This window comes from Pseudomonas sp. F-14 TE3482 (assembly GCF_053629455.1).
On record NZ_JBRJII010000001.1, the window covers coordinates 5,578,043 to 5,635,713 of the forward strand.

The following is a 57,671-nucleotide window of genomic DNA, read 5'->3' on the forward strand; positions in this document are numbered from 1 at the left end:
GATTTTCAGAAAAAAGCTGTCTTAGAAGTATCCCCGCGACAACTTGGGTCTATTGCAGACGCGAGCGCCGGGTCGAAGAACCGAGGACTTATCATGATCCGTAAAATCCCCACAGTAGCCTTGCTGATCGGTGCTCTCGCTATCGCAGGGCAGGCAGAAGCAGGTGGTCGTGGTCATGGCGGCTGGGAAGGTCCGGCTGTGTTTGGTGCGATCGTCGGCTCGGCAATCATTGGCTCAGCAATAATCAGCCGCGACCGTCCAGTGTATGTGGAGCAACCGGTCTACGTTCAGCCACAACCGGTGTACGTGCAGCCACCGCCTGTCTATTACCAACCGGCGCCCGTCTATGTTCAACAACCGATCTACTACCGCCCGGCACCGATCTATTACGGTCCGCCACGCGGGTATGGTCCACCACGCGGCTATTACGGCCCTCCCCATGGTTATTATCGTGGCGACCGCTGGTGATACGCTCATCAGGCCCCGCTTTAAAAGCGGGGCCTTTTTTGTGACCACTGGCTGGACGAAGTCTGAATAAATCTCGCCAAGGTCGCTGTCGGGACAGTACCGACAGGTAAAGTTGGTCATATTTATGTCATGTCCGATCCGCAAGCTTGGATCTGTCCGTAAACAACAGGTTGATAAAAACAAGGACGACCTTCATGCCCACACAAAACCCGCATCGCATTGTCGGCTTGTGCACTTCCGACAAGGTGTACAACGCACTGACCGAACTCAAACACCTGGAAGGCCATCGCAGCGCAAAATTTCTTTCGCTGCTGGCAGAAAACCTGGTGCGCAAAGGCCTGCTCAATGAGCAGGAGGTGGTGCATATGCTCGATCAAGTAGTGGATTGAACGCGGGACTCATTGGCGTCAATGACGACTATCGAAAGCGTTGATTGTCCGTTCAAGCGTCCGATCCGTAAGGTAGCTCCATAGATTAATGGAGGTACTTATGACTCAGGTTCAGATCATGTCTGTTATCGGCAGCGCCGTACCCGCATCGCTCAGAGCGCGGGGGTTACTCGCTTGCTGGTATCTGATGCAGGACGGCGAGCCTATCAGCGGCCCGCTCACCTCGCTTCCCGCCGCCCAAGCCTTGTCGCGACGTATCGGCTCGGGCCAGCTCAGCGCTTAAGGCAGCTGAATCTTTGGCTTGGAATCGATGAAGATCGCCCAGCTCGACACGAACAATGCGGCGATCAACGGTCCGATGACAAAACCGTTCAGGCCAAAAAGCGCGAGGCCGCCCAGAGTCGAGATAAGGATCAGGTAGTCCGGCATTTTGGTGTCCTTGCCCACAAGGATCGGTCGCAGGACGTTGTCCACCAGGCCGATCACGAACACGCCGAACAACGTCAGCACCGTGGCCTGCCACATCGCGCCACTGAACAGGAAATACGCTGCCACCGGTATCCAGACGATCCCCGCGCCCACCGCTGGCAACAGCGACAGAAACGCCATCAACACCGCCCAGAGCAGCACGCTCGGGATGTCCAGAAACCAGAAAATAAAACCACCCAATGCCCCTTGCGTGATCGCCACCACCACGTTGCCCTTCACCGTGGCTCGCACCACACGATTGAACTTGAGTTGCAAACGGCGCTTCTGGGTATCTTCCAGCGGTATCGCCGCGCGTACTTTGCGCGCCAGTTCGGACCCGTCCCGCAGGAAGAAAAACAGCAGATAGAGCATGACAAAAAAACCCACCACGAATTCGAACGTGCCCTGCCCAAAACTGAACGCCTTGGTCGCGACAAACTGGCTGCCTTGCATCGTGCTCCTGATGATTTTTTCCCGTAGCCCGCTCAACTCGCCCATGCCGAAACGATCGAGCAAGTACTGAAAATAGGGCGGCAGGCTTTGTTTGAACTGCGACACATAGCCGGCAATGTCCAGTTCGCCGCTTTCGATTCTGTTGTAGAGCGCCGCGCCTTCTTGAACCAGCAAGGTACTGATGGTGATCACCGGCAAGATCGCGATCAGTACACAGAGAATCAAGGTGCACAGGGCCGTGAGATTGTGGGGCAAGCCAAACTTGCGTTGCAGTTGGTGCTGCAACGGCGCAAACAGAATACCGAGGATGACCGCCCAGAACACCGCACCGTAAAACGGCAGCAGAATCCAGATGAAGGCGATGCTCACCAGCGTCAGCAAGACCATCAGCGAGGTGTTTTGCAGCTTCGTTTCGTTCATGTCCGATCCATGTCAGTGCGCAGGGGCGCCGTTTGCGCGTCTTGATGTTTAGTCCGCCACGGCTCGCGCGAGTGCCATCCGTTTTTCATCAAGCATAGATCCAGATCAATAAACCCCGCGGGCAAGCCATTTACCCTTGTCCGCTTTTGCGATCGACACTGCCATGACGCTCACGCCCCCGGAACTGCTCGCCCCTGCCGGCACCCTGAAAAACATGCGTTATGCCTTCGCCTATGGCGCCGACGCGGTGTACGCCGGCCAGCCGCGCTACAGCCTGCGGGTGCGTAACAACGAATTCGACCATGCCAACCTCGCGCTCGGCATTACCGAAGCCCAGGCTCAGGGCAAACGTTTCTATGTGGTGGTGAACATCGCCCCGCATAACGCCAAGCTCAAAACGTTCTTGAAAGACCTGGAACCGGTGATCGCCATGGCCCCGGACGCGCTGATCATGTCCGACCCGGGCCTGATCATGCTGGTGCGCCGGCACTTCCCGCAGATGCCGATCCACTTGTCAGTGCAGGCCAACACGGTGAACTGGGCCAGCGTCGAGTTCTGGCAGCAACAGGGCTTGAGCCGGATCATCCTGTCCCGCGAACTGTCGCTGGAAGAAATCGCCGAAATCCGCCAGCACGTCCCGGCGATGGAGCTGGAAGTGTTCGTCCACGGCGCGTTGTGCATGGCCTATTCCGGGCGCTGTCTGTTGTCGGGCTATATGAACAAGCGCGACGCCAATCAGGGCAGTTGCACCAACGCCTGTCGCTGGAAATACTCGGCGACACCGGCCAGCGAAAATCAGCTCGGCGAAATCGTTCAGCAGTTCCGTCCCGAACCGACCCTGGGCATCGGCGCGCCGACCGATCAAGTGTTCCTGCTGCAAGAAGCCAATCACCCTGACGACCTGATGCCGGCATTCGAGGATGAACACGGCACCTACATCATGAACGCCAAGGACCTGCGCGCCGTGCAGCATGTCGAGCGCCTGACGCAGATGGGCGTGCATTCATTGAAGATCGAAGGCCGGACCAAATCGCACTTCTATTGCGCGCGCACCACCCAGGTGTATCGCCGCGCAATCGATGATGCGGTGGCTGGCCGAGCGTTTGATCGCAGCTTGATGACCGACCTGGAGTCCTTGGCCCAACGTGGTTATACCGAAGGTTTTCTGCGTCGACATGTGCATGACGAATACCAGAATTACCAGAACGGCAGCTCGGTTTCAGAGCGTCAGCAGTTCGTGGGCGAGCTGACTGGCGAACGCCGGGATCGGCTGGCCGAGGTGCGGGTTAAGAATCGCTTTGGCCTGGGCGATCACATGGAACTGATGACGCCCAAGGGTAATTTCCACTTCGACTTGCATCAGTTGCAGAACGTCAAAGGCGAAGCGGTTGAAGTGGCGCCGGGGGATGGGCACACGGTGTATTTGCCGATACCGGACGCGGTGGATCTGCGCTTTGGGTTGTTGATGCGCGATGTCAGCATGAGCTAGAAAACCTGAGCGAGTAACCTGTGGCGAGGGAGCTTGCTCCCGCTTGAGTGCGTAGCACTCACAAAAATCAGTGATTGTTATCAGATTTTTGGGGCCGCTACGCAGCCCAACGCGAGCAAGCTCGCTCGCCACAAAGGTTGGCATGACAGAAAGTCGCGCTTAAGTGAACAGCATTGCCCTGTAGGAGCGAGGCTTGCCCGCGAAAGCGATGTAATGACTTACGAATACCGCAACGCCGTCGCCGGCTCGACTTTCGCCGCCCGCCACGCCGGATACACCGTCGCCAAAAAGCTCATGATGAAACCGGCGGAACAGATCAACAACACATCCGCACCCTGCAGTTCCGATGGCAAGTTACTGACAAAGTACACATCGGAACTGAAGATATGTTGCCCGCTGACCCGCTCCATCCAGCCCACCAGTTCACTGACGTTCAGCGCTGCGATCACGCCCAGTACGCCGCCAATCAAGGTGCCGACAACCCCGATCACCGTGCCCTGCACCATGAAGATCGCCATGATCTGCCGAGGTGTCGCGCCGATGGTGCGCAGGATCGCGATGTCCGCGCCCTTATCGTTCACCACCATGATCAGGGTCGCAATGATGTTGAACGCCGCCACCGCGACGATCATCAGCAACAGCAGGCCGATCATGGTTTTTTCCATCTTCATCGCGCTGAACAGACTGCCCTGGGTGTGGGTCCAGTCGTCAGCCTTGTAGGCAGCGCCCAGGCCTGTCGCGATGTCGCTCGACACTTGTGGCGCGGCGTACAGATCCTTCACCGCCAGGCGCACGCTCTGCACTTGATTGGGCTGCCAATGTTGCATCTGCGCGGCATCGGCGAGGTGAATCAGCGCCATGGAGCCGTCCAGCTCGGCGCCAACCTTGAACACGCCCACCACGTTCAGCCGCTGCATGCGCGGAGTGATGCCGCCCGGTGCGGTGCTGATTTCCGGCACGATCAGGGTGATATTGTCGCCGACGTTCAAGCGAAAGCGCCGCGCAGTGATCTCACCGATCACCACGCCAAACTCGCCGGGCTTCAAGGCGTCCAGACGCCCCTGAACAATGTGCTTGGCAACGATCGAGACCTTGCCTTCCAGCGCCGGGTCGACACCGCTGACCTGGATCGGCTGCATCGTGCCCTTATAGGACAGCATGCCTTCCATCTCGGTGAACGGCACCGCCGCCGTTACTTCAGGATTCTTCATCGCCGCGGCGGCCACCGGCTGCCAATCGTCGATAGGGTTCACACCGACGATGGTCGCGTGGGGCACCATGCCGAGGATGCGCGAGCTCATTTCGCGCTGGAAGCCGTTCATTACCGACAACACCACGATCATCGCCAGCACGCCCAAGGCGAGGCCGATCATCGAGGTCATCGAGATGAAGGAAACAAAGCGATTGCGGCGCTTGGCGCGGGTATAGCGCGCGCCGATAAAGATCGATAACGGTCTGAACATTCGCTGGGCACCGTATAAAAATAAAAGACCCGACGTACTGTTCAGTACGTCGGGTTTCGGTCAATCAGATGGGTGTCAGGTAACCTTCCTGCAAATGCAGGACACGATCCATCTGGCGGGCCAGGTTCATGTCGTGGGTCACCACCAGGAACGCGGTGCGCATCGAAGTGCTGAGTTCCAGCATCAAATCCTGAATGCCCTGGGCGGTGTGGGAGTCGAGGTTGCCGGTCGGCTCGTCGAGCATCACCAGGCCTGGCTTGTTCACCAGGGCACGGGCAATGGCCACACGCTGGCGTTCGCCACCGGACAATTCCGCCGGTTTGTGCTCCAGACGATGGCCCAGCCCTACCCGCTCCAGCAACGCCGTCGCACGCTGACGCGCTTCCGGGATCGCAGTTTTACCGATCAGCAGCGGCATGCAGACGTTTTCCAGCGCGGTGAACTCAGGCAGCAAGTGGTGGAACTGGTAAACGAAACCCAGCGACCGATTGCGCAGCAGGCCACGGGCCTTTTCATTCAGTGCCGAGAGCTCTTCACCGGCCAGCCAGACGCTGCCCTTGGTCGGCGTATCGAGGCCGCCCAGCAGGTTGAGCAAGGTACTTTTGCCCGAACCCGAGGTACCGACGATCGCCACGCGCTCACCAGGGTGCAGCTCCAGTTGCAGACCCGCCAGAACCTCTACCGATTCCGGGCCTTCCACGTAGGATTTGCCCAGGTTGCGGCAGCTCAAGATTGCTTTATCACTCATGCCCGACTCACTCATAACGTAGCGCCTCCGCAGGCTGGGTGCGCGCGGCACGCCAGGCTGGATACAGGGTGGCGAGGAAACTCAGAACCAACGCGGCGGCGCAGACCATCAACACGTCCTGGCCCTGCACTTGCGACGGCAGGTAATCGATGAAGTACACGTCGGCGTTCAGGAATTTGTGGCCGATCAACCCTTCAAGGGCCGAAATCGCAGCGCTGACGTTCAGCGCGGCGAAGATCCCGACCACCGCACCGATCAACGTACCGACCACACCAATGACCGTGCCCTGGACCATGAAAATCGCCATGATCTGCCCCGGCGTGGAACCGAGGGTGCGCAGGATCGCGATGTCGCCCTTCTTGTCGTTCACCACCATTACCAGCGTGGAGATGATGTTGAACGCCGCCACGGCGACGATCAGCAGCAACAGCAGGCCGATCATGGCTTTTTCCATGCGGATCGCTTGATACAGATTGCCGTGGGTGCGGGTCCAGTCTCGGGCGTAATACTGGTCTTCGCCGAGTTGCTGAGCGATGGTCCACGCCACGCGTGGTGCCTGGAACAGATCGTCGAACTTCAAGCGCAAGCCCTGGACCTGATCCGGCTTCCAGCGGTGCAGCTTCGCCAGATCCTGCAGGTTGGTGATGCCCAGATAGCCGTCGATCTCACCGGCGCCGACATGAAAGATGCCGACCACGGTAAAGCGTTTCATGCGCGGGAACATCCCGGCCGGGGTCACGGTGACTTCCGGCGCGACAAACGTCAGTTTGTCGCCGACCGCCACGCCGAGCTTGGCCGCGGCCTTGTCGCCGATGACGATGCCGAAACTGCCCGGCGCCAGGTCATCGAGTTTGCCCTGCTGCATGAAGTTATCAATGATCGACACCTGCCGTTCCTGCACCGGGTCGATGGCATTGAGCAGCACCTTGGAGACTTTGCCGTTGTTGGTCAGCAGGCCCTGCATCTGAACGAAGGGCGCCACCGCCGCCACCTGGGGGTTCTGCTTGACCTTGGCGGCCAGGCTTTGCCAGTCGCTGATCGGCTCACCGGACTCGATGGTCGCATGGGGCACCATGCCCAGCACGCGGGTGCGCATCTCATGATCGAAGCCGTTCATGACCGACAGCACGACGATCATCACGACCACGCCAAGGGCGAGTCCGATCATTGAGGTCAGGGAAATGAACGACACAAAATGATTGCGACGCTTTGCACGGGTATAACGCGTGCCAATAAATACGAAGAGAGGTCTGAACATGTCGGGGCTTGTTCGGAGGGAAAAGGAACGTCCTTGTGGCGGGGGTCGATAACCAGCTTTACACTCAGACCACCGCCGCTACCATGGGTTCGCCATGTCGACATTAGATGAAGAAGATCGCCGCGAATACTACCGTATCGAGGACACGATCGCACTGGAAATTCGGCCCCTGTCTGCTCCCGAAGCCGCAGGCCAGGAAGTGTTGCAGGATGCTTCCCCACTATTCAACCTGCTCAGCGAACTGCACCTGAGCGAATTCGAGTCGCAACACCTGTTGCGACAGATCAGCGAACGCGACCGGACCATCGCCGCGTTCCTGAAATCCCAGAACAAACGCATCGATCTGCTGAGCCAGGTGGTCGCCCTGACTGTGCTCGGACAGATCGGCGAACCGCAGCCGGTCATCCTCTCCGAAGGAGGTATCGACTTTCAGCATCCGACGCCCATCGCCACTGGCGCGCACCTGTCGGTCAAGCTGGTACTCATGCCGCAAGCCCTTGGCCTGCTGCTGCGTGCCCGCGTCACCCATTGCGACCGCAAGGGCGAAGGCTACGATGTCGGCACCGAGTTCGAATACCTGTCCGATGCCCAGCGTCAATTGCTGGCCCGTTACATCTTGCAGCGACAGGCACAAGAACGACGCCTGGCCCGCGAACAAAACGAATCAGGCATTTAATTTAAGGAAGAACCGTGACTCTCATCTACGGCCATCGCGGCGCCAAGGGCGAAGCACCGGAAAACACCCTGACCAGCTTTCAGGAATGCCTCAAGCACGGCGTACGCCGTTGCGAACTGGACTTGCACCTGTCCAAGGATGGCGAGTTGATGGTGATCCACGACCCGACCCTCAAGCGCACCACCGAGCGTCGCGGCAAAGTAGTCGAACATACCGCCGCGGAGCTGGTGACCTACGACGCGCGCAAGGGCGGCCCGGGCTGGATCAAACCCTGCCCGATTCCAACGCTGGAAGAATTGTTCGAGAAATGTGATTTCGAGCACTGGCAACTGGAAGTCAAAAGCGCTTCACGCACCCGCGCCGCGACCACCGTGCTGGCGATTCGTGAAATGGCGCAGCGCTTCGGTATGCGGGACAAGATCACGATTACGTCAAGCTCACGTGAAGTGTTGAAAGCCGCGCTGGACCTGGTGCCGGACGTGTCTCGCGGTTTGGTGGCCGAGTACGCCTGGCTCGACCCGTTGAAGGTCGCGCAAAACTATGGCTGTGAGATTCTGGCGCTGAACTGGACCCTGTGTACGCCAGAGCGCCTGCAGAAGGCGCAGCGTCAAGGGCTGCATGTGTCGGTGTGGACAGTCAACGAGCCCGCGCTGATGCGCAGACTCGCCGACTTCGGCGTTGACAGCCTGATTACAGACTTTCCCGGTTTGGCCACTGCCACGCTCGAGAATTGCTGAAATCGGTCTCCCCGGCCGGCTCAGGCCACCGGCCGGAGCCGCTCAAAAAAGCCGGTTGAGGCCATCGTACGCCGCTACCCGATAGGCTTCAGCCATGGTCGGGTAGTTGAACGTCGTGTTGACGAAGTACTTCAGGGTGTTCTGTTCGCCCGGCTGGCTCATGATCGCCTGACCGATGTGCACGATCTCCGACGCCTGATAACCGAAGCAGTGAACGCCCAGCACTTCCAGGGTATCGCGGTGGAACAGGATCTTCAGCATGCCTTGCGGTTCGCCGGCAATCTGCGCACGCGCCATGCCCTTGAAGAACGCCTTGCCCACTTCGTACGGCACCTTGGCCTGAGTCAGCTCCTGCTCGTTCTTGCCGATCGAGCTGATCTCCGGAATGGTGTAGATGCCGGTTGGCACATCGTTGACGAAGCGCCAGCTGCCATTGTCGACAATACTGCCAGCGGCCGAACGGCCCTGGTCGTGCGCAGCACTGGCCAGGCTCGGCCAACCGATCACGTCACCGGCGCCATAAATATTCGGCACGCAGGTGCGGTAGTTTTCGTCGACTTCGATCTGGCCACGGCTGTTGACCTTCACGCCGATATTTTCCAGACCCAGCTGATCGGTGTTGCCGGTACGACCGTTGCACCAGAGCAAGGCATCGGCCTTGATCTTCTTGCCGGACTTCAGGTGCAGGATCACGCCGTTGTCCACGCCTTCGACGCGGTCGTAATCTTCGTTGTGGCGAACCGTGATGTTGTTGTTGCTGAAGTGGTAACTCAACGCCTGGGAAATTTCCGAGTCGAGGAAGCTCAGCAACTGACCGCGGTTGTCCACCAGCTCAACCAGCACACCCAGACCACTGAAGATCGAGGCGTATTCGCAACCGATCACACCAGCGCCGTAAACGATGAGTTTGCGCGGGGTGTGGCCGAGGCTGAGGATAGTGTCGCTATCGTAGATACGCGGGTGATGGAAATCGATGTCCGCCGGGCGATAAGGGCGCGAACCGGTGGCGATGATGATGTGCTTGGCCACCAGTTTTTCAACCACGCCGTTGGCGCAGACCACTTCGATGGTTTGCTCGTCAGCGAAGCTGCCAGTACCGAAGAACACGTCGACACGGTTACGGGCGTAGTAACCGGTGCGCGAGGCGACTTGTTTGGAGATGACTTTTTCGGCGCTTTTCAAAACGTCCGGGAACGAGAACCAGCGCGGCTCACCAATGGCCCGGAACATCGGGTTGGTGTTGAACTGCATGATCTGCCGGACCGAGTGACGCAAGGCCTTGGACGGGATGGTGCCCAGGTGGGTGCAGTTGCCGCCGACCTGGCGACGACTATCAACCATCGCCACCTTGCGCCCTGCTTTGGCGGCATTCATTGCCGCGCCTTCTCCGGCCGGGCCGGAACCCAACACCACCACGTCGTAGTTGTAGACAGCCATGCATACTCCTCAGAACAGGCCGCGGCGCCCTCGGCACCTGCGGCTAAATCACGCCGATCTGCGGCGTGAAGGAACAATTTGGGGCCAGTGCAGAACCCGGACACAGTCTATAGAAGCGTCAACGCCGGGCACATTAACCCTTGGTCGCGTCGTAGGCTAGTTTTGCCTGCACTACAACGCCATCAAAAACGCTTTTGATGCCGTAATCACTTGGTTTTCTCACCCACCAGGCGCTCAAAAGCCTGATTGGTGCGTGTGACGAAACCTGTATCGGCACGAATCACAAAGAATGCACCAATGTCATGGGTTTCGGCATAGTCCCAACCCCGTTCAGGACCGAGAATCAGCAACAGCGTCGATAGGCCATCGGCCATTAACGCTGAAGGATGAATGACTGTGACTGACGCCAGGGTGTGTAGGACCGGAGCTCCGGTGCGGGCATCGAAGGTGTGGGAATAGCGCTGGCCACCCTGCTCGAAATAATTACGGTAGTCACCAGAGGTGGACACGCCATAGCCATCGATGGCGATGACTTTTTGCGCGACTTGCTGATCGTCTCGGGGTTCTTCCAGGGCGATGCGCCAAGGCGAGCCATCGAGTTTTTTGCCGGCGGCCTTGAGTTCGCCAGTGACTTCAGTCAGGTAACTGTGGATACCCATTGCTTCGAGTTTCGCGGCAATCGTATCGACCGCGTAACCGGCCGCGATGCTGTTGAAGTCGAGCTCGATTGCCACGTCCTTGCACAACTGATCACCGTCGATGTGCAAATGGTTGTGGCCGACGCGTTGCTGCACCTCGGCGAGCGCCTCGGCACTCGGCACTTTTTCCTCTCGCGCTTGCGGCCCGAACCCCCAGAGGTTGAGCAGCGGCTCCACCGTCAGGTCGAAGGAGCCATCGCTTTGCGAAGATAGTCGCTCGCCGACGCGGACCAGTTCGAGGATTGGCGCGGGCATTGTCTGACAGCGGTTAGCGGGCAAATTATTGAAGCGTTCAATGTCGGAGTCGCTGCGATAGGTCGACATTTGCTGATCGATTTCAGCGAGGATTTTTTCAACCTGGATGCGGACTTCCGCCGGAGCGGGAAGATGGGCACGGCGCACGTACTTGATCGAATAGCTGCTGCCCATGGTCGGGCCGCCGAAACTCTCCATCGAATCGCTATTGCCGCAGCCGGTTAAGGCGCCTATCAGGACAACAACACTGCACCATCGCCATTTCAACAAACCCTGCCCCTCCTTGAAACCATGCCAAGACCGGCCATTATGCACCCCTCGCTCCTGCGCGATCCCCACAAACAAAAACGCCCCAACCAAAGTCGGGGCGTTTTCATGTGCGGCTAAGGCTTAGCGCGGGAATGCTGGCGGGTTTACACCGGCCATGTCTTCCATCACGCGAACGACCTGGCAGCTGTAACCGAACTCGTTGTCGTACCAGACGTACAGAACAACGCGGTTATCCTGAACGATGGTCGCTTCAGCGTCCACAACGCCTGCGTGGCGCGAGCCAACGAAGTCGGTGGAAACCACTTCCTGCGAATTGACGTAGTCGATTTGCTTGTGCAGATCGGAGTGCAGCGCCATGTAGCGCAGGTACTCGTTCATCTCTTCACGGGTGGCGGCTTTCTCAAGGTTCAGGTTGAGAATGGCCATCGACACGTTCGGCGTCGGAACACGGATCGCGTTACCGGTCAGCTTGCCGGCCAGCTCAGGCAGCGCCTTGGCAGCAGCGGTGGCAGCACCAGTCTCGGTGATGACCATGTTCAGCGCGGCGCTACGGCCACGGCGATCACCCTTGTGGAAGTTGTCGATCAGGTTCTGGTCGTTGGTGTACGAGTGAACGGTTTCGACGTGACCGTTGATGATGCCGAACTTGTCATTCACAGCTTTCAGCACCGGCACGATGGCGTTGGTGGTGCAGGAAGCGGCGGACACGATCTTGTCGTCAGCGGTGATTTCACCGTGGTTGATGCCGTGAACGATGTTCTTCAGCTTGCCTTTGCCAGGCGCGGTCAGAACAACGCGGTCGATACCTGGGCAGGACAGGTGCTGGCCCAGGCCGTCGGCGTCACGCCATACACCGGTGTTATCCACCAGCAGCGCGTTTTTGATGCCGTACTGGGTGTAGTCCACTTCAGTCGGGTTCTTCGCGTAGATAACCTGGATCAGGTTGCCGTTGGCGGTGATGGTGTTATTGGCTTCATCAATGGTGATGGTGCCATTGAACGAACCGTGCACCGAGTCCCGACGCAGCAGGCTGGCACGCTTGACCAGATCGTTCTCGGCGCCCTTGCGGACAACGATGGCGCGCAGACGCAGGCCGTCGCCACCACCGGTTTTCTCGATCAGGATGCGCGCCAGCAGACGGCCGATACGACCGAAGCCGTACAGGACAACGTCGGTACCGGTACGGCCGGAACCATTCTGCTTGCCGACCACATCGGCCAGTTCGTCACGGACGAACGCTTCGGCGGTACGGCCATTACCTTCGGCTTTGAATTTGACAGCCAGCTTGCCCAGGTCTACCGAAGCAGCGCCGAGCTTGAGCTCGCTCATTGCCTTGAGCAGCGGGAATGTTTCGTGGACGGACAATTCGCTGTCATCGGACTGGCGATGGCGAGCAAAGCGGTGAGCTTTGAGAATCGCGATGACAGACTGGTTGATCAGACTGCGGCCATAGATCGAGCTCACCACGTTGTTATTGCGGTAGAGCTGACCGATAAGCGGAATCATCGCTTCTGCGAGTGCTTCACGGTCGATCCATTCACCAAGACACTGGTCGGGCTTCTGAGTCACGGTAACCTTCCACATGTAGGGGCAGAAAAAAGGGGCTACATTATGCCGCCGAGTGGCTCCTGTAGCAATGCGCGCCTGTCGCACAGACGGTAACAAAATCCCGTTCAAAAAAATCACGCCCCACGCCAGCCCAGTAAAACCGGGGCTTTCAGCGCAGTCAATTTTCCGACGACAACGCTACCGTGTCCGTAACCCTCCGTAACACTGAGCGGTTTTGGCACTACATTTTCAGTGCCAAAGCGCTAGTTTTTGTCATTACCACTACATTTCACCCAGCTTGTGCATATAGACACAGTCTGCAACTGACAGCCGGCACCTGAGGCCGTTACAATTGTCGACTTTGTCGCAACGCTTGGAGCTCAACCTTCCGTGCCCGTTCTGCGTCTACCGCTTCTCCCTGCCGCGGCAGGTAAACAGCACTGGGGCAACCTGCCCGGTGCCGCCCTGAGCCTGGCCATCGCCGAGGCCGCCAGCGCTGCCAAGCGCTTTACCCTGCTACTGACCGCCGACAGCCAGAGTGCCGAACGGCTGGAACAGGAGCTGAGTTTCTTCGCCCCGGATTTGCCTGTTCTGCATTTCCCCGACTGGGAAACCCTGCCCTACGATCTGTTCTCGCCACATCAGGACATCATCTCTCAGCGCATCTCCAGCCTTTATCGGTTGCCGGAGCTGGAGCATGGCGTGCTGGTCGTGCCGATCACCACGGCCCTGCACCGCCTGGCGCCGACCAAATTCCTGCTCGGCAGCAGTCTGGTGCTGGATGTCGGCCAGAAGCTCGATGTCGAGCAAATGCGCAGCCGGCTTGAGGCCAGCGGCTATCGTTACGTCGATACAGTTTATGAGCACGGCGAATTCACCGTGCGCGGCTCGCTGATCGATCTGTTCCCGATGGGCAGCAAACTGCCCTTCCGCATCGATCTGTTCGACGACGAAATCGAAACCCTGCGTACCTTCGATCCGGAAAACCAGCGCTCAATCGACAAGGTGGACACTGTTCGCCTGCTGCCGGCGCGGGAGTTCCCGCTGCAAAAGGACGCAGTCACCCGTTTCAAGGCGCGCTTTCGCGAGCGCTTCGATGTCGACTTCCGTCGCTGCCCGATCTTTCAGGATTTGAGCAGCGGGATTACACCGGCGGGTATCGAGTACTACTTGCCGTTGTTCTTCGACGAAACCTCCACCCTGTTCGATTACCTGCCTCAGGACACACAAGTGTTCTCTTTGCCTGGCATCGAACAGGCGGCGGAGAATTTCTGGAACGACGTGCGCAATCGTTACGAAGAGCGCCGCGTCGACCCATCCCGTCCTTTATTGCCACCGGCCGAGCTGTTCTTGCCCGTGGAAGATTGTTTTGCTCGCCTGAAGAGCTGGCCTCGTGTGGTTGCCAGTCAACAGGACGTGGAAACCGGTGTCGGTCGCGAACGCTTCCCGGCTCAGCCACTGCCGAACCTGGCCATCGAAGCCAAGGCCACTCAGCCGTTGGCGGCGCTGGCCGGTTTCCTCGACGAGTTTCCTGGCCGCGTACTGTTTACCGCCGAGTCCGCGGGCCGTCGTGAAGTGCTGCTGGAATTGCTGGAGCGCCTGAAACTGCGACCGAAAACCGTCGACAGCTGGCCAGACTTTGTTGCGAGCAAGGAGCGCCTGGCGATCACCATCGCACCGCTCGACGAAGGTCTGTTGCTGGACGATCCAGCCCTGGCTCTGGTCGCTGAAAGCCCGTTATTCGGTCAGCGCGTGATGCAGCGTCGCCGTCGCGAGAAACGCGCTGACGCCAACAACGATGCAGTGATCAAAAACCTCACCGAACTGCGCGAAGGCGCGCCGGTGGTGCACATCGATCATGGTGTCGGCCGCTATCTGGGGCTGACGATCCTGGAAATCGATAATCAAGCCGCCGAATTCCTGACCCTTGAATATGCCGAGAACGCCAAGCTGTACGTCCCGGTAGCCAACCTGCACTTGATCGCCCGCTACACCGGCAGCGACGATGCCTTGGCGCCGCTGCACCGCCTCGGCTCCGAAACCTGGCAGAAAGCCAAACGCAAAGCCGCCGAACAGGTGCGCGACGTGGCCGCCGAGTTGCTCGACATCTATGCCCGTCGCGCCGCTCGCGAGGGTTATGCCTTCGCTGACCCCAAAGCCGATTACGCGACCTTCAGCGCCGGTTTCCCGTTCGAAGAAACCCCGGACCAGCAAACCACCATCGAAGCGGTGCGCGCCGACATGCTCGCGCCGAAACCAATGGATCGACTGGTCTGCGGCGACGTCGGTTTCGGCAAGACCGAAGTGGCGATGCGCGCGGCATTCATCGCGGTGCATGGCGGTCGTCAGGTGGCGATTCTGGTGCCGACCACCCTGCTCGCCCAGCAACACTACAACAGCTTCCGCGACCGCTTCGCCGACTGGCCGGTGAGCGTGGAAGTGATGAGCCGCTTCAAGTCGACCAAGGAAGTCAACGCCGCGGTCGCGGACCTGGCCGAAGGCAAGATCGACATCGTCATCGGCACACACAAGCTGCTGCAAGACGACGTCAAAATCAAAAACCTCGGGCTGGTGATCATCGACGAAGAGCACCGTTTCGGTGTCCGTCAGAAAGAACAGCTCAAGGCGCTGCGCAGTGAAGTCGACATCCTGACGCTGACCGCCACGCCAATTCCGCGCACGTTGAACATGGCGGTATCGGGCATGCGCGACCTGTCGATCATCGCCACGCCGCCGGCCCGCCGCCTGTCGGTGCGCACGTTCGTCATGGAGCAGAACAAAAGCACGGTCAAAGAAGCCCTGCTCCGTGAGTTGCTGCGTGGCGGCCAGGTCTACTACCTGCACAACGACGTGAAGACCATCGAGAAATGCGCCGCCGACCTCGCCGAACTGGTGCCGGAAGCACGGATCGGCATCGGCCACGGGCAGATGCGTGAACGCGATCTCGAACAGGTGATGAGCGACTTCTACCACAAGCGCTTCAACGTGCTGATCGCCTCGACCATCATCGAGACCGGCATTGACGTGCCGAGCGCCAACACCATCATCATTGAGCGTGCCGACAAGTTCGGCCTGGCGCAGTTGCATCAATTGCGTGGCCGCGTCGGTCGCAGCCACCACCAGGCGTATGCTTACCTGCTGACACCGCCGCGCCAGCAGATCACTCCCGACGCAGAAAAGCGCCTCGAAGCGATTGCCAACACCCAAGACCTCGGCGCGGGCTTCGTGCTCGCGACCAACGACCTGGAAATCCGCGGTGCCGGCGAACTGCTGGGCGACGGTCAGAGCGGGCAGATCCAGGCCGTCGGTTTCACGCTGTACATGGAAATGCTCGAGCGCGCGGTGAAGTCGATCCGCAAGGGCGAACAACCGAACCTCGACCAGCCGCTGGGCGGTGGCCCCGAAGTCAATCTGCGTGTACCGGCGCTGATCCCCGAGGACTATCTGCCGGATGTTCACGCGCGACTGATTCTCTACAAGCGCATTGCCTCGGCCACCGATGAGGAAGGCCTCAAGGATCTGCAAGTGGAGATGATCGACCGTTTCGGCCTGCTGCCGGAGCCGACCAAAAACCTGGTGCGGATCACGGCGTTGAAATTGCAGGCAGAACAGCTGGGCATCAAGAAAGTCGACGGCGGCCCGCAAGGCGGTCGTATCGAGTTCGCGGCGCAGACACCGGTCGACCCGCTGACACTGATCAAACTGATCCAGAGCCAGCCCAAACGCTACAAATTCGAAGGCGCCACGATGTTCAAATTCCAGGTCCCCATGGAGCGCCCGGAAGAACGTTTTAATACTGTAGAGGCGCTATTCGAGCGCCTCATTCCGACCACTGCTTGAAGGACGCCGCATGCGCCTGTTTCGCTCACTGACCTTGTTGATGTCGTTGTTTTCGCCGTTCGCCTCGACGGCGTTTGCTGATGATCTGTATCAGGTTGAAATGATTCTGGTACGGCAAAACGCCGTGCCCGCCATCGTCAGCCACGCCGCGCCGGAAGATTGGGCTGCCGGTGCTCAACGCATCAGCCCCGACAGCTTTCGCACACCAAGCCTGAACGCCGAAGTGGAAAAGCTCACCGCCAGCAACAACTACACGGTGCTGCTGCACAAGGCCTGGCAACAGAACCTGGGGGAAGAAGCCAGTAAAGTGGCGATCAGCGAGGGCAAGGAACAGTTTGGCCAGTTTCCGATCGAAGGCACTTTGAGCCTGAAACTGGGGCGCTTCACCGACGTCGACGCCGACTTCTGGGTCAATCAGATTGATGCCAACGGCCTGGTCACCGCCAGCGAACGCCTGAAGCAGGAAAGCCACACCAAGAACGGCCAGCTGAACTTCCTCGACAACGGTCACCTGGGCCTGCTGATCAAGATCACCTCGCTGACCGCCCCTGCACCTCGGCCAGTCCCCGATGTAATTCCGGACTGATATGCCCCCGACCCTGAGCAAACCCCTGGCAACATCCTGGGTCAGCCGATTCAAGGAACAGAGCCTGGAGCGTGGCCGCCGCTACGCGCTGGAAAACCGCGTCAGGATCGTCGAAGTCGGCAACGCCACCATCACCGCCAGTTGCGAAGGCTCTGGCGGCAACGTTTACCGTCAGACCATTCGCCTGCGCGAGTCGGCCAAAGGCACGTTGCTGATGATCGACGCCACATGCACCTGCCCGGTACATAGCAACTGCAAACATTGCGCGGCGGTGTTGCTGCAAGTGCAGGAAACCCTCGCCTACCCGGCGGCGGCGAAAGACGCCGAACTGCTGGAAAAACTTCAGGCCGTACTGGAAAACCGTAGCCCGAAAGCGCCGCCGCAAGTGCTGGTGGATAATGTGCAACCGGTGCCGCGCCTGTGGCTGGCAAGTATCGAATTCAGTGCCTTTGAACCACGCAATGGCAAGATGCAGCGTTACATCCAGCATCGCGCGGCGCTGTCCTTCAGCTACCTGGACGAATACGTCAGCGGACAGAAAAATACTGACATCCTGATTCGTCAGGAGACACAGACGCTGCGGATAAAACGTCACCCGGAAGTCGAACAGGCCTACAGGGAACAGCTGCGAATCCTCGGTTTCAAGATCGCCACCCGACAAAGCAAGGCCTTGCCCGAAAGTGCCGGCGAACTCTACGAGATGGTCAACGACAGCGCCTGGCTGACGTTCACCCTCAACGAGCTGCCGAAGCTGCGCACCCAAGGGTGGGAGTTGCAGATCGACGAGGACTTCGGCTTCGACCTGACCGCCGTTGAAGACTGGTACGCCACCGTCGAGCAGGCACCGGAGCGCGACTGGTTCGACCTGGAATTGGGGATCATCGTCAACGGCGAACGGCTGAGCCTGTTACCGATCCTGTTAAACCTGATGCGCTCCCATACCGAGCTTCTCAACCCGGAACGCCTCGCCCGACGCCGCGACGACGAATTGATTCTGGTGAACATCCCGCAGCGCCGCAGCACCGACCAAGGCCCGCTGCAGGTCGCCCTGCCCTTCGGCCGCTTGAAACCGGTGCTGGCCACTCTCGGCGAGTTTTACCTGCAAGAGCCCGGTGAAACCACGCTGCGCCTGAGCAAGGCCGACGCCACACGCCTGAATCCGCTGGAAGGCCTGCCGCTGCTCTGGGAAGGTGGCGAGCAGATCCGCACCTTTGCCCAGCGCCTGCGTGACATCAAAGACCACACCGCAGTGGCACCCGAAGGGTTGAATGCCACCTTGCGCCCGTATCAGCTGGAAGGCCTGAGCTGGATGCAGTCGTTGCGGCAACTGGAAGTCGGCGGGATTCTCGCGGACGACATGGGCCTGGGCAAAACCCTACAGACCCTGGCGCATATTCTCAGCGAGAAGAATGCCGGGCGCCTCGATCGGCCGTGCATGGTAGTCATGCCTACCAGCCTGATCCCCAACTGGCTCGACGAAGCCGCGCATTTCACGCCTCAGCTCAAAGTGCTGGCGCTGTACGGCGCCAGTCGCAAGAAGCACTTCGGCGATCTGGCCGACTACGACCTGATTCTGACCACTTATGCGCTGCTGCCCAAGGACGTCGAACGCCTCGCCGCGCAGCCGTTGCACGTATTGGTGCTGGATGAAGCACAGTACATCAAGAACCCCAACAGCAAGGCCGCCCACGCCGCCCGCGAGCTGAATGCTCGCCAGCGCCTGTGCCTGAGCGGCACGCCACTGGAAAATCACCTCGGTGAGCTGTGGTCGCTGTTTCACTTCCTGCTGCCCGGCTGGCTCGGTGACGTGAAAAGCTTCAACCGCGATTACCGCGTACCAATAGAAAAGCGTGCCAGCGACGTAAGACTTCAGCACCTCAACGGTCGGATAAAACCGTTCCTGCTGCGCAGGACCAAGGAACAGGTGGCCACCGAACTGCCGCCGAAAACCGAGATCGTCCATTGGGTCGAGCTCAACGAAGCGCAGCGCGACGTATACGAAACCATGCGCCTTGCCATGGACAAGAAAGTCCGCGACGAGATCACTCGCAAAGGCGTGGCGCGCAGCCAGATCATCATTCTTGAGGCCCTGCTGAAGCTGCGTCAGGTGTGCTGCGACTTACGCCTGGTCAACGATGCTGCCCTACCCGCGCGCGGTAGCACCTCCGGCAAGCTTGATAGCCTGATGGAAATGCTTGACGAGTTGTTCGAGGAAGGTCGGCGGATTCTGCTGTTTTCGCAGTTCACCTCAATGCTGTCGTTGATCGAGGACGAGCTGAAAAAACGCGGCGTGGCGTATGCGATCCTGACCGGACAAACCCGCGACCGACGCACGCCGGTGAAGGAATTCCAGAGCGGCAAGCGCCAGATCTTTCTGATCAGCTTGAAGGCCGGCGGTGTGGGGCTGAACCTGACCGAAGCCGACACGGTGATTCACTACGATCCCTGGTGGAACCCGGCGACGGAAAATCAGGCGACGGATCGTGCCTATCGCATTGGTCAGGAGAAGCCGGTATTCGTCTACAAGATGATTGCCAGGGGCACGGTGGAAGAGAAAATTCAGCATCTGCAGAAGGAAAAATCCGATCTTGCCGCAGGCGTGCTGGATGGGCGCAAAACCGGAGACTGGAAGTTGCAGAGCGATGATATCGAGGCGTTGTTTGCGCCGTTGCCGGAGAAAATTGATAAGTAGCAGCGATAGGTAGATCGCTTTCGCGGGCAAGCCTCGCTCCCACAGGAAATCACTGTACCTGTAGGAGCGAGGCTTGCCGCGAAAGGAACAACTCGGTAATGAGTCAGACTCAGCCCTTCAACACCCGCGCCAACGTCGACTTCACCTTACCCATCCCGTCACGCAATGCCTGCTCGATCTCGGCCATGGTGATCACCGCTGTCGACTTTCCCGCCGCTGGGTTCACCACCAGCGCCAGACAGGCGTAATCCAGTTTCAGCTCGCGGGCCAACGCCGCTTCCGGCATTCCGGTCATGCCGACAATGTCGCAACCGTCACGCTCCAGCTGCGCGACTTCAGCCACTGTTTCCAGACGTGGGCCCTGGGTGCAGGCGTATACGCCTTGGCTGCTGAAGCCAACACCTTCAGCCGCCAACGCCGCGATCAATTGCTGACGCAGGGGCTCGCTGTAGGGATAGCTGAAATCGATGTGTGTGACCTGTTCCAGGTCATCGGCGAAATAGGTGTGTTCGCGGCCGCTGGTGTAGTCGATCAATTGATGTGGCACGCAGAAATGTCCGATGCCCATCGCAGTGTGAATCCCGCCCACGGCGTTGACCGCGAGAATCGCTTCGGCACCAGCCTGCTTCAAGGCCCACAGGTTGGCGCGGTAGTTCACCTGATGCGGCGGGAAACGGTGTGGGTGCCCATGACGCGCGAGAAACAGCACTTCCTTGCCGGCATACTCACCGATCTGCACTTCGGCCGAAGGCGTGCCATAAGGCGTGTCCACCGCCAATGACTGACGAATGCTCAAGCCTTCGAGTTGAGTCAGGCCGGTGCCACCGATAATCGCGTAAACCGTCATGACGAAAATCCTCAATCAATCAATTGAGCTTCTTTGAGCGCGCCGATGGCCGCTAGCCAGCGCGGGTCTTGACGGTATTCGGTGCTGGCATACGCCTGCCCGCGCATCCGCGCAATACGCGCCGAAGGTTTGACCTTCAAACGCTGGGCGGCGCTCAAGGCCAGCTCGGCAGCTGCGCGATCATTGCACACCAGGCCCATGTCACAACCGGCGGTCAATGCCGCTTCGATGCGACTGGCGGCATCGCCAACCACATGGGCACCGGCCATCGACAGGTCATCACTGAAGATCACGCCATCGAACTGCAGCTCCCCACGCAGGATGTCCTGCAACCAGCGACGGGAGAAACCTGCAGGCTGGGAATCGACTTGTGGATAAATAACGTGAGCTGGCATGACGGCGGCCAGTTGCTTGCTCAATCGCGCAAACGGTACAAGATCGTTGGCGCGGATTTCGTCGAGGCTGCGCTCGTCGTTGGGAATCGCGACGTGGGAATCGGCCTCGGCCCAGCCATGCCCGGGGAAATGCTTGCCAGTGGCGGCCATTCCGGCGCTGTTCATGCCACGGATGAATGCACCGGCGAGCAAAGCAGCGCGCTCGGGATCACCTTCGAACGAACGGGTGCCGACCACCGCACTGCGCTGGTAATCCAGGTCCAGCACGGGGGCGAAGCTCAGGTCGAGACCGACTGCGAGCACTTCGGTCGCCATGATCCAGCCACACTGCTCGGCCAGGTCCTCGGCATTCGGATTATCGGCGATGGCGCGCATGGCAGGCAGTCGCACGAAGCCTTGGCGCAGCCGCTGAACCCGACCGCCCTCTTGATCCACCGCCAGCAGCAGATCGGGACGAATGGCGCGAATCGAAGCGCTCAATTCGCGCACCTGGCGAGGATGCTCGATGTTGCGGGCAAAAATGATCAGGCCGCCCACTTCGGGCTGGCGCAACAATTGGCGATCTTCAGCCGTCAGCCAGGTACCGGCGACGTCCACCATCAACGAGCCTTGCAGGCCAGCAGTCATAGAGATTCCTTGATTACGATAAACCCGGCTCGCACGAGTTCGCCGCCATGGGCTGTGCCCGGCGGGTCGGCGATTTCAATGAAGAGCGGGTTCAGAACGAGAGTCGGCATGGGCGGCTAGCTTAGCGGATGTCCGCTGCCGCGCCCACCCGTGCGCGGTTAAACCTTGGCGGCGACCGGGGCCGATTTGCTGCGCGGACGCAACTGCGCGGTGGCCATGGCAGTGTCAGTGACGCCGGTTTCTGCCCGCATACCAGCGGCCAGGAACGGCACCATCAGACGCATCACCTGTTCGATGGAAGTGTTGACGCCGAAATCGGTCTCGGCAATCGCACGCAAGGCCTTGATCCCCGACATGCTGAACGCCGCGGCACCCAGCATGAAGTGCACACGCCAGAACAGTTCGATCGGGGGAATGCGCGGCGCGGCCTCGTTGACCAGCATCATGTAGCGGCGGAACACCTTGCCGTACATATCTTCCAGATAACGACGCAAGTGCCCTTGGCTCTGACTGAACGCCAGCCCCAGCAAACGCATGAAGATGGACAGGTCGTTGCCGCTGCGTGGCTGCACCACCAGAGCTTGCTCGACCAGAATCTCCAGCAACTCTTCAAGGGTCGGCTTGTTCTCGGGCTTGGCCTGACGGCGCTCCAGCTCTTTATCGAGACTGAGACAGAATGGCCCGAGAAAACGCGAGAAGACCGCCTGGATCAGCGCCTTCTTCGAGCCGAAGTGATAATTCACCGCCGCCAGATTGACACCGGCCTTGCTGGTGATCAGACGCAATGAGGTTTCAGCAAAACCTTTTTCCGCGAACAACTGCTCGGCAGCATCGAGAATGCGTTCAACGGTTTCCGACTGGGCCATGGCTACTCCGCCTGACAAACACTTGTTTGAAACATACGTTTCAGCCTTGGCCTTGTCAAGTCTGGCGGTTCGTTTTGGGAATGGTCGGTCAGGTATTTAACCATACAACAGCAGCGCATCAATCAGCGAGCAAAATGACCGTCCAGCGCCCGGCGAAAAAAGGGGCATTGCCAAGACCGGTTCACTGTATATAATCCCAGTCACTGTATAAAAAGACAGAGCGATCAATATGCTAAAGCTGACGCCACGCCAAGCAGAGATTCTGGCCTTCATCAAACGTTGCCTTGAAGACAACGGCTACCCGCCGACCCGCGCGGAAATCGCTCAGGAACTGGGTTTCAAGTCGCCCAATGCGGCGGAAGAACACCTCAAGGCGCTGGCCCGCAAGGGGGCGATCGAGATGACTCCGGGCGCCTCCCGCGGCATCCGCATCCCCGGCTTCGAAGCCAAGGCCGACGAGTCCAGCTTGCCGATCATCGGCCGCGTGGCTGCCGGTGCGCCAATTCTCGCCCAGCAACACATCGAAGAATCCTGCAACATCAATCCTTCATTCTTTCATCCTCGCGCTGACTATCTGCTGCGGGTCCATGGCATGAGCATGAAAGATGTCGGCATTTTCGACGGTGACCTGCTGGCCGTTCATACCACCCGCGAAGCCCGCAACGGCCAGATCGTGGTGGCGCGAATCGGTGACGAAGTGACCGTCAAGCGCTTCAAGCGCGATGGCAGCAAGGTCTGGTTGATTGCCGAAAACCCTGAATTCGCCCCTATCGAAGTCAACCTGAAAGATCAGGAGCTGGTCATCGAAGGCTTGAGTGTCGGCGTGATTCGCCGCTAAAGGAGACTTTATGCAGTTCCCACATACTCCACAGCAAGCCCAACTGCCGTTGTTTGAGGCGTTCATGGCGCAGCCATTGGCGCCGATCCTGAAGGACGTAGTCGAATCGCCCTGGAGCGCCGAGCCCGAAGTCTTCAGCGAGCTGTCACTGCGCGGCGCGGCCGGGAACTGCCTGAACCTTCTGGCACCGATTCTCCGGGAACTGAGCCAGGATCAGGATGCACGCTGGCTGACACTCATCGCCCCGCCTGCCAGCCTGACACAAGCCTGGTTACGCGACGCCGGCCTGAACCGTGAGCGCATTTTGCTCCTGCAACCGCGCGGCACGCAGAGCGCTCAGCAGTTGACCTGCGAAGCCTTGCGACTTGGCCGCAGCCATACAGTCGTCAGCTGGCTTAACCCGCTGAGCACAACGTCGCGGCAACAGTTGATCAGCGCTGCCCGTATCGGGGATGCGCAAAGTCTGAATATTCGACTGGGTTAACTGACAAACACGGTGCGCGCTGAACAGCGCGGGGCTTCTCCAGGGATAGAGAAGCCGATCTGTAGAGGTATTCGAAGAATCCGACGGGCGGGATCAATGAAGAACCCGTGGCCCCTCTTCCTTATCAAATTCGCCTTCCACCAGGCGTCCTGCCATCTGAACACCGACACTCAACATCGCCTTGGCGACTTCCACATGCTGGCCTTGCAGGAAAACCTTGGCATCCTCGGAGAAATCCAAAGTAACCAGAGAACCCTCGTCCTCGGCCCTGCGCAGCTCGATTCGGCCGTCTGGTAACTCGACAATTTCTAGAAAGGACGTTGGCATAAAGGTCTGTTCTCCACGAAAGGCGGGGATTATATAGGCATCAGCCAAGCTTCGCTCGGGATCTTGACCAAATGCCATCACGAAGAGAAATTTCTGACATCACTCTTCCTTGAGCGGACCCGCCCCTAAACACTCAATCTTTCAGCACTCGTTTAACCCTTCGCGAAACCGAATCGCCAGACCTTTAAGGTTCTGACGCCAGCTCTCCAGCTCTTCCCGACTCAGCTCTTCCGGCGCCTCTTCTTCATCCAGATTAACGGCCTGGATTAGCGGCTGCGTCACATCACCCTTGGGCTTATGCGGCGCGCGAGGCGGCTGAAACAGTGCGGCATGTGCCGACAGCAATTTGGCCAGCCAGGTTTCAGGGTTTTGGGCCAGTTCGACCATCTCGGCCATTTCCGGAATAGCGATGGTTTCGAGCACTTCGCGGGTCAGCAGCATCTCTGCCCGCGGCGCATTGGCCTGAGGCAGGCGATAGAAACCGGCGATTTCATGGCACAGTCCCAACAGCGCACCGTACAGGTGAAACAACGCCGATTCGCGCCCGGCCTGAATCAGCGCGAGGGAGTTCATCGCCCGCCCCTCTTCGGCTTTGGCGAGCGCTTCCAGCGACAGGCCGGCGAAATAAATCTTCTGGTTGGTACGGGTATAGAGTTCGTGGGCCATGACGGCAGCCTCCACAACGAAATAATTGCTTCACGCAGGTCAGACAGTGTCGTGGATCACCTGAGCTTCCCGCAAGCCCAAAACAAAAGGCCGCATGAAAACCCGTGGGTTCTCATGCGGCCTTTTGCGTACAGCCTTTTAAGCCTTGGCTGATGGACGCTTGTCTTCAACCGTCCACTTGCCGCCGTCGTAATACGCCTTCCAGCCAGTCGGTTTACCGTCAACCTCAGTCTGCACGTATTGCTCTTTGGTCTTGCGACTGTAACGAATGACCGAAGGAAGACCGTCCGGATCTTTCTTCGGCGCTTCGCAGAGGAAATGGTACTTCGGATCGATCTCATCCTTGTGCGGCACGATCTCCATGACCAATGGAGCACGGGTCTCGCGGTTTTTCGGGAACTGGCTGGCCGCCAGGAACAAGCCGGAAGCACCGTCGCGCAAGATATAGGTGTCGTTGACCTTTTCGCATTTGAGCTCAGGCATCTTCACCGGGTCCATCTTCGGCGGCGCCGCGTCACCGCTTTTCAGCAGCTTGCGGGTGTTCTTGCAGGTGGCGTTGGTGCAACCGAAGAACTTGCCGAAACGGCCGGTCTTGAGCTGCATCTCGCTGCCGCACTTGTCGCACTCCAGGCTCGGACCTTCATAGCCTTTGATGCGATAGGTGCCCTCTTCGATTTCGTAGCCAGAGCAATCCGGGTTGTTACCGCAGATGTGCAGCTTGCGCTTCTCGTCGAGCAGGTAAGCGTCCATGGCCGTGCTGCAGATCGGGCAGCGATGCTTGCCACGCAGGACCAGCGATTCGGACTCACCCTCGTCGTCCGCGGCGATTTCATCGCCCGGCACCAGGTTGACGGTGGCCTTGCAGCGCTCTTTCGGCGGCAGGCTATAGCCCGAGCAACCGAGGAACACGCCCGTCGAAGCAGTACGGATCTGCATCGGACGACCGCACAACACGCACGGAATGTCAGTCATCACCGGCTGATTGGCGCGCATGCCGCCTTCGGCACTTTCGGCTACTTCGAGTTTCTTCTTGAAGTCGCCGTAGAACTCGTCGAGCACGTTTTTCCAGTCGCGTTCGCCCTGAGCCACGTCATCGAGGTTCTCTTCCATGCCGGCGGTGAAGCCGTAGTCCATGAGATTGGAGAAGCTCTCGGCCAGACGCTCGGTGACAATGTCGCCCATCTTTTCCGAATAGAAACGACGGTTGTGCAGCGCCACGTAGCCGCGGTCCTGGATGGTCGAAATGATCGCGGCATAGGTAGAAGGACGACCGATGCCGCGCTTTTCCATTTCTTTAACCAGGCTCGCTTCCGAGTAACGCGCCGGCGGCTTGGTGAAGTGCTGGGTCGGATCAAGCTTGATCAGCTTCATCGCGTCGCCCTGGGCCATGTCCGGCAGCACGTCGTCATCGCCAGGCTTGGCAATTTGCGGCATGACGCGGGTGTAACCGTCGAACTTCAGAATGCGGCCCTTGGCACGCAACTCGAAGTCGCCGGCACCAACGGTGACCGTGGTCGACAGGTATTGCGCCGGCAGCATCTGGCAAGCGAGGAACTGGCGCCAGATCAGCTCGTAGAGCCGTTCTGCATCACGTTCCATGCCCGACAGCTTGCTTGGCTCGGTATTGGCGTCGGACGGACGAATCGCTTCGTGAGCCTCTTGTGCGCCTTCCTTGCTGCTGTAGACGTTCGGGTTTTCCGGCAGGTATTTCTTGCCGAACTCGCCTTCAATATAGGTACGCGCCATCGTCACGGCATCGGCCGAGAGGTTGGTGGAGTCGGTACGCATGTACGTGATGTAGCCGGCTTCGTACAAACGCTGGGCCATCATCATGGTTTTCTTCACACCGAAGCCCAGGCGGTTACTCGCGGCCTGTTGCAGGGTGGAGGTGATGAAGGGCGCCGACGGCTTGCTGCTGGTCGGTTTGTCTTCACGCTTGACGATGCTGTAGCTGGAAGCCTTGAGCTTTTCCAGCGCGGCCATGGCCTGGGTTTCGTTGAGCGGCTTGAAGGCTTCGCCTTTCTCGCGGGCCACGTCGAAGCGCACGGTCGCGCCCTTGGCAGTGCCGAGGTCGGCATGAACTTCCCAATACTCTTCCGGGTTGAACGCGCGGATTTCACGCTCACGCTCGACCACCAGCTTCACGGCAACCGATTGCACGCGACCGGCGGACAGGCCACGAGCGACCTTGGCCCACAGCAGCGGCGAAACCATGTAACCCACCACGCGGTCGAGGAAACGACGCGCTTGCTGGGCGTTTACTCGATCGATGTCCAGCTCGCCCGGTTTGGAGAAGGCTTCCTGGATCGCTTTCTTGGTGATTTCGTTGAACACCACGCGCTTGTAGCGGCTGTCGTCACCACCGATGGCTTCGCGCAGGTGCCAGGCAATGGCTTCCCCCTCGCGGTCCAAGTCGGTTGCGAGATAGATGGTGTCAGCATCTTTGGCGAGCCGGCGCAGCTCTTCGATGACTTTTTCCTTGCCCGGGAGAATCTCGTACTTGGCTTTCCAGCCATGATCGGGATCGACACCCATGCGCGAGACCAGCTGCTTGCGCGCTTTCTCTTTCGGCGTGAGCACCGGACCTTCACCTGCGGCGGCCTTGCCGCGCTTGGCGGCAGGCTCTTTGCTGGCGCTAGCCGAACCGCTGGTGGGCAGGTCTCGGATATGGCCGATACTCGACTTCACCACGTATTGGTTACCCAGATACTTGTTGATGGTCTTGGCCTTAGCCGGGGATTCCACAATGACCAGCGATTTGCCCATGGATCAGAAAATTCCTGAATTCTAGAAGTGAAAGGCGGTTGGCGCCTGACGCGGCACCGCTATATATAGTGGCTACAAGGTGAGGTCAAGCACAGGGTTCTGCGCGCACTCCCCTTATGGCTGTGGAAAAACGCTCGGTTCGGCTTGCACCAAAGCAAAGCGTGGCACCTGTTCGCCGTCAACCTCGACCGACTCCAGGAACATGCTCAAGGGACGCACCCAAAAGCCGTAATCGCCATACAGGGCTTGGTAGAAGACCACTTCCTCTTCGGTTTCCGAATGCCGCGCAACAGCGAATACGCGGTACTGCGGACCTTTGTAATGTTCGTAGAGCCCAGGTTGTATCGGCATGTTTTGGCCCTCACTGAAATTTTTTCAAAATAAAAACAAAATAAATCCGGAAAAACAAAAACCGGGGCACTTGGCCCCGGCTTCCATCAGCGAAACGCTTAAACGCGTTCGAAGACGGTGGAGATGCCTTGGCCGAGACCAATGCACATGGTAGCCACCCCGAAGGTGCCGTCATTCTGCTTCATCACGTTCAGCAAAGTGCCGGAGATACGGGCACCAGAGCAACCGAACGGGTGACCCAGGGCGATCGCGCCGCCGTGCAGGTTAACCTTCTCGTTCATCTTGTCGAGCACTTTCAAATCTTTCAGCACTGGCAGCGCCTGTGCGGCGAAAGCTTCGTTGAGCTCGAAGAAATCGATATCGTTGATACCAAGACCCGCGCGCTTCAGTGCTTTCTGCGTTGCCGGTACTGGACCATAGCCCATGATCGCCGGGTCCACACCTGCCACTGCCATCGAACGGATCACCGCCATTGGCTGGATACCCAGGTCTTGGGCACGCTGCGCCGACATCACGATCATGCACGAAGCACCGTCGGTGATCTGCGACGAAGTACCGGCTGTCACGGTGCCGCCCTTCGGGTTAAACGCCGGCTTCAGAGCCGCCAGGCTTTCCAGGGTGGTTTCCGGACGAATGGTTTCGTCGTAGTCGAACAGTTTCAGGAAACCGTTCTCGTCGTAGCCCTGCATCGGGATGATTTCGTCTTTGAACTTGCCTTCCAGAGTCGCCTTGTGGGCGAGCTGGTGGGAACGCACGCCAAAGGCGTCCTGTTGTTCGCGAGTAATGCCGTGCATTTTGCCGAGCATTTCCGCGGTCAGGCCCATCATGCCCGAGGCTTTCGCCGCATACAGGGACATGTGCGGGTTAGGATCGACACCGTGCATCATGCTCACGTGGCCCATATGCTCGACGCCACCAACCACGAACACGTCACCGTTACCGGTCATGATCGCTTGCGCAGCGGTGTGCAGAGCACTCATCGACGAGCCACACAGACGGCTGACGGTCTGGCCGGCCGCGGTGTGAGGGATCTGCGTCATCAGGGACGCCATGCGGGCGATGTTCCAGCCCTGCTCCAGAGTCTGGTTCACACAGCCCCAGATCACGTCTTCAACTTCGCTCGGGTCGATCTTGACGTTGCGTTCCAGCAATTTGCTGATCAGGTGCGCCGACATGTCTTCGGCGCGGGTGTTGCGGTGCATGCCGCCCTTGGAGCGGCCCATCGGCGTACGACCGAAGTCGACAATCACGACGTCTCTAGGATTCAAGCTCATATACTTTCACTCTCGCTCTAGTGTGGGCGCTTAACCGAAGAAGCTCTGACCGTTTTTGGCCATTTCACGCAGCTTCGCGGTCGGGTGGTACAGCGCGCCCAAATCAGCGTACTGGTCAGCCAGGGCAACGAACTCTGCAACACCGATCGAGTCGATGTAGCGCAGCGCCCCGCCACGGAATGGAGGGAAACCAATGCCGTAGACCAGACCCATGTCGGCTTCGGCGGCGGTTTCGACGATGCGGTCTTCCAGGCAACGCACGGTTTCCAGGCACAGCGGGATCATCATCCAGTTGATGATGTCTTCGTCAGTGACTTCGCGCTGTTCGAACACGATTGGCTTGAGCACTTCCAGTACCGAAGGATCGGCGACTTTCTTCTGCTTGCCGCGCTTGTCGGTCTCATAGGCGTAGAAGCCTTTGCCATTCTTCTGGCCCAGGCGCTTGGCTTCGTAGAGCACGTCGACGGCCGAACGGCGGTCGTCTTTCATGCGATCCGGGAAGCCTTCAGCCATAACGTCACGACCGTGGTGACCGGTGTCGATGCCGACCACATCCATCAGGTAGGCCGGGCCCATCGGCCAGCCGAATTTTTCCATGACCTTGTCGATGCGGACGAAGTCCACGCCGGCGCTGACCAGTTTGGCGAAACCGCCGAAGTACGGGAACAGCACGCGGTTGACCAGGAAGCCCGGGCAGTCGTTGACGACAATCGGGTTCTTGCCCATTTTCTTGGCGTAGGCAACGGTGGTGGCAACGGCCACTTCGCTGGACTTCTCGCCACGGATCACTTCAACCAGCGGCATCATGTGCACGGGGTTGAAGAAGTGCATGCCGACGAAGTTTTCCGGACGCTTGAGGGCTTTGGCCAGCAAGGTGATGGAAATGGTCGAAGTGTTGGACGCGAGGATGGTGTCCTCTTTGACCTTGTCTTCAACTTCGGCCAGAACGGCTTGCTTGACCTTCGGGTTCTCGACAACGGCTTCGACGACCAGGTCGACGTGACCGAAATCGCCGTAGGACAGGGTCGGACGAATGCCATTGAGCACTTCGGCCATTTTCGCCGGGGTCATGCGACCTTTATCAACGCGGCCCACCAGCAGCTTGGCGGCCTCGGCCAGACCTTGCTCGATGCCGTGCTCGTTGATGTCTTTCATCAGGATCGGCGTACCTTTGGAGGCCGACTGATAAGCGATACCGCCCCCCATGATGCCGGCGCCCAATACGGCGGCCTGCTTCACGTCTTTGGCGATTTCGTCGTAGGCCTTGGCCTTTTTCTTCAGCTCCTGATCGTTCAGGAACAGACCGATCAAGCTCTGCGCGGCAGAGGTCTTGGCCAGTTTGACGAAACCGGTGGCTTCGACTTCCAGCGCCTTGTCGCGACCGAAGTTCGCAGCTTTCTGGATGGTCTTGATCGCTTCGACCGGTGCCGGATAGTTCGGGCCTGCTTGACCGGCCACGAAACCTTTGGCGGTTTCGAACGACATCATTTGTTCGATGGCGTTGAGCTTGAGCTTTTCGAGCTTCGGCTGACGCTTGGCCTTGTAGTCAAATTCGCCAGAGATGGCGCCCTTGAGCAGGTTCAGAGCCGCTTCCTGCAATTTCTCCGGAGCGACCACGGCGTCGACAGCACCGACTTTCAACGCGTCTTCAGCGCGGTTTTCCTTACCGGCGGCAATCCACTCGATAGCGTTGTCGGCACCGATGATGCGCGGCAAACGCACAGTACCGCCGAAGCCTGGGTAGATGCCCAGCTTGACTTCCGGCAGACCGATTTTGGCGGTATTGGCCATGACGCGGAAATCTGCCGCCAGGCACATTTCCAGACCGCCACCCAATGCGATGCCATTGATCGCGGCGACAGTCGGGACGTTGAGGTCTTCGAAATCGCTGAAAATCTTGTTGGCTTCGAGGTTGCCAGCAACAAGCTCTGCATCCGGCAGCTTGAAGTTGTCGACGAATTCGGTGATGTCGGCGCCGACGATGAACACGTCCTTGCCACTGCTGACGATCACACCCTTGATCGAAGCATCTGCCTTGATGGTGTCTACAGCCTGACGCAGTTCGTTCAGGGTAAGACGGTTGAACTTGTTGACGGACTCACCCTTGAGGTCGAATTTCAATTCGACGATGCCACTTTCAAGAGCCTTAACCGTGATGGCTTTACCTTCGTAAATCATCAACTGATCTCCACGATATGGAAGCTGAACAGTACACGTCGGACGCAGGCGACTGGCTCGGCAAGGACGTTTATCGTCGATGCTACGCCAATTCACCCGGCACACCCGCCAACGCGATAGTCGGGATTCTGTAGGAGCGCTCTGTAATACAAACGCTCAATTCATACGCCCGTTTGATTTGGGTATGTCACCTTCACGGAATTTCCGGCAATTGTCAATCGCCCAAAATACTGGTTGAAACGCGACTTTCCGGTCACTTCCGTACCACGAAGCCCTGCAACACGCTGATGCATGTGAGGCCATTCATAGAATCAATAGTTAGAAAAGTCGCCCTAATTAGCGGCAGCCTGTGTTTAACAAGCTACGCTGGCGGGACCCTGAAGAAAAAAGTTTGAACGCTTTGACGAATGCCCAGCGTAAGATCAGCGCACAAAGAATTACCGGCCTGCCTGGCCAACCCAGCCCGATGATGATGTCGGGCTTTTTATTGCCTGCCTGTCAGGCGCTGGCACTTGCTTTTGTAGGGGGTCGGGTTTCAGGCGAGTGCTTTGAGCGTGGCATCGATCTGTTGCAGAACCTCGGCCTCGCCCTTCTCGCCCCAATACAGGGCAATCATTTGCTTGTCTGCTTCGACCTTGTAGACGTTGGCAGGCAATTTTTCGAAATGATTCAGCAGCATCCCATCCTCACAGACCTCCTGCCACTGATTGACCCATACACCCGGCGCCTTCTGCCAGTAACTCCAGCACGCCGGTCGCGTGCCACGGCGCGGCCGATGGTACTGGGCGCAAGGGCTCGGTGGCTCCTCGTTCAGCCAGTGCGGCCACTCCTGGGGCGCCAGCTGCATGGCCAGGCCAATGCGTCGCGCCTCCATACGCAGGGCCATGCGCCCGCTCTGAGTACGAGAGGGTCGCAACCAGGCCAGCGGGCTCAAGACCACCAGCAGGATTGACACCACTATCCAGACCGTCATATGTGTACTCCCGATTCTTGATGAGCCCATTGAGTCACTTTGAAACCAATGCGCTTGAAACCAGCCATACTTACCAATATTGCAATCCTCAGGAGGAGCACCTCATGCCCTACCACCATATTCTGGTCGCTGTAGACCTAACGGAAGAGTGCGATCCTGTCATCCACCGAGCTCGCGAGCTCTCGGTGAGCAATGGCGCAAAGCTGTCCCTGGTGCATATTGTCGAACCGATGGCGATGGCCTTTGGCGGCGACGTGCCGATGGACCTTTCCCAGTTGCAACAGCAACAGTTCGATCAGGCCAAGGAGCGCCTTGAGCGATTGATCGTGAAATACCCGGAACTCTCCAAGGAATACAGTCACTTGACCTACGGCCAGCCGCGCCAGGAGATTCACCACCTCGCCAAGGAGCAAACGTGCGACCTGATCGTGGTGGGCAGTCATGGCCGACATGGTCTGGCACTGTTGCTCGGCTCCACCGCCAATGACGTACTGCACGGCGCGCCTTGCGATGTGCTGGCGGTGCGCCTGATCAAAAGCTGATAACACAACACCCCTGTAGGAGCTGCCGAAGGCTGCGATCTTTTGATTCTGGCTTTCTTGAAGATCAAAAGATCGCAGTCTTCCGCAGCTCCTACGAAAAGCCCGGCATTCACGTGAGTGAAGCCGGGCTTTTTTATCGCCGGATCAATCAGGCATCCAGCTCGGCCCAGCGCTCGACCATCACGTCGAGTTCAGCCTGCAACTGCTCAAGCTGAGCGATCACCGCAGCCGTCTCGGCAGCAGGACGCTGATAGAAGCCGGCATCCGCCATCTGTGCTTCAACCACCACGATCTGTTGCTCCATGGCTTCGATCTGACTTGGCAACATTTCCAGCTCACGTTGCAACTTGTAGCTGAGCTTTTTCTTTGCCACCGGCGCCTCTACTGCCGCAGCGACTGGCACTGGTTCAGCGGTGACGACAGCCGAGTTCAGGTCGGCCTTGCCGGACTTGCTCTCGGTCACGCCCAACAGGCGCGGCGAGCCGCCCTGACGCAGCCAGTCCTGATAACCACCGACGTATTCGCGAACCTTGCCTTCGCCTTCGAAGACCAGGGTGCTGGTGACCACGTTGTCGAGGAATGCCCGGTCGTGGCTGACCATCAGCACGGTGCCGTTGAAGGTCAGCAAGACCTCTTCCAGCAGCTCGAGGGTTTCCACGTCCAGGTCGTTGGTCGGTTCGTCGAGTACCAGCAGGTTCGCCGGTTTGCTGAACAGTTTGGCCAACAACAGACGGGCACGCTCACCACCGGACAGCGCCTTGACCGGTGTGCGGGCACGCTGCGGGCTGAACAGGAAGTCCCCGAGGTAGCTCAGCACGTGGCGGCTCTGACCGTCGATATCGATGAAATCGCGACCTTCGGCCACGTTGTCGATCACGGTCTTTTCCAGGTCCAACTGATGGCGCAACTGGTCGAAGTAGGCCACGTCGATGCGCGTCCCCTCTTCCACCTTGCCGCTGGTCGGTTGCAGACCGCTGAGCATCAGTTTCAGCAACGTGGTCTTGCCGGTACCGTTGGCGCCAAGCAGACCGATACGGTCGCCGCGCGTCAGGACCATCGAGAAATCCTTGATCAGGAACGGGCCACCCGGGTGAGCGAAGCTCACATTCTCGAGGACCATCACCTGCTTGCCGGACTTGTCGGCGGTATCCAGCTGAATATTGGCCTTGCCGGTGCGTTCACGACGCTCGCTGCGTTCGACGCGCAGGGCTTTCAATGCGCGAACACGGCCTTCGTTACGGGTGCGACGAGCCTTGATGCCCTGGCGGATCCAGACTTCTTCCTGGGCCAGTTTCTTGTCGAACAGCGCGTTGGCGGTTTCTTCAGCAGCCAGAGACGCCTCTTTGTGCACGAGGAAACTGGCGTAGTCGCCGTTCCAGTCGATCAGGCCGCCACGATCCAGTTCCAGGATGCGGGTCGCGAGGTTTTGCAGGAAGGAACGGTCGTGCGTGATGAACAGCACGGCGCCCTGGAAATCCTTCAGTGCGTCTTCGAGCCAGGCGATGGCACCGATGTCCAGGTGGTTGGTCGGTTCGTCGAGCAGCAGCAGATCCGGTTCGGAAACCAGGGCCTGAGCCAGCAGGACGCGGCGACGCCAGCCGCCGGACAATTCGGCGAGGGTCTTGTCGGCCGGCAGTTGCAAACGGCTCAAGGTGCTGTCGACCAATTGCTGCAAACGCCAGCCGTCGCGGGCTTCGAGGTCATGCTGGACGTGCATCAGTTTGTCCAGGTCGGCGTCGGTGACGATGTTCTGGCTCAGGTGGTGATACTGAGCGAGCAGCTCGCCGACACCGTCCAGGCCTTCGGCAACCACGTCGAACACGGTCCGCTCGTCGGCTACCGGCAATTCTTGGGGCAATTCGCCAATCTTTAGGCCAGGTGCGCGCCAAACAGAGCCGTCATCAGGCTTCTGGTCGCCCTTGACGAGCTTCATCATGCTGGACTTGCCAGTGCCGTTGCGGCCGATGATGCACACCCGCTCACCACGGGCGATCTGCCAGGACACCTTGTCCAACAACGGCATAGCGCCGAAAGCAAGGGACACATCGCTGAATTTGAGCAGGGTCATGAGCTTCTCCAAAAACCGGGCGCGCATTCTACCTGACTTGAGGCTTCAGAAGGCCGGCAATTTCAATGTCGAAGCACTCTGCACAACAATTGTTGCGAACTTGTGCCGACAGCTCGGCAAAGCTTTCGCCCGCTGCTGGCAAAAGGCTAAGCTACAGATAATTCAGTGCCGCTCTCGCCGGCACTTGTCATGATTTCTCTGCCCGGACGTCTCATGCGCAGTCGCCTTTTCAATCTTTTTTCGTGTTTGCTTCTTACAGCCGCTGCCGCTCAATCCGCCCAGGCGGTGGACCTGTCCACCCAACGCCAGTATTACGATGAAGCCAAGCGTGCCTTGGCCAAAGGCGATTCCGGCCCTTATTTCCGTTATAGCCAGGCCCTGCGCGATTATCCGCTGGAGCCCTATCTGGCATATGACGAATTGACCGCGCGTCTGAAAACCGCAAGCAACGCCGAAATCGAGAAATTCCTCGCTGAACACGGTGACCTGCCGCAAGCCAACTGGATGAAGTTGCGCTGGCTGCGCTGGCTGGCCGAACGCGGCGACTGGGCAACCTTCGTCAAATATTATGATCCCAAACTCAATTTCACCGAACTGGACTGCCTGAACGCGCAGTATCAGATCAGCCATAACCGCAAGACCGAAGGCTATGCCAACGCCGAAAAGCTCTGGCTGACCGGTAAAACCCAGCCCGACGCCTGCGACGGTTTGTTCGGCATGTGGGCCGCCGAGGGTCAACTGACCGAGCAGAAACGCTGGGAGCGCACCAAACTCGCCGCCCAGGCACGCAACTATGCGCTGGCCAACAGCCTGATCAATGGTCTGAGCACCCTCGCCCCGCGCGGTCGCCTGCTGGTGGATGTGGCGCAGAAACCCGAGCTGCTCAATCAGCCGTCGCGCTTCACCCCGGCCGATGAACCGATGTCCGACATCGTCAGCCTCGGCCTGCGCCGTCTGGCTCGTCAGGATCCGGACAAGGCCATGGCCCTGCTCGACGGTTACGCCAACAGCATGCACTTCTCCCGCGACGAAAAAGTCGCGATTGCCCGGGAAATCGGGCTGACCCTTGCTCGTCGTTTCGACAGCCGCGCGCTGGACGTGATGACCAAATACGACCCGGAGCTGCGGGACAACACCGTTTCTGAATGGCGCCTGCGCCTGCTATTGCGCCTGGCCCGTTGGGATGATGCCTATCAATTGACCCGCCGCCTGCCTCAGGATCTGGCCACCACCAACCGCTGGCGTTACTGGCAGGCTCGTAGTCTTGAACTGGCCCAGCCACAGAATCCGGAAGCACAAACGCTTTACAAGAACCTGGCTCACGAGCGCGACTTCTACGGTTTCCTGGCGGCCGACCGCTCGCAATCCCCCTATTCGCTGAACAACAAACCGCTGGTGCTCAGTCAGGCGCTGATCAACAAAGTGCGCAATACCCCCGGCATACGACGCGCCCTGGAATTCCATGCCCGCGGGCAGATCGTCGACGGTCGTCGCGAGTGGTACCACGTCAGCCGGCACTTCAGCCGTGACGAAATGGTCGCCCAGGCGAAGCTGGCTTACGACCTGAAATGGTATTTCCCGGCGATCCGCACCATCAGTCAGGCGAAGTACTGGGACGACCTGGATATCCGCTTCCCGATGGCCCACCGCGAAACCCTGGTCCGTGAAGCCAAGGTCCGTGGCCTGCACTCGAGCTGGGTATTCGCCATCACCCGCCAGGAAAGCGCCTTCATGGCCGATGCGCGCTCCGGCGTCGGCGCCAGCGGCCTGATGCAACTGATGCCCGGCACCGCCAAGGAAACCGCGCGCAAGTTCAGCATTCCCCTCGCTTCGCCGCAGCAAGTGTTCGATCCGGACAAGAACATTCAGCTCGGCGCCGCTTACCTGAGCCAGGTCCACAGCCAGTTCAACGGCAACCGCGTCCTCGCCTCTGCCGCCTACAACGCCGGCCCCGGCCGCGTACGTCAATGGTTGCGTGGCGCCGATCACCTGAGCTTCGATGTGTGGGTGGAAAGCATTCCGTTCGACGAAACCCGCCAATATGTGCAAAACGTGCTGTCGTACTCGGTGATCTACGGCCAGAAGCTCAACTCACCACAACCGTTGGTGGATTGGCATGAGCGGTATTTCGACGATCAATAAGCGGTAATGCCGGATATGCCGGATATGCCGGATATGCCGGATAAGTGTAGGAGCCATAGCTCCTACACAGTTCCTACAGGTGAAGATCGGTTTCAACCTTGCCGTCATTGAACTGCAACGCCGCCAGCCGTGCATACAGTGCATTACTTGCAATCAACTCCTGATGCGTCCCCACCGCCACCAGTTTCCCCTGATCCATCACCGCGATCCTGTCGGCGTTTTTCACCGTGGCCAGTCGGTGGGCAATGACCAGTGTGGTGCGATTCTTCATCAGGCTGGGCAGGGCTTGCTGAATCAGGTGCTCGCTCTGGGCATCAAGGGCGCTGGTGGCTTCGTCCAGCAGCAGGATCGGCGCGTCCACCAGCAGCGCTCGGGCGATGGCCAGGCGCTGGCGTTGCCCGCCGGATAAACCGAGACCCGCGTCGCCGAGGTGAGTCTGGTAGCCGTTGGGCATTTGCTCGATGAAGTCGTGGGCGTAGGCGATTTTCGCGGCTTCCTGGACCTGAGCCAACGTTGCCGTCGGGCGGCCGTAGCGAATGTTCTCTTCGATGCTGCCGAAGAACAGCGCCGGGGATTGCGAGACGAGGGCGAAGCAGCGACGCAGGTCCAGAGGGTCGAGTTGGGTCAGCGGCACGCCGTCCAGCAGGATGTGTCCTTCTATGGGGTCGTAAAAGCGCAATAGCAGGTCATACACGGTCGACTTGCCGGCACCGGACGGCCCGACCAATGCAAGGGTTTCGCCGGCGTTGATCGTCAGATTAAGGCCATCGACAGCATAGCTTTGCGGACGCGACGGGTAGGAAAAGCGCACATCTTGTAGCACCAGATCGCCCTTCACCCGTTCAGGCAACGTCACCAGCCCCTGGGTCGGTGGCTGGATGATGTTTTCCGAACGCAACAACTCGGCAATCCGTTCCGCCGCCCCTGCTGCACGCTGCAGTTCGCCGATCACTTCACTCAGTGTGCCGAAGGCACCGCCGACGATCAGGCTGTAAAAGACGAACGCTGCCAACTCACCCGCGGAAATCCGCCCGGCGATGACATCCATGCCGCCGACCCAGAGCATCACCCCGACCGCGCCCAACACCAACAGGATCACCAGGGTAATCAGCCAGGCGCGCTGGAAAATGCGCTTGCGGGCAGTGTTGAAAGCCTCTTCCACCGTCGTGGCAAAACGCTGCTCGTCCTGAACCTGATGGTTGTAGGCCTGCACGGTTTTGATCTGGCTCAGGGTTTCGGAGACATAGCTGCCGATATCGGCAATCCGGTCCTGGCTCAGACGCGACAGGGTGCGCACCCGGCGACCAAAAATCAGGATCGGCGCGACCACCAGCGGCAACGCGACCACCACGATGCTGGTGAGTTTGGGGTTGGTGATAAACAGCAAGACAATCCCGCCGATCACCATCAACCCGTTACGCAGGAACAGCGACAGCGAAGAGCCGATCACCGATTGCAGCAGCGTGGTGTCGGCGGTCAGCCGCGACTGGATTTCGGAGCTGCGGTTATCTTCATAGAACCCCGGGTGCAGGTAAACCAGATGATTGAATACCCGACGGCGGATGTCGGCGACAACGCGCTCGCCGATCCACGACACCAGGTAAAACCGTGCAAAGGTGCCAATCGCCAGACCGACCACCAGCATCATGAACACGCCGATGGATCGGTTGAGCAAATGCGGCGACTGGGTCATGAAACCCTGATCCACCAACAGGCGAATCCCCTGCCCCATGGACAAGGTGATGCCGGCAGTGACGATCAGCGCCAGCAAGGCACCCAAAGCCGGCCAACGATAAGGCGCGAGGAAACGGCTGGCCAGACGAATGGCGCGGCGGTGACGGGAAGAAAGCATGAAGATCATCCGAAGGTGCAACCAATGGCTTTGACCCGATCAAGCCTACACCGACCGATGGGATTGAACGCTGTAAATCATAATGAGTCAGGTTAATTATGACCGCCAAGACTAGTGACTAGAGATTATTGGTCTAAAGTCCGGGTGGAAAGGTCCGGGTATTTCTGATGGACTGAAGATGCCGCCTTGAAAGATCGCAGGAAGTTGTCATAGCCCGGTCACTTGGTGGTTTTACAGTAAGCACACAACCTGATGAGGAGACAGGCCATGTCCTTGCAAAACAGCAGCGAAGACAAGATTCCAGTGATCCGCACGCAACCAGACCAGTCTTTGGGTTGCTCGATTATTGATAAGGATGGGCGCGAAGTACCGATCACTGAAAACATGATCCAGGACGCTTGCCGCGAACTGGAGAAGCGATTGGTCAAGCCTGCCGAACAAGAGTGATATAGCCACCGTCTTCTTGACCCGGCTCTTTTAGCCGGGTTTTTTATGGGTGCCTTTTGAGGGTGCTGCGCGCCCTATCGCGGGCAAGCCGCTCCCACAGGATTACCGCGATTTCAAAATTGACGCATGACCTGTGGGAGCGTGGCTTGCCCGCGATAAGGCCAACGCGGTACTCAGACAGCCGAAGCCCCCAACGCCGCCACGATCCGCTGCAACGCCGGCGAATCCCCCTCGATCCGCACCTTCAACCCATCGATCTCACGCCGCAGCGGATAATGCTTGCGTAGTGCATCGAACGCCGCACGCTGCTCGCTCACATGACCTACAAGGCTGCGACGGAAGTTCGCATCGTCACGGCGCGGGTCGTACACGCCACGGCACAACATCGCCAGCACCCAGGCCGGATCGCTGTCGGCATTCAACGTCACTGCCGACAACCACGGTGCTGGCAGCAAATCGTCCAGGCTGACCTGTTCCGGTTGCCCAAGGAACTCGCAAAGCGCCTGATAGATCTGCGCCGTCCCGCGCTGTCTGCCGTCGAGGCTGTAACCGGCAATGTGTGGCGTCGCCAGCACACACAACTCGGCCAGTGCCACATCGACCTCAGGTTCCCCCTCCCAGACATCCAGCACCGCTTGCAGGTCTTCACGCTCCAACAGCACATGGCGCAGGGCGGCATTGTCGATGACCGGGCCACGACTGGCGTTGATCAGCCAGGCGCCGGGCTTGAGTTGGTTCAAGCGGTTTTTATCGAACAGATGCCAGGTCGACTGAGGGCCTTGCTTGTCCAGCGGAGTGTGCAGACTGATGACGTCGCATTGCTCGATGATCTGCTCGAGGCTGACATAATCGCCCCCTTCGGCCGCTTGCCTTGGGGGATCGCAGACCAGCACGTTCCAGCCCAGACCTTGCAAAACCTTGACCAGCCGCCCGCCCACTTCACCGGCACCGACCACACCGTAGGTGCGTTGAGTCAGGTCGGCACCTTCGATTTCGGCCAGGGTCAGCAGGCTGCCCAGCACGTAATCGACCACACCCCGGGCATTGCAGCCTGGCGCGCTGGACCAGGTAATGCCGGCCTGTCGGAAGTAATCCAGATCCAGGTGATCGGTGCCGATGGTGCACGTGCCGACAAAGCGCACCTTGCTGCCTTCGAGCAATGCGCGGTTGACGTTGGTCACCGAGCGCACCAACAGCACATCGGCCTGCTCGACAGTGGCGCGGTCGATGGCACGTCCAGGCACCCGGCGGATTTCGCCGAAACCTGCGAAGAAGGCATCGAGTAGCGGGATATTTTCGTCGGCAACAATCAGCATGGCAGGCTCCTTTGGCGGATCGGCAGTTTAGGCGCAGATGACCGTGATGGGCCAGCAGGCATTGTTCGTCTTGATGTGAAGGGCAACACGGGCCCTGTGGCGAGGGAGCTTGCTCCCGTCCGGCTGCGAAGCAGTCGTAAAGACTGATGCCGCGGTGTGCCTGAAGGAAATGGGTTGCTGATTTTGGGGCTGCTGCGCAGCCCAGCGGGAGCAAGCTCCCTCGCCACAGGAATGTCGAAACAAGCTGATTACAAATCCCTAACACAGGACTTTTCCTGACCACTGCGTCAAGGCGTAGAATGCGCCGCCTCGCGCATCAAAATCTTTTGGACGTTTCGCCTTGAATTCCGTGACTGACCGCCCCGCCGCTATTTCTCTCAACCGCCCGGCCCGGGTTCGCCTGGAGCTGAAAAACCTGCTTGGCCTGGCGTTGCCGATCATGATCGCGCAACTGGCGACCACCGCCATGGGCTTCGTCGATGCGGTAATGGCCGGTCGTGTCGGGCCTCGAGATCTGGCGGCCGTCGCGCTGGGCAACTCGATCTGGGTGCCGGTGTTTCTGCTGATGACCGGCACACTGCTGGCCACTACCCCGAAAGTCGCTCAGCGCTTCGGCGCCGGCACCCACAGCGAGATCGGCCCGATCGTACGCCAGGCGTTGTGGCTGGCGCTGGTGGTGGGCTTGATGGCGACCGGCATGCTGTTCAGCGCCGAACCGATCCTGCACATCATGAAGGTCGACCCCGAATTGATCGGCCCGTGCATGCAGTATCTGCACGGCATCGCCAGCGGCTTGCCTGCCGTCGCGATCTATCACGTGCTGCGCTGTTTCAGCGATGGCCTGGGGCGCACCCGCCCGGCCATGGTCCTTGGCCTGTGCGGGCTGGCGCTGAATATTCCACTCAATTACATCTTCATCTATGGCCACTTCGGTGTGCCGGCCATGGGCGGTGTCGGCTGCGGCTGGGCCACGGCGATCGTGATGTGGGTCATGGCGTTGGGCATGGCCGGCTGGGAGCGCTGGGCGCCGGCCTATCAGTCGAGCGAGTTGTTCAGCCGTTTCGACTGGCCACAGTGGTCGGTGATCAAGCGTCTGCTGGGCATCGGCCTGCCAATCGGCATCGCGGTGTTCGCCGAGTCGAGCATCTTCGCCGTGATCGCCCTGCTGATCGGCAGCCTCGGCGCCACCGTGGTCGCCGGGCACCAGATTGCGCTGAACTTCAGCTCGCTGGTGTTCATGATCCCCTACTCCTTGGGCATGGCCGTGACCGTGCGTGTCGGCCAGGCACTGGGCCGTGAGGAACCACGCGAAGCCCGCTTCGCCGCCGGTGTCGGCATGGCCACCGCCCTGGCTTATGCGTGCTTGTCGGCGAGCCTGATGCTATTGCTGCGTGAACCCATCGCTGCGATTTACACCGCCGACCCGACGGTGATTCAGGTGGCCGCGATGTTGATCGTGTATTCGGCGCTGTTCCAGTTTTCCGATGCGATCCAGGTGACGGCGGCGGGCGCATTGCGCGGCTATCAGGACACGCGGGTGACGATGATCCTGACACTGTTCGCGTACTGGGGAATCGGTTTACCGGTGGGTTACGCCCTGGGCCTGACCGACTGGCTCGGCGCGCCGAGTGGCCCGAGCGGGCTGTGGCAGGGTTTGATCGTCGGCTTGAGTTGCGCAGCGCTGATGCTGTCGATCCGCCTGACGCGCAGTGCACGCAAGCGGATCCGCATCAGTCGTTCGGCGGGTTAAGCGAGTTTCTTGCGGATCCAGTAGAGGTAGGTGCCTGCCTCTTCATGCTGCGCGACCAGTTCGTGGTCGAGAAACACGCAAAACTTGGGAATGTCGCGACGGGTCGACGGGTCAGTGGCGATCACCTTCAGCAGGCCGCCGGGCACCAGGTCTCGGATGTGCTGGTGCAGCATCATCACCGGTTCCGGGCAATTGAGGCCGGTGGCGTCGAGGGTGCCGTCTACCGGCGTATCGATCATTTCACTCATGGTTTACTCCTGAAACTTGCCGGCATTGTCGCGCATTGCCGGGTATGTGGCGAGGGAGCTTGCTCCCGCTGGGTCGCGAAGCGACCCCAATTCTGGCTATGCGGTCCATCAGAAAGATCTCGGTGTCCCATTTAGGGCTGCTGCGCAGCCCAGCGGGAGCAAGCTCCCTCGCCACACAAGCCTCCCACAGGGGGCCGGGTGACTCAGCGGGACTTGGGTTTCTTCACGTCCAATCGGCGCAAATGGCAGGTCACTTCTTCACGGTCGTGATACAGCTGCTTGCAGCCGATCTCGACCCGAATGCCCCGTGCCTTGAACCCGTCGGCAATACGTTCCAGCAAGCGCTTCACTTCGGCATAACGCTGTTTCATCGGCAGCTTGAGGTTGACCACCGCTTCCCGGCAATGCCCCTCGCCAATCCACTCTTCCAGCATCGCCGCGTTGCGCGCCGGTTTCTCGACGATGTCGCAGACCATCCAGTCGACCGGTTGCTTGGGCTTGAAGGTGAAACCGTCAGCCATCAAATGCTGCACCAAACCAGTGTCCATCAGGCTTTCGGCCATCGGGCCGTTGTCGATGGCGGTCACCAGCATGCCGCGGTTGACCAGTTGCCAGGTCCAGCCACCGGGTGCAGCGCCGAGGTCGACACCGGTCATGTCACTGTGCAGGCGCTCGTCCCACTGGTCGCGGGGAATGAAATGGTGCCAGGCTTCTTCCAGCTTGAGGGTCGAACGGCTCGGCGCTTCACGCGGGAATTTCAGGCGTGGAATACCCATCGGCCACATCGCCGAATTGTTCGATTCCGCCAGCCCCATGAACACTTCGCGACCGCTCTTGAAGGTCAGCAACAGCCGCGGCTTGTTGGCGTCTTCCACCAGTTTGCCGGCCGCCATCAGCGCCTTGCGCAGGTGGCCTTCGAATTTCTTGCAGAAGTTCGACAGTTCCTTGCCATCGTTGGTGTCGACCATTTCCAGCCACAGGCTGCCACACAGCGGGAAATCCGCCATGTGCGCAAGGATCACGCTGATGCGGTCGGTTTCCGGCAGATCGATGAAGATCCCGCGAGCCCACTGGCGAGGGAAGATCAGATCGGCGAAACGCTGGCCACGCATCAGGCGCTCGGCGCCGTCTTCTTCGGTGCAGATAAATTCGGCGCAGGCGCTGGCGGTTTTGGCCTTGGCATAACCGGCCACGTTCAGCCGCGCGGCATGTTCGGAAATCTCGGAACAGACTTCGCTTTCGAAGCCCGGCCGGCAATGCATAAAGAGGGTGTTCATTCTTACTCCTGGGCAGTTGGCGAAGAATTCAGCCACTGCGCGATGCCCAGACTTGCGTTGAAGCAAAGCCTGTCACGAAAACCGGCGCATGATAGCCGAGATCGGAACCTTGGACTTGCCCGTAGAGTCCAGTTATTAGCCTTAACGTATAAACAGGGCTAGGTTTAGAGCTCTGTCCTTCCCGTCAGTCCGTAGCCGTGCGGATTTAAAGGAGTCATTTCAATGCCGTCCCTCGATAGCCTGAAAACCCTTAAAACCTTACAAGTCGACGACAAGACCTATCACTATTTCAGCCTGCCCGAAGCCGCCAAAAGCCTGGGCGATCTGGACAAGCTGCCGATGTCGTTGAAAGTGTTGCTGGAAAACCTGCTGCGCTGGGAGGACGAAAAAACCGTCACCGGCGCTGATCTCAAGGCGATTGCCGCCTGGCTCAAGGAGCGCCGCTCCGATCGCGAAATCCAGTACCGGCCCGCGCGGGTATTGATGCAGGACTTTACCGGCGTCCCCGCCGTGGTCGACCTGGCCGCCATGCGCGCGGCCATGGCCAAGGCCGGTGGCGACCCGCAGCGAATCAATCCGCTGTCGCCGGTGGATCTGGTAATCGACCACTCGGTGATGGTCGACAAATACGCCAGTGCAAGCGCCTTCGGACAAAACGTTGACATCGAAATGCAGCGCAACCACGAGCGTTATGCCTTCCTGCGCTGGGGACAGAGCGCCTTTAACAATTTCAGCGTGGTGCCACCGGGCACCGGCATTTGCCACCAGGTGAATCTCGAGTACCTGGGTCGCACGGTCTGGACCAAGGACGAGGATGGGCGCACCTATGCCTTCCCGGACACTTTGGTCGGCACCGATTCCCATACCACCATGATCAACGGTCTCGGCGTGCTCGGCTGGGGCGTCGGCGGGATCGAAGCGGAAGCGGCGATGCTCGGCCAACCGGTGTCGATGCTGATTCCGGAAGTGATCGGTTTCAAACTCACCGGCAAGCTCAAGGAAGGCATTACCGCCACCGACCTGGTGCTGACCGTCACCCAGATGCTGCGCAAAAAAGGTGTGGTGGGGAAATTCGTCGAGTTCTACGGCGACGGTCTCGCCGATTTGCCGCTGGCCGATCGCGCGACCATCGCCAACATGGCCCCGGAGTATGGCGCCACCTGCGGCTTCTTCCCGGTGGACGAGGTGACACTGGAGTATTTGCGCCTGTCCGGCCGCACCCCGCAAACCGTGAAACTGGTGGAGGCCTACAGCAAGATCCAGGGCCTGTGGCGCCTGCCCGGCAAGGAGCCGGTGTTCACCGACAGCCTGGCCCTGGACATGGGCAGCGTCGAAGCCAGCCTCGCCGGGCCGAAACGCCCACAGGACCGCGTCTCGTTGCCGAATGTCGCGCAAGCGTTCACTGACTTTCTCGGCCTGCAGTTCAAACCCTCCAGCAAGGAAGAGGGTCGCCTCGAAAGTGAGGGCGGCGGTGGCGTCGCGGTGGGTAACGCCGATCTGATCGGCGAAGCGGATTACCACCACGAAGGGAGTACTTATCGGCTGAAAAACGGTGCGGTGGTGATCGCCGCCATCACGTCCTGCACCAACACCTCCAACCCCAGCGTGATGATGGCGGCCGGGCTGGTGGCGAAAAAAGCCGTGGAAAAAGGCCTGAAGCGCAAACCGTGGGTCAAGAGCTCGCTGGCTCCCGGTTCGAAAGTGGTCACCGACTACTACAAGGCTGCAGGTCTGACCCAATACCTTGATGAGCTCGGTTTTGCCCTAGTCGGTTATGGCTGCACCACCTGCATCGGCAACTCCGGGCCGTTGCCGGAGCCGATCGAAAAAGCCATTCAGAAAGCCGACCTGACCGTCGCCTCGGTGCTCTCGGGCAACCGCAACTTCGAAGGTCGCGTGCATCCGCTGGTAAAAACCAACTGGCTGGCCTCCCCGCCGCTGGTCGTCGCCTATGCATTGGCTGGCACGGTGCGCATCGACATCAGCAGCGAGCCATTGGGTAATGACAAGGACGGCCAGCCGGTTTATCTGCGAGACATTTGGCCGAGCACTAAAGAAATCGCCGACGCGGTAACTCAGGTAAACACCGCGATGTTCCACAAGGAGTACGCCGAAGTGTTTGCCGGCGACGAACAGTGGCAGGCGATCGAAGTGCCGCAGGCGGCGACTTATGTGTGGAACAACGATTCAACGTATATCCAGCATCCGCCCTTCTTCGATGACATCGGCGGCCCTGCGCCAGTGGTCAAGGACGTCGAAGGGGCGAAAGTCCTCGCGTTGCTTGGCGATTCAGTGACCACCGACCACATCTCCCCGGCCGGCAACATCAAGGCGGACAGCCCTGCCGGCCATTACCTGCGCGAGCAAGGGGTGGAACCGCGGGACTTCAACTCCTACGGCTCCCGTCGCGGCAACCATCAAGTGATGATGCGCGGTACCTTCGCCAACATCCGCATTCGCAACGAGATGCTTGGCGGCGAAGAAGGCGGCAACACGATTTATATTCCGACCGGGGAGAAGCTGCCGATCTACGACGCGGCCATGCGGTACCAGGCGTCGGGGACACCGCTGGTGGTGATCGCCGGGCAAGAATACGGCACCGGCTCGAGCCGCGACTGGGCGGCCAAGGGCACCAATCTGCTGGGCGTGAAAGCAGTCATCGCCGAGAGCTTCGAGCGAATTCACCGTTCCAACCTGGTCGGCATGGGTGTGTTGCCGTTGCAGTTCAAGCTGGATCAGAACCGCAAGAGCCTGAACCTCACCGGCAAGGAAACCGTGGACATCCTTGGCCTGACGGGCGTTGAACTGACTCCGCGGATGAACCTGACCCTGGTTGTCTCCCGTGAAGACGGCAGCAAGGAAAAGATTGAGGTGTTGTGCCGGATCGATACCCTCAACGAGGTGGAGTACTTCAAGGCCGGGGGGATTTTGCATTACGTGTTGCGGCAATTGATTGCCTCGTAACAGCCTGCTGATAAAACACCGCTCTCGGGCGGTGTTTTTGTTTACGCGGTGTGCGTCTCTATAATCGCGCGCCCATTAGTGTCGATCACAGGACAAATGTGGGAGTCCTGTGGCGAGGGGCTTGCCCCCGTTGGGCTGCGAAGCAGTCCCAAAATCTCTGATGTCCCAAAAATCTTGTGAGTGCTACGCACTCAAACGGGGGCAAGCCCCCTCGCCACAGAGCTCCCACAGGGACTTAGGCAATCCGCAGATTCTCTGAAACAAGGACTTAACATGATCGCTCTGCCATGGACTTATCTGGCACTTCTCTCCATGGGCTATGGCCTGGCGTTGATCTACGGCCATCTCGGCTGGCTGGCCTCGATTTCTTTCGCGCTGCTGCTGTTCGCCGGTTTCGCCGTTCGCCAACAACAGATCCCCATTGGCCGCTACCTCGGCCACGGCTTGTTCATCGTCCTGGCGGTAGCGCTGGCAATGCACTGGCTTCCCGGCTTCTTCAACGGTCGCGCGATTGATCCCCAGCGTTTCACCGACGATGCCGTGCCGTTTGCGATGTACCTGAATCAGGACAAACCGCTGATCGGTTTCTGGCTGTTGCTGATTTGCCCATGGATTGTCGGCCGGCGCTCGTTGCGGCTGTCCGTTTATGCCACCGCCCTCGCCCTGACCGTAAGTGCCGTGCTGGCCTTGGGTGGCGCGCTGTTGCTGGGCGTGATCAGTTGGGCACCGAAGTGGCCGGATCAGGCCTGGTTGTGGGTGTTGAACAATCTGCTACTGGTGACGCTGGTGGAGGAAGCGTTGTTTCGCGGCTACATCCAGGGCGGTCTGAGCCGGCAGTTCAAACACCTGTCTTACGGCGACAACCTCGCGTTATTGCTCGCCTCAATGCTGTTCGGCCTCGCTCATCTGGGTGCCGGTTGGCAATGGGTGTTGTTGGCGGGCCTGGCGGGGGTCGGTTATGGCCTGGCCTACCGTTTCGGCGGATTGGGCGCGGCCATCGCCACCCACTTTGGTTTGAATCTGCTGCATTTCGGGCTGTTCACTTATCCGATGCTCGTTGGCTGACGCAATGGTCGTTTTGCGACGCGTCACTGATTTATGAAAAAAACACTTCAATAAATGCCTGACGATGCCGACAACCTCTCAAAGCCTTGCGGATTGAAAAAGCCATGCGTAACAACCAGCCCATTACCCAACGCGAACGGACCTTCCCGGCTCAGCAACGGTTGATTTCCACCACCGATGCCAAGGGCGTGATCACCTACTGCAACGACGCTTTCGTCGACATCAGCGGGTTTTCTCGTGAGGAACTGATCCGTGCGCCGCATAACCTGGTCCGTCACCCCGACGTCCCGGCTGCGGTGTTCGCGCACATGTGGGGCACACTGAAACAAGGCTTGCCATGGATGGGCATTGTCAAGAATCGCTGCAAGACCGGTGACCACTACTGGGTTAACGCCTATGTCACACCGGTGTTCGACGGCAATCAGCTGGTCGGCTACGAGTCGGTGCGGGTCAAACCCACCGCCGAGCAGATCCGCCGTGCCGAAGCGCTCTACCAACGCATCAACCAGGGCAAGTCAGCCATTCCTCAAAGCGACAAATGGCTGCCGGTGCTTCAGGACTGGCTGCCGTTCATTCTGGTCAGCCAGTTGAGCTTCATGATCGGCGCCACCCTGACGTCCCAATGGGGCTTCGCCCTCGCCGCCGGCCTTTCGGTGCCGTTGGGCTTGATGGGCTTGAGCTGGCAACAGCGCGGTATCAAGCGTTTGCTGCGCCTGGCCGAGCAGACCACGTCCGACCCGCTGATCGCGCAGATGTATACCGACAGCCGTGGCGCCCAGGCACGTTTGGAGATGTCGATCCTCAGCCAGGAAGCACGCCTGAAAACCTGCCTGACCCGCCTGCAGGACACCGCCGAACACCTGACCGAGCAAGCGAAACAGTCCGACACCCTGGCCCACAACAGCTCCACCGGCCTGGAACGTCAACGCGTGGAAACCGAGCAAGTGGCGACCGCTGTGAATCAGATGGCGGCCACCACTCAGGAGGTCGCCAGCCACGTGCAGCGCACCGCCGACGCCACTCAGGAAGCCAATCGCCTGACCGGTCGCGGTCGCGACATCGCCGGGGAAACCCGCGAAGCCATTCAACGCCTGTCGGTGGTGGTCGGTGAAACCGGCCTGACGGTCACGCAACTGGCCAAGGACAGCGACGAAATCGGCGGCGTGGTCGATGTGATCAAAGGCATCGCCGACCAGACCAACCTGTTGGCCTTGAACGCTGCGATTGAAGCCGCGCGTGCTGGCGAGATGGGCCGTGGTTTTGCGGTGGTGGCCGACGAAGTGCGTCAACTGGCGCAACGCACCAGCGAATCCACCGGGCAAATCCACGCGCTGATCGCCAAGCTGCAGCAAACCGCCAGCACCGCGGTGCAAACCATGGAAGCCGGGCATCGTCAGGCCGAAGAAGGTGTAGCGCGGGTATTGGAAGCGGATCAGGCGCTGGTGGGCATCAGCGAAGCGGTGGCCAACATCACTGACATGACCACCCAGATCGCTGCCGCCACCGAAGAGCAAAGTGCAGTGGCCGAAGAAATCAGCCGCAACATCAGCAACATCTCGCAACTGGCTGACCAGACCTCGGAACAGGCACAGCACTCGGCGCTATTGAGCGAAGAACTGACCAAGACCGCGAATACCCAATATTCGTTGGTGGAGCGGTTTAACCGCTGATTGCTGCTGGAAAGACAAAACCCGGAAGGTGAATACCTCCGGTTTTTTTATTGCCTGGAAGATCGCTTTCGCGGGCAAGCCTCGCTCCTACAGGTAATCGGTGCTCCCATGATCGGCGCATGACCTGTAGGAGCGAGGCTTGCCCGCGAAGAGGCCCGAACTGGCACTGCAAATCTCACTGAAGAAACTCGGAAACCTTCCCCGCCGCAGCCGCCAAATGCTGCTCATGACTAAACCCCGAAGCCTTCAACGGCTTCAAATCATGATCCGCTGCTTCCAGCCAGAACACCTCGATTCCCGGCGCCAACTCATACCCTTCGACCGCAGCCCGATTACCCAGCGCATCCCGCTCACCCTGCACAATCAACGTGCGAGTCTTCAGCGCCGCCAAATGCTCGACCCGCGGTTTTTCCGGTTTGCCGACGGCGTAAAACGGGTACCCCAGGCACACCAGCGCATCCGCGCCCAACTCATCGGCCAACAAACTCGCCATCCGCCCGCCCATGGACTTGCCGCCAATGGCCAGGCGCCCAGCGACATGGCGTCGCACCACGGCATACACCTCACGCCAGCATTCCTGCAATTTGGGTGCAGGGTTGGGGGGACGTTTACCGCCATCGATACGCCGCTGCGCCATGTAGGGAAACTCGAAGCGCAACACGTTGACCCCATGCGCGGCAAGGCGCTCAGCCATGTCGCTCATCCAGACGCTATCCATCGGCGCACCGGCACCGTGAGCGAGAATCAGCGTCGCCGAGGCCGGTGTCGTGGCGGCATTCCACAACCATCCATGATCTCGCACACACTGCGCCCATTGATCCCCGTCAATACTGGCCTTGTGCTCTTTGTCCATGCTTGCCTCGCTTTTAGTCTGCCTATAACTCCAGGCGAAGGGAGCGTCTGCCGTGCGGCTTACTCGCAAAGGCAGGCCCTCACTTCGGCTGAACCGTGGATGGGGAACCATGAACACTTCTATCAGTACCGCCTACAACTACAAGGTGGTCCGCCAATTCGCCATTATGACGGTGGTGTGGGGCATCGTCGGCATGGGGCTCGGGGTTTTTCTCGCCGCCCAATTGGTCTGGCCTGAACTCAACTTCAACCTGCCGTGGACCAGCTTCGGCCGTCTGCGCCCGCTGCACACTAACGCGGTGATCTTCGCCTTCGGCGGTTGCGCCCTGTTCGCCAGTTCGTTTTATTCGGTACAACGCACCTGCCAGACCCGATTGTTCGCGCCGAAAATCGCCGCGTTCTGCTTCTGGGGCTGGCAACTGGTGATCTTGCTGGCGGCCATCAGCCTGCCACTGGGTTACACCAGTTCCAAGGAGTACGCCGAGCTGGAATGGCCGATCGACATCCTGATCACCATCGTCTGGGTGGCTTATGCCGTCGTGTTCTTCGGCACGATCATGCAGCGCAAGACCAAACACATTTATGTCGGTAACTGGTTCTTCGGTGGTTTTATCATCACCGTGGCGATCCTGCACATCGTCAACAACCTGGAATTGCCGGTAAGTCTCACCAAGTCCTACTCGCTGTACGCCGGTGCGACCGATGCCATGGTGCAGTGGTGGTACGGACACAACGCCGTAGGCTTTTTCCTCACCGCCGGTTTCCTCGGGATGATGTACTACTTCGTGCCGAAACAGGCCGAGCGTCCGGTGTATTCCTATCGCTTGTCCATCGTGCACTTCTGGGCGCTGATCACCCTGTACATCTGGGCCGGCCCACACCACTTGCACTACACCGCGCTGCCGGACTGGGCGCAGTCGTTGGGCATGGTGATGTCGCTGATCCTGTTGGCACCGAGCTGGGGCGGGATGATCAACGGCATGATGACGCTGTCGGGCGCCTGGCATAAGTTGCGCAGCGACCCGATCCTGCGCTTCCTCGTGGTGTCGCTGGCGTTCTACGGCATGTCGACCTTCGAAGGGCCGATGATGGCGATCAAAACCGTGAACGCCCTCTCCCATTACACCGACTGGACCATCGGCCACGTTCACGCCGGCGCCCTCGGTTGGGTAGCGATGATCTCCATTGGCGCGCTGTACCACATGATCCCGAAAATCTTCGGCCGCACACAGATGCACAGCATCGGCCTGATCAACGCGCACTTCTGGCTCGCGACCATCGGCACCGTGCTGTACATCGCTTCGATGTGGGTCAACGGCATCGCCCAAGGCCTCATGTGGCGCGCTGTCAACGAAGACGGCACGCTGACCTACTCCTTCGTCGAAACCCTGGTGGCCAGCCACCCAGGCTTCGTCGTGCGTCTGGTAGGCGGTGCGATTTTCTTCAGCGGCATGTTGCTGATGGCCTACAACACCTGGCGCACCGTGCGGGCCTCGCAGCCTGCCGAAGCCGCCGCTGCCGCGCAGATCGCCTGAGGAGGCCGCCATGAAACACGAAACAATCGAGAAAAACGTCGGCCTGCTGATGTTGCTGATGGTGCTGGCCGTGAGCATCGGCGGCCTGACCCAGATCGTCCCGCTGTTCTTCCAGGACGTGACCAATAAACCGGTGGAAGGCATGAAGCCCTACACCGCGCTGCAACTGGAAGGTCGTGACATCTACATCCGCGAAGGCTGCGTCGGTTGCCATTCGCAGATGATCCGTCCGTTCCGCGCCGAGACCGAACGCTACGGCCACTATTCGGTGGCCGGTGAAAGCGTCTGGGATCACCCGTTCCTGTGGGGCTCGAAACGTACCGGCCCGGACCTCGCCCGGGTCGGTGGTCGCTACTCCGAAGACTGGCACCGCGCGCACTTGTACAACCCGCGCAACGTGGTGCCTGAATCGAAGATGCCGGCCTACCCGTGGCTGGTGGACAACAAGGTCGATAGCAGCCACACCGAAACCAAGATCCGCGCCATGCGCACCCTCGGCGTGCCGTACACCGATGAAGACATTACAGGTTCAGTCGCCTCACTCCAGGGCAAGACCGAAATGGACGCATTGGTTGCTTACCTGCAAGTGCTCGGCACATCCATCAAGAGCAAGAGGTGAGCCATGGCCATGCCCTTTGAAATCGTAAGCGTAATGAGCAGTGGAATGATCCGCGGCCTGGGCACGGTCGTGGTGTTCGTAGCCTTCGTCGGCCTGACGCTGTGGGTGTTCAACCGCAAGCGCAATCCGGAATTCGCCGAAGCACGCCTGCTGCCGTTCGCCGATGAACCGCTACCCGAAGACGCCACCCAAGAACCTGAAACAAGGAGTACCCGGCCATGACCACCTTCTGGAGTACGTGGATCTGCGTACTGACCATCGGCAGCCTGATCGGCCTGACCTGGCTGCTGATCGGCACCCGCAAGGGCGAAACCAAGGGCAGCGTCGACCAGACCATGGGCCACAGCTTCGACGGCATCGAGGAGTACGACAACCCGCTGCCGCAGTGGTGGTTCATGCTGTTCGCCGGCACGCTGGTGTTTGCCGTCGGTTATCTGGTGCTTTACCCGGGCCTGGGCAACTGGAAAGGCATATTGCCCGGTTATGAGGACGGCTGGACCGGTGTCCACGAATGGGAAAAGGAGATGAACAAGGCTGACGCGAAGTTCGGGCCGATCTTCGCCAAATTCGCTGCCATGCCCATCGAAGAAGTGGCCAAGGACCCGCTAGCCCTGAAAATGGGCGGTCGTCTGTTTGCGTCCAATTGCTCGGTGTGCCACGGCTCGGATGCCAAGGGCGCGTTCGGTTTCCCCAACCTGGCGGACAACAACTGGCGCTGGGGCGGCGATGCCGAAATGATCAAAACGACCATCATGGGCGGTCGCATGGCCGCGATGCCGGCCTGGGGAGAAATCCTCGGTGACGCCGGCGTGAAGAACGTCGCCGCTTATGTGCGTCACGAACTGGCCGGCCTGCCCTTGCCGGAAGGCAGCACAGCCGATCTGCACGCTGGACAGCAAGCGTTCAGCACCACCTGCGTAGCCTGTCATGGGGCAAACGGCCAGGGCACTGAAGCCATGGGGGCGCCGAAGCTGACGCAACCGGCCGGATTTATCTACGGTACAAGCCTGGCGCAGCTTGAACAAACCATTCGTCATGGTCGTCAGGGCCATATGCCGGCGCAGAACGAACTGCTCGGCAACGACAAGGTGCAATTGCTGGCCGCTTACGTATACAGCCTGTCTCAAGGTCTGAGCACCGAGCGTTTACAGGCTGAAGGCAAAAGCGAATAAATCTCGTCCGCGCAACGCCGCATTCACCCGGATGCGGCAGTTCCCTGCCCCTTTGCGACGCATTGTCGCACCCTCCCTTGGTCTTCCTTTCGGTTCGCCGGATTCGGGTCTAAGCTTCCCTGCGATGCGGACTGGCCAGCGCCGGTTCCAGGTCGATTCAACCCGATGTGTTCGACGAATTTGCTCGATGACAGGCCGCAAAGGCTGGTAGACACCGGCTATCGTCCCCGTTGCCCGCTGTCACCCGATCGTCGTGTTTGAACATACCCCGTTACAACTGACCTGAACCCCTCGCCTCTTTGATCCGTTGCGACATTTTGTCCGAGGGCAATTTTGTCCTTACGCGGCGCATGGAAAGGCCGCAGAATCAGCTTTTGAAAGCATTGACCTACGTCATGGCGCGTTGCAATGACCCCCCGCTTTCTACATACTTGCGGCCGATTTTTACTCCTAATAAAACACCCAAACCGTGGAACCTTAGAATGAGCACAGCAATCAGTCCGACTGCTTATAACTATAAGGTAGTCCGCCAGTTCGCCATCATGACGGTGGTCTGGGGGATCCTTGGCATGGGGCTCGGTGTCTTCATCGCCTCGCAACTGGTCTGGCCGGAGTTGAACTTCGGTCTGGCATGGACGAGCTTTGGACGCCTGCGCCCGCTGCACACCAACCTGGTGATTTTCGCCTTCGGTGGGTGTGCTCTGTTTGCCACTTCCTATTACGTCGTGCAGCGAACCTGCCAAACGCGACTGATTTCCGACAGCCTCGCGGCCTTCACCTTCTGGGGTTGGCAAGCGGTGATCGTCGGCGCGATCGTTACCTTGCCGATGGGTTTCACGACCACCAAGGAATACGCGGAACTTGAATGGCCTCTGGCTATTCTGCTGGCCATCGTCTGGGTCACCTACGGTCTGGTGTTCTTCGGCACCATCGTCAAGCGCAAGACCAAGCACATCTATGTCGGTAACTGGTTCTACGGTGCCTTCATCGTCGTGACCGCGATGCTGCACATCGTCAACCACGCGTCCCTGCCGGTCAGTTTCTTCAAGTCCTACTCGGCTTACTCGGGTGCGACTGATGCGATGATCCAGTGGTGGTACGGCCACAACGCGGTAGGTTTCTTCCTGACCACCGGCTTCCTGGGGATGATGTACTACTTCGTTCCGAAGCAGGCCGAGCGTCCGATCTACTCTTATCGTCTGTCGATCGTGCACTTCTGGGCGCTGATTACCCTGTATATCTGGGCCGGCCCGCACCACCTGCACTACACCGCACTGCCGGACTGGGCTCAGTCCCTGGGCATGGCGATGTCGATCATCCTGCTGGCACCCAGCTGGGGCGGCATGATCAACGGCATGATGACCCTGTCGGGTGCCTGGCATAAGCTGCGCACCGACCCGATCCTGCGCTTCCTCGTGGTATCGCTGGCGTTCTACGGCATGTCGACCTTCGAAGGCCCGATGATGGCCATCAAGACCGTCAACTCGTTGTCGCACTACACCGACTGGACCATTGGCCACGTACACGCCGGCGCTCTTGGCTGGGTAGCGATGATTTCGATCGGCGCGATCTACCACATGATCCCGAAACTGTTCGGTCGTACGCAGATGCACAGCATCGGCCTGATCAACACGCACTTCTGGCTCGCGACCATCGGTACCGTTCTGTACATCGCGTCGATGTGGGTCAACGGCATCACCCAAGGTCTGATGTGGCGTGCAATCAACGACGACGGCACCCTCACCTACTCGTTCGTTGAAGCGCTGCAAGCCAGCCACCCAGGTTTCATCGTTCGCGCCCTGGGCGGTGCGTTCTTTGCCAGCGGCATGCTGTTCATGGCCTACAACGTATGGCGTACCGTACGTGCCTCGAACCCGGCTGAAGCCAAAGCTGCTGAACAGATTGCTGTAGTTGGAGCTCACTGATGAAGCATGAAGCAGTCGAGAAGAATATTGGCCTGCTGGCCTTCTTCATGGTTATCGCCGTCAGCATCGGCGGCCTGACTCAAATCGTTCCGCTGTTTTTCCAGGACGTCACCAACAAGCCGGTCGAGGGCATGAAACCTCGCACCGCCCTTGAGCTGGAAGGCCGCGACGTGTACATCGCCAACGGTTGTGTCGGTTGCCACTCGCAGATGATCCGCCCGTTCCGTGCTGAAACCGAACGTTACGGCCACTATTCGGTCGCCGGTGAAAGCGTTTGGGACCACCCGTTCCTGTGGGGTTCCAAGCGTACCGGTCCGGACCTGGCCCGTGTCGGCGGTCGTTACTCCGATGACTGGCAGCGTGCGCACTTGTACAACCCGCGCAACGTGGTGCCTGAGTCGAAAATGCCGGCCTACCCGTTCCTCGTGGAAAACAAGCTCGACGGCAAAGACACCGCCAAGAAAATGGAAGTCTTGCGCACGCTCGGCGTCCCTTACACCGACGAAGACATCGCCGGTGCCAAGGATGCTGTGAAGGGCAAAACCGAAATGGACGCGCTGGTGGCCTATCTGCAAGGCCTGGGCACCATCATCAAAAGCAAACGGTGATTTAGATGGATATCGGGATGATTCGTGGCCTGGGCACCGTTGTTGTGATGGTGGCCTTCATCGGTCTGGCGCTGTGGGTGTTCAGCCCCAAGCGCAAGTCGGAGTTTGAAGACGCGACCTTGCTGCCTTTCGCGGATGATCCCGAAGCCATCAAGCACGTCGAGCAAGCTTCTAGGAGTAACAAAGAATGACTACGTTCTGGAGTCTGTACGTCACAGTCCTCAGTCTCGGCACCATCTTCGCCCTGACCTGGCTGCTGCTGTCCACCCGCAAGGGCCAGCGCAGCGAATCCACCGATGAAACGGTCGGCCACTCCTTCGACGGGATCGAGGAGTATGACAACCCGCTGCCGAAATGGTGGTTCATGCTGTTCGTGGGCACCATCATCTTCGCCCTCGGCTACCTGGTGCTGTACCCGGGCCTGGGTAACTGGAAAGGCCTGTTGCCGGGTTATAACTACCTGGATAACGAGAAGCAGACCGCGTTCGCCAACGGCCAGACTGGCTGGACCGGCGTTCACGAATGGGAAAAGGAAATGCTCAGGTCGGACGCCAAGTTTGGCCCGATCTTCGCCAAATTCGCTTCCATGCCAATCGAAGAAGTGGCCAAAGACCCGCAAGCCCTGAAGATGGGTGGCCGCCTGTTCGCCTCCAACTGCTCGGTCTGCCACGGTTCCGACGCCAAAGGCGCCTATGGCTTTCCTAACCTGACCGACGCCGACTGGCGCTGGGGCGGCGAAGCGCAAACCATCAAGACCACCATCATGGGCGGTCGTCACGCCGTGATGCCGGCTTGGGCTGAAGTGATCGGCGAGCAAGGCGTTGCTGACGTTGCCGCGTTCGTACTGACCAACCTGGATGGCCGCAAGCTGCCTGAAGGCGCCAAGGCTGACCCGGTTGCCGGGCAGAAACTGTTCGCCGCCAACTGCGTGGCGTGCCACGGCCCGGCCGGCAAAGGTACGCCAGCCATGGGCGCCCCTGACCTGACCCACCCGACCGGCTTCATCTACGGTTCGAGCTTCGCTCAACTGCAGCAGACCATCCGTTACGGTCGCCAGGGCCAGATGCCTGCGCAGGAACAACTGCAAGGCAACGATAAGGTTCACCTGCTGGCCGCTTACGTCTACAGCCTC

At 59.4% G+C, this 57,671-nt stretch carries 49 protein-coding genes (1 of these 49 cut by a window edge); 26 read left to right on the forward strand and 23 right to left on the reverse strand.

Annotation, left to right across the window (positions count from 1 at the left end; all coding sequences use genetic code 11):
- Positions 1–93: 93 nt before the first annotated feature.
- From AB7M26_RS25210 to AB7M26_RS25220, 3 genes are all read left to right on the forward strand, one after another.
- A complete protein-coding gene (locus tag AB7M26_RS25210) occupies positions 94–468 on the forward strand; it encodes a hypothetical protein (RefSeq protein ID WP_007901768.1) in 375 nt (124 codons plus the stop codon).
- A gap of 194 nt (positions 469–662) precedes the next feature.
- Positions 663–857, forward strand: coding sequence for a hypothetical protein (locus tag AB7M26_RS25215; protein WP_123496516.1), 195 nt, complete (start codon positions 663–665; stop codon positions 855–857).
- Positions 858–957: 100 nt separating this feature from the next.
- The gene (locus AB7M26_RS25220; protein ID WP_123496513.1) at positions 958–1,140 is read left to right on the forward strand and encodes a hypothetical protein; all 183 of its coding nucleotides are present in this window, start codon (positions 958–960) and stop codon (positions 1,138–1,140) included.
- Here AB7M26_RS25220 and AB7M26_RS25225 read toward each other — a convergent pair.
- Positions 1,137–2,198 carry an AI-2E family transporter gene (locus AB7M26_RS25225; RefSeq protein ID WP_123496511.1) on the reverse strand — a complete coding sequence of 354 codons (1,062 nt, stop codon included), beginning with the start codon at positions 2,196–2,198 and terminating at the stop codon, positions 1,137–1,139. The genes AB7M26_RS25220 and AB7M26_RS25225 overlap by 4 nt on opposite strands.
- Before the next feature lie 163 nt (positions 2,199–2,361).
- Here AB7M26_RS25225 and trhP point away from each other — a divergent pair, with 163 nt between their 5' ends.
- On the forward strand, positions 2,362–3,687 hold the full coding sequence (gene trhP / locus AB7M26_RS25230; RefSeq protein WP_123496509.1) for a prephenate-dependent tRNA uridine(34) hydroxylase TrhP: 1,326 nt from the start codon (positions 2,362–2,364) through the stop codon (positions 3,685–3,687).
- Between the two features lie 218 nt (positions 3,688–3,905).
- On the opposite strand, the gene AB7M26_RS25235 is transcribed toward trhP, so the two are convergent.
- From AB7M26_RS25235 to AB7M26_RS25245, 3 genes are all read right to left on the reverse strand, one after another.
- Positions 3,906–5,150, reverse strand: a complete 1,245-nt coding sequence (locus AB7M26_RS25235; protein ID WP_123496507.1) for a lipoprotein-releasing ABC transporter permease subunit — start codon at positions 5,148–5,150, stop codon at positions 3,906–3,908.
- A gap of 64 nt (positions 5,151–5,214) precedes the next feature.
- Entirely contained in the window at positions 5,215–5,898 is a 684-nt protein-coding gene (gene lolD / locus AB7M26_RS25240) for a lipoprotein-releasing ABC transporter ATP-binding protein LolD (RefSeq protein ID WP_020700644.1), read from the reverse strand.
- Between the two features lie 7 nt (positions 5,899–5,905).
- Positions 5,906–7,156 carry a lipoprotein-releasing ABC transporter permease subunit gene (locus tag AB7M26_RS25245; RefSeq protein ID WP_123496505.1) on the reverse strand — a complete coding sequence of 417 codons (1,251 nt, stop codon included), beginning with the start codon at positions 7,154–7,156 and terminating at the stop codon, positions 5,906–5,908.
- A 94-nt stretch (positions 7,157–7,250) separates the two neighbouring features.
- On the opposite strand from AB7M26_RS25245, the gene AB7M26_RS25250 reads away from it, so the two are divergent.
- Positions 7,251–7,832: a PilZ domain-containing protein gene (locus AB7M26_RS25250; RefSeq protein WP_123496503.1), complete on the forward strand. Its 582-nt coding sequence runs from the start codon at positions 7,251–7,253 to the stop codon at positions 7,830–7,832.
- A gap of 14 nt (positions 7,833–7,846) precedes the next feature.
- On the forward strand, positions 7,847–8,569 hold the full coding sequence (locus AB7M26_RS25255; protein ID WP_123496501.1) for a glycerophosphodiester phosphodiesterase: 723 nt from the start codon (positions 7,847–7,849) through the stop codon (positions 8,567–8,569).
- Between the two features lie 42 nt (positions 8,570–8,611).
- Here the strand turns inward: AB7M26_RS25255 and sthA are convergent, their stop codons facing one another.
- The 3 genes from sthA to AB7M26_RS25270 all read right to left on the reverse strand — a co-directional run bounded on the left by sthA (position 8,612) and on the right by AB7M26_RS25270 (position 12,813).
- Positions 8,612–10,006, reverse strand: coding sequence for a Si-specific NAD(P)(+) transhydrogenase (sthA, locus tag AB7M26_RS25260; protein ID WP_008073074.1), 1,395 nt, complete (start codon positions 10,004–10,006; stop codon positions 8,612–8,614).
- A gap of 206 nt (positions 10,007–10,212) precedes the next feature.
- Positions 10,213–11,157, reverse strand: a complete 945-nt coding sequence (locus AB7M26_RS25265) for an FAD:protein FMN transferase (RefSeq protein ID WP_259698688.1) — start codon at positions 11,155–11,157, stop codon at positions 10,213–10,215.
- Positions 11,158–11,349: 192 nt separating this feature from the next.
- Positions 11,350–12,813 carry a glyceraldehyde-3-phosphate dehydrogenase gene (locus AB7M26_RS25270; protein ID WP_008073072.1) on the reverse strand — a complete coding sequence of 488 codons (1,464 nt, stop codon included), beginning with the start codon at positions 12,811–12,813 and terminating at the stop codon, positions 11,350–11,352.
- A gap of 354 nt (positions 12,814–13,167) precedes the next feature.
- Between AB7M26_RS25270 and mfd the strand changes: the two genes are divergently transcribed.
- From mfd to AB7M26_RS25285, 3 genes are read left to right on the forward strand one after another with little or no spacing between them, the layout of a single operon-like run.
- The gene (gene mfd / locus AB7M26_RS25275; RefSeq protein WP_123496499.1) at positions 13,168–16,617 is read left to right on the forward strand and encodes a transcription-repair coupling factor; all 3,450 of its coding nucleotides are present in this window, start codon (positions 13,168–13,170) and stop codon (positions 16,615–16,617) included.
- Between the two features lie 10 nt (positions 16,618–16,627).
- Complete coding sequence (locus tag AB7M26_RS25280) at positions 16,628–17,203, forward strand: CsiV family protein (protein ID WP_123496497.1); 576 nt, start codon at positions 16,628–16,630, stop codon at positions 17,201–17,203.
- Between the two features lies 1 nt (position 17,204).
- On the forward strand, positions 17,205–19,895 hold the full coding sequence (locus tag AB7M26_RS25285; protein WP_429377205.1) for an SNF2-related protein: 2,691 nt from the start codon (positions 17,205–17,207) through the stop codon (positions 19,893–19,895).
- Between the two features lie 109 nt (positions 19,896–20,004).
- Here the strand turns inward: AB7M26_RS25285 and AB7M26_RS25290 are convergent, their stop codons facing one another.
- The 3 genes from AB7M26_RS25290 to AB7M26_RS25300 all read right to left on the reverse strand — a co-directional run bounded on the left by AB7M26_RS25290 (position 20,005) and on the right by AB7M26_RS25300 (position 22,630).
- On the reverse strand, positions 20,005–20,742 hold the full coding sequence (locus tag AB7M26_RS25290) for an S-methyl-5'-thioinosine phosphorylase (RefSeq protein WP_123496493.1): 738 nt from the start codon (positions 20,740–20,742) through the stop codon (positions 20,005–20,007).
- An 11-nt stretch (positions 20,743–20,753) separates the two neighbouring features.
- Positions 20,754–21,764 (reverse strand): beta-N-acetylhexosaminidase, encoded by a 1,011-nt coding sequence (gene nagZ / locus AB7M26_RS25295; protein ID WP_007907766.1) that lies wholly within the window; start codon positions 21,762–21,764, stop codon positions 20,754–20,756.
- Between the two features lie 158 nt (positions 21,765–21,922).
- Positions 21,923–22,630 (reverse strand): TetR/AcrR family transcriptional regulator, encoded by a 708-nt coding sequence (locus tag AB7M26_RS25300; protein ID WP_007907768.1) that lies wholly within the window; start codon positions 22,628–22,630, stop codon positions 21,923–21,925.
- Positions 22,631–22,859: 229 nt separating this feature from the next.
- On the opposite strand from AB7M26_RS25300, the gene lexA reads away from it, so the two are divergent.
- Positions 22,860–23,468 carry a transcriptional repressor LexA gene (lexA, locus tag AB7M26_RS25305; RefSeq protein WP_007907770.1) on the forward strand — a complete coding sequence of 203 codons (609 nt, stop codon included), beginning with the start codon at positions 22,860–22,862 and terminating at the stop codon, positions 23,466–23,468.
- Positions 23,469–23,478: 10 nt separating this feature from the next.
- Positions 23,479–23,952, forward strand: coding sequence for an SOS-induced cell division inhibitor SulA (gene sulA / locus AB7M26_RS25310; RefSeq protein WP_123496491.1), 474 nt, complete (start codon positions 23,479–23,481; stop codon positions 23,950–23,952).
- A gap of 93 nt (positions 23,953–24,045) precedes the next feature.
- Here sulA and AB7M26_RS25315 read toward each other — a convergent pair whose 3' ends face one another.
- The 7 genes from AB7M26_RS25315 to AB7M26_RS25345 form a co-directional block, all read right to left on the reverse strand.
- Positions 24,046–24,279 (reverse strand): hypothetical protein, encoded by a 234-nt coding sequence (locus AB7M26_RS25315; protein ID WP_007907774.1) that lies wholly within the window; start codon positions 24,277–24,279, stop codon positions 24,046–24,048.
- A gap of 141 nt (positions 24,280–24,420) precedes the next feature.
- Complete coding sequence (locus AB7M26_RS25320; protein ID WP_008073064.1) at positions 24,421–24,945, reverse strand: DUF6586 family protein; 525 nt, start codon at positions 24,943–24,945, stop codon at positions 24,421–24,423.
- Between the two features lie 138 nt (positions 24,946–25,083).
- Positions 25,084–27,711 carry a type I DNA topoisomerase gene (gene topA, locus AB7M26_RS25325; RefSeq protein WP_123496489.1) on the reverse strand — a complete coding sequence of 876 codons (2,628 nt, stop codon included), beginning with the start codon at positions 27,709–27,711 and terminating at the stop codon, positions 25,084–25,086.
- A gap of 114 nt (positions 27,712–27,825) precedes the next feature.
- Complete coding sequence (locus AB7M26_RS25330) at positions 27,826–28,062, reverse strand: DUF1653 domain-containing protein (protein WP_007907781.1); 237 nt, start codon at positions 28,060–28,062, stop codon at positions 27,826–27,828.
- A 98-nt stretch (positions 28,063–28,160) separates the two neighbouring features.
- Positions 28,161–29,336, reverse strand: coding sequence for an acetyl-CoA C-acyltransferase FadA (gene fadA / locus AB7M26_RS25335; protein WP_429386643.1), 1,176 nt, complete (start codon positions 29,334–29,336; stop codon positions 28,161–28,163).
- 30 nt (positions 29,337–29,366) lie between these two features.
- On the reverse strand, positions 29,367–31,514 hold the full coding sequence (gene fadB / locus AB7M26_RS25340) for a fatty acid oxidation complex subunit alpha FadB (RefSeq protein ID WP_429377212.1): 2,148 nt from the start codon (positions 31,512–31,514) through the stop codon (positions 29,367–29,369).
- Positions 31,515–32,049: 535 nt separating this feature from the next.
- Positions 32,050–32,487, reverse strand: coding sequence for a hypothetical protein (locus AB7M26_RS25345; RefSeq protein ID WP_123496483.1), 438 nt, complete (start codon positions 32,485–32,487; stop codon positions 32,050–32,052).
- A 104-nt stretch (positions 32,488–32,591) separates the two neighbouring features.
- On the opposite strand from AB7M26_RS25345, the gene AB7M26_RS25350 reads away from it, so the two are divergent.
- Positions 32,592–33,029: a universal stress protein gene (locus AB7M26_RS25350; protein WP_030128421.1), complete on the forward strand. Its 438-nt coding sequence runs from the start codon at positions 32,592–32,594 to the stop codon at positions 33,027–33,029.
- Positions 33,030–33,177: 148 nt separating this feature from the next.
- Here AB7M26_RS25350 and AB7M26_RS25355 read toward each other — a convergent pair whose 3' ends face one another.
- On the reverse strand, positions 33,178–35,097 hold the full coding sequence (locus tag AB7M26_RS25355; protein ID WP_429386647.1) for an ATP-binding cassette domain-containing protein: 1,920 nt from the start codon (positions 35,095–35,097) through the stop codon (positions 33,178–33,180).
- A gap of 213 nt (positions 35,098–35,310) precedes the next feature.
- Between AB7M26_RS25355 and AB7M26_RS25360 the strand changes: the two genes are divergently transcribed.
- Positions 35,311–37,239 (forward strand): transglycosylase SLT domain-containing protein, encoded by a 1,929-nt coding sequence (locus AB7M26_RS25360; RefSeq protein WP_429377215.1) that lies wholly within the window; start codon positions 35,311–35,313, stop codon positions 37,237–37,239.
- A gap of 73 nt (positions 37,240–37,312) precedes the next feature.
- Here the strand turns inward: AB7M26_RS25360 and AB7M26_RS25365 are convergent, their stop codons facing one another.
- Positions 37,313–39,100: an ABC transporter transmembrane domain-containing protein gene (locus tag AB7M26_RS25365; protein WP_185022106.1), complete on the reverse strand. Its 1,788-nt coding sequence runs from the start codon at positions 39,098–39,100 to the stop codon at positions 37,313–37,315.
- A 258-nt stretch (positions 39,101–39,358) separates the two neighbouring features.
- On the opposite strand from AB7M26_RS25365, the gene AB7M26_RS25370 reads away from it, so the two are divergent.
- The gene (locus tag AB7M26_RS25370; protein ID WP_074875113.1) at positions 39,359–39,538 is read left to right on the forward strand and encodes a PA1571 family protein; all 180 of its coding nucleotides are present in this window, start codon (positions 39,359–39,361) and stop codon (positions 39,536–39,538) included.
- 173 nt (positions 39,539–39,711) lie between these two features.
- Here the strand turns inward: AB7M26_RS25370 and pdxB are convergent, their stop codons facing one another.
- Positions 39,712–40,854 carry a 4-phosphoerythronate dehydrogenase PdxB gene (gene pdxB, locus AB7M26_RS25375; protein ID WP_429386651.1) on the reverse strand — a complete coding sequence of 381 codons (1,143 nt, stop codon included), beginning with the start codon at positions 40,852–40,854 and terminating at the stop codon, positions 39,712–39,714.
- Between the two features lie 340 nt (positions 40,855–41,194).
- Here pdxB and AB7M26_RS25380 point away from each other — a divergent pair, with 340 nt between their 5' ends.
- A complete protein-coding gene (locus AB7M26_RS25380; RefSeq protein ID WP_429386654.1) occupies positions 41,195–42,604 on the forward strand; it encodes an MATE family efflux transporter in 1,410 nt (469 codons plus the stop codon).
- On the opposite strand, the gene tusA is transcribed toward AB7M26_RS25380, so the two are convergent.
- The gene (gene tusA / locus AB7M26_RS25385; RefSeq protein ID WP_007907805.1) at positions 42,601–42,852 is read right to left on the reverse strand and encodes a sulfurtransferase TusA; all 252 of its coding nucleotides are present in this window, start codon (positions 42,850–42,852) and stop codon (positions 42,601–42,603) included. The genes AB7M26_RS25380 and tusA overlap by 4 nt on opposite strands.
- Before the next feature lie 203 nt (positions 42,853–43,055).
- Positions 43,056–44,129, reverse strand: a complete 1,074-nt coding sequence (rlmM, locus tag AB7M26_RS25390; RefSeq protein WP_123496472.1) for a 23S rRNA (cytidine(2498)-2'-O)-methyltransferase RlmM — start codon at positions 44,127–44,129, stop codon at positions 43,056–43,058.
- A 222-nt stretch (positions 44,130–44,351) separates the two neighbouring features.
- On the opposite strand from rlmM, the gene acnA reads away from it, so the two are divergent.
- The 3 genes from acnA (at position 44,352) to AB7M26_RS25405 (ending at position 49,828) form a co-directional block, all read left to right on the forward strand.
- A complete protein-coding gene (gene acnA / locus AB7M26_RS25395) occupies positions 44,352–47,093 on the forward strand; it encodes an aconitate hydratase AcnA (RefSeq protein WP_123496470.1) in 2,742 nt (913 codons plus the stop codon).
- Positions 47,094–47,366: 273 nt separating this feature from the next.
- Complete coding sequence (locus AB7M26_RS25400; protein ID WP_123496468.1) at positions 47,367–48,158, forward strand: CPBP family intramembrane glutamic endopeptidase; 792 nt, start codon at positions 47,367–47,369, stop codon at positions 48,156–48,158.
- 104 nt (positions 48,159–48,262) lie between these two features.
- Complete coding sequence (locus tag AB7M26_RS25405) at positions 48,263–49,828, forward strand: methyl-accepting chemotaxis protein (RefSeq protein WP_123496466.1); 1,566 nt, start codon at positions 48,263–48,265, stop codon at positions 49,826–49,828.
- Between the two features lie 175 nt (positions 49,829–50,003).
- Here the strand turns inward: AB7M26_RS25405 and AB7M26_RS25410 are convergent, their stop codons facing one another.
- Positions 50,004–50,681, reverse strand: coding sequence for an alpha/beta family hydrolase (locus AB7M26_RS25410; protein ID WP_123496464.1), 678 nt, complete (start codon positions 50,679–50,681; stop codon positions 50,004–50,006).
- A 109-nt stretch (positions 50,682–50,790) separates the two neighbouring features.
- On the opposite strand from AB7M26_RS25410, the gene ccoN (AB7M26_RS25415) reads away from it, so the two are divergent.
- From ccoN (AB7M26_RS25415) to ccoP (AB7M26_RS25450), 8 genes are all read left to right on the forward strand, one after another.
- Positions 50,791–52,215 carry a cytochrome-c oxidase, cbb3-type subunit I gene (ccoN, locus tag AB7M26_RS25415; protein ID WP_123496462.1) on the forward strand — a complete coding sequence of 475 codons (1,425 nt, stop codon included), beginning with the start codon at positions 50,791–50,793 and terminating at the stop codon, positions 52,213–52,215.
- A gap of 10 nt (positions 52,216–52,225) precedes the next feature.
- Positions 52,226–52,834: a cytochrome-c oxidase, cbb3-type subunit II gene (gene ccoO, locus AB7M26_RS25420; RefSeq protein WP_074875099.1), complete on the forward strand. Its 609-nt coding sequence runs from the start codon at positions 52,226–52,228 to the stop codon at positions 52,832–52,834.
- A gap of 21 nt (positions 52,835–52,855) precedes the next feature.
- Positions 52,856–53,056: a cbb3-type cytochrome oxidase subunit 3 gene (locus AB7M26_RS25425; RefSeq protein ID WP_032830511.1), complete on the forward strand. Its 201-nt coding sequence runs from the start codon at positions 52,856–52,858 to the stop codon at positions 53,054–53,056.
- Positions 53,053–54,006, forward strand: a complete 954-nt coding sequence (ccoP, locus tag AB7M26_RS25430) for a cytochrome-c oxidase, cbb3-type subunit III (RefSeq protein WP_123496460.1) — start codon at positions 53,053–53,055, stop codon at positions 54,004–54,006. The genes AB7M26_RS25425 and ccoP (AB7M26_RS25430) overlap by 4 nt, the downstream gene beginning before the upstream one ends.
- Before the next feature lie 482 nt (positions 54,007–54,488).
- Positions 54,489–55,931 carry a cytochrome-c oxidase, cbb3-type subunit I gene (gene ccoN / locus AB7M26_RS25435; protein ID WP_007905436.1) on the forward strand — a complete coding sequence of 481 codons (1,443 nt, stop codon included), beginning with the start codon at positions 54,489–54,491 and terminating at the stop codon, positions 55,929–55,931.
- Complete coding sequence (gene ccoO, locus AB7M26_RS25440) at positions 55,931–56,539, forward strand: cytochrome-c oxidase, cbb3-type subunit II (protein ID WP_009042961.1); 609 nt, start codon at positions 55,931–55,933, stop codon at positions 56,537–56,539. The genes ccoN (AB7M26_RS25435) and ccoO (AB7M26_RS25440) overlap by 1 nt, the downstream gene beginning before the upstream one ends.
- Before the next feature lie 5 nt (positions 56,540–56,544).
- The gene (locus tag AB7M26_RS25445; RefSeq protein ID WP_003175465.1) at positions 56,545–56,730 is read left to right on the forward strand and encodes a CcoQ/FixQ family Cbb3-type cytochrome c oxidase assembly chaperone; all 186 of its coding nucleotides are present in this window, start codon (positions 56,545–56,547) and stop codon (positions 56,728–56,730) included.
- Positions 56,727–57,671, forward strand: the 5' portion of a protein-coding gene (gene ccoP, locus AB7M26_RS25450) for a cytochrome-c oxidase, cbb3-type subunit III (protein ID WP_123496458.1). Its footprint extends 39 nt past the window's final position; the window shows 945 of its 984 coding nt (coding positions 1–945); it begins with the start codon at positions 56,727–56,729; its stop codon lies off the right edge, out of view. The genes AB7M26_RS25445 and ccoP (AB7M26_RS25450) overlap by 4 nt, the downstream gene beginning before the upstream one ends.

Excerpts from the sequence above, each read along its gene's own strand:
- acnA (WP_123496470.1), top strand. The coding sequence starts at position 44,352 with ATGCCGTCCCTCGATAGCCTGAAAACCCTTAAAACCTTACAAGTCGAC.
- AB7M26_RS25245 (WP_123496505.1), bottom strand. The coding sequence starts at position 7,156 with ATGTTCAGACCTCTCTTCGTATTTATTGGCACGCGTTATACCCGTGCA.
- AB7M26_RS25220 (WP_123496513.1), top strand. The coding sequence starts at position 958 with ATGACTCAGGTTCAGATCATGTCTGTTATCGGCAGCGCCGTACCCGCA.
- sulA (WP_123496491.1), top strand. The coding sequence starts at position 23,479 with ATGCAGTTCCCACATACTCCACAGCAAGCCCAACTGCCGTTGTTTGAG.
- ccoP (WP_123496460.1), top strand. The coding sequence starts at position 53,053 with ATGACCACCTTCTGGAGTACGTGGATCTGCGTACTGACCATCGGCAGC.
- AB7M26_RS25265 (WP_259698688.1), bottom strand. The coding sequence starts at position 11,157 with ATGGAGAGTTTCGGCGGCCCGACCATGGGCAGCAGCTATTCGATCAAG.
- AB7M26_RS25350 (WP_030128421.1), top strand. The coding sequence starts at position 32,592 with ATGCCCTACCACCATATTCTGGTCGCTGTAGACCTAACGGAAGAGTGC.
- AB7M26_RS25210 (WP_007901768.1), top strand. The coding sequence starts at position 94 with ATGATCCGTAAAATCCCCACAGTAGCCTTGCTGATCGGTGCTCTCGCT.
- pdxB (WP_429386651.1), bottom strand. The coding sequence starts at position 40,854 with ATGCTGATTGTTGCCGACGAAAATATCCCGCTACTCGATGCCTTCTTC.
- AB7M26_RS25280 (WP_123496497.1), top strand. The coding sequence starts at position 16,628 with ATGCGCCTGTTTCGCTCACTGACCTTGTTGATGTCGTTGTTTTCGCCG.
- AB7M26_RS25405 (WP_123496466.1), top strand. The coding sequence starts at position 48,263 with ATGCGTAACAACCAGCCCATTACCCAACGCGAACGGACCTTCCCGGCT.
- lolD (WP_020700644.1), bottom strand. The coding sequence starts at position 5,898 with ATGAGTGATAAAGCAATCTTGAGCTGCCGCAACCTGGGCAAATCCTAC.
- AB7M26_RS25320 (WP_008073064.1), bottom strand. The coding sequence starts at position 24,945 with ATGGCCCACGAACTCTATACCCGTACCAACCAGAAGATTTATTTCGCC.
- AB7M26_RS25445 (WP_003175465.1), top strand. The coding sequence starts at position 56,545 with ATGGATATCGGGATGATTCGTGGCCTGGGCACCGTTGTTGTGATGGTG.
- AB7M26_RS25360 (WP_429377215.1), top strand. The coding sequence starts at position 35,311 with ATGCGCAGTCGCCTTTTCAATCTTTTTTCGTGTTTGCTTCTTACAGCC.
- AB7M26_RS25370 (WP_074875113.1), top strand. The coding sequence starts at position 39,359 with ATGTCCTTGCAAAACAGCAGCGAAGACAAGATTCCAGTGATCCGCACG.
- sthA (WP_008073074.1), bottom strand. The coding sequence starts at position 10,006 with ATGGCTGTCTACAACTACGACGTGGTGGTGTTGGGTTCCGGCCCGGCC.
- AB7M26_RS25410 (WP_123496464.1), bottom strand. The coding sequence starts at position 50,681 with ATGGACAAAGAGCACAAGGCCAGTATTGACGGGGATCAATGGGCGCAG.
- nagZ (WP_007907766.1), bottom strand. The coding sequence starts at position 21,764 with ATGACTGCTGGCCTGCAAGGCTCGTTGATGGTGGACGTCGCCGGTACC.
- trhP (WP_123496509.1), top strand. The coding sequence starts at position 2,362 with ATGACGCTCACGCCCCCGGAACTGCTCGCCCCTGCCGGCACCCTGAAA.
- ccoN (WP_007905436.1), top strand. The coding sequence starts at position 54,489 with ATGAGCACAGCAATCAGTCCGACTGCTTATAACTATAAGGTAGTCCGC.
- topA (WP_123496489.1), bottom strand. The coding sequence starts at position 27,711 with ATGGGCAAATCGCTGGTCATTGTGGAATCCCCGGCTAAGGCCAAGACC.
- AB7M26_RS25400 (WP_123496468.1), top strand. The coding sequence starts at position 47,367 with ATGATCGCTCTGCCATGGACTTATCTGGCACTTCTCTCCATGGGCTAT.
- AB7M26_RS25215 (WP_123496516.1), top strand. The coding sequence starts at position 663 with ATGCCCACACAAAACCCGCATCGCATTGTCGGCTTGTGCACTTCCGAC.
- AB7M26_RS25270 (WP_008073072.1), bottom strand. The coding sequence starts at position 12,813 with ATGTGGAAGGTTACCGTGACTCAGAAGCCCGACCAGTGTCTTGGTGAA.
- AB7M26_RS25315 (WP_007907774.1), bottom strand. The coding sequence starts at position 24,279 with ATGCCAACGTCCTTTCTAGAAATTGTCGAGTTACCAGACGGCCGAATC.
- fadB (WP_429377212.1), bottom strand. The coding sequence starts at position 31,514 with ATGATTTACGAAGGTAAAGCCATCACGGTTAAGGCTCTTGAAAGTGGC.
- AB7M26_RS25285 (WP_429377205.1), top strand. The coding sequence starts at position 17,205 with ATGCCCCCGACCCTGAGCAAACCCCTGGCAACATCCTGGGTCAGCCGA.
- AB7M26_RS25365 (WP_185022106.1), bottom strand. The coding sequence starts at position 39,100 with ATGATCTTCATGCTTTCTTCCCGTCACCGCCGCGCCATTCGTCTGGCC.
- lexA (WP_007907770.1), top strand. The coding sequence starts at position 22,860 with ATGCTAAAGCTGACGCCACGCCAAGCAGAGATTCTGGCCTTCATCAAA.
- ccoN (WP_123496462.1), top strand. The coding sequence starts at position 50,791 with ATGAACACTTCTATCAGTACCGCCTACAACTACAAGGTGGTCCGCCAA.
- AB7M26_RS25300 (WP_007907768.1), bottom strand. The coding sequence starts at position 22,630 with ATGGCCCAGTCGGAAACCGTTGAACGCATTCTCGATGCTGCCGAGCAG.
- AB7M26_RS25250 (WP_123496503.1), top strand. The coding sequence starts at position 7,251 with ATGTCGACATTAGATGAAGAAGATCGCCGCGAATACTACCGTATCGAG.
- AB7M26_RS25290 (WP_123496493.1), bottom strand. The coding sequence starts at position 20,742 with ATGACGGTTTACGCGATTATCGGTGGCACCGGCCTGACTCAACTCGAA.
- AB7M26_RS25330 (WP_007907781.1), bottom strand. The coding sequence starts at position 28,062 with ATGCCGATACAACCTGGGCTCTACGAACATTACAAAGGTCCGCAGTAC.
- fadA (WP_429386643.1), bottom strand. The coding sequence starts at position 29,336 with ATGAGCTTGAATCCTAGAGACGTCGTGATTGTCGACTTCGGTCGTACG.
- ccoO (WP_009042961.1), top strand. The coding sequence starts at position 55,931 with ATGAAGCATGAAGCAGTCGAGAAGAATATTGGCCTGCTGGCCTTCTTC.
- ccoO (WP_074875099.1), top strand. The coding sequence starts at position 52,226 with ATGAAACACGAAACAATCGAGAAAAACGTCGGCCTGCTGATGTTGCTG.
- AB7M26_RS25235 (WP_123496507.1), bottom strand. The coding sequence starts at position 5,150 with ATGTTCAGACCGTTATCGATCTTTATCGGCGCGCGCTATACCCGCGCC.
- AB7M26_RS25225 (WP_123496511.1), bottom strand. The coding sequence starts at position 2,198 with ATGAACGAAACGAAGCTGCAAAACACCTCGCTGATGGTCTTGCTGACG.
- AB7M26_RS25345 (WP_123496483.1), bottom strand. The coding sequence starts at position 32,487 with ATGACGGTCTGGATAGTGGTGTCAATCCTGCTGGTGGTCTTGAGCCCG.
- AB7M26_RS25355 (WP_429386647.1), bottom strand. The coding sequence starts at position 35,097 with ATGACCCTGCTCAAATTCAGCGATGTGTCCCTTGCTTTCGGCGCTATG.
- rlmM (WP_123496472.1), bottom strand. The coding sequence starts at position 44,129 with ATGAACACCCTCTTTATGCATTGCCGGCCGGGCTTCGAAAGCGAAGTC.
- tusA (WP_007907805.1), bottom strand. The coding sequence starts at position 42,852 with ATGAGTGAAATGATCGATACGCCGGTAGACGGCACCCTCGACGCCACC.